Annotated in this window: 62 protein-coding genes (2 of these 62 only partly in view); 37 read left to right on the top strand and 25 right to left on the bottom strand. The window is 37.8% G+C overall.

The annotated features are described in order from the left end of the window. Positions 1–46: the start of a hypothetical protein gene (locus KN1_RS11720; RefSeq protein ID WP_221287840.1), read on the bottom strand. The gene continues 215 nt to the left of window position 1, outside the view; the window shows 46 of its 261 coding nt (coding positions 1–46); it begins with the start codon at positions 44–46; its stop codon lies beyond the left edge, outside the window. Next, positions 43–1,134, bottom strand: coding sequence for an RsmB/NOP family class I SAM-dependent RNA methyltransferase (locus KN1_RS11715; protein WP_221287839.1), 1,092 nt, complete (start codon positions 1,132–1,134; stop codon positions 43–45). The genes KN1_RS11720 and KN1_RS11715 overlap by 4 nt, the downstream gene beginning before the upstream one ends. 294 nt (positions 1,135–1,428) lie before the next feature. On the opposite strand from KN1_RS11715, the gene KN1_RS11710 reads away from it, so the two are divergent. Continuing rightward, entirely contained in the window at positions 1,429–1,650 is a 222-nt protein-coding gene (locus KN1_RS11710; RefSeq protein ID WP_221287837.1) for an LSM domain-containing protein, read from the top strand. Here the strand turns inward: KN1_RS11710 and KN1_RS11705 are convergent. Further along, the gene (locus KN1_RS11705) at positions 1,633–1,959 is read right to left on the bottom strand and encodes a winged helix-turn-helix transcriptional regulator (RefSeq protein ID WP_221290735.1); all 327 of its coding nucleotides are present in this window, start codon (positions 1,957–1,959) and stop codon (positions 1,633–1,635) included. The genes KN1_RS11710 and KN1_RS11705 overlap by 18 nt on opposite strands. 63 nt (positions 1,960–2,022) lie before the next feature. On the opposite strand from KN1_RS11705, the gene KN1_RS11700 reads away from it, so the two are divergent. Then, the gene (locus KN1_RS11700) at positions 2,023–2,235 is read left to right on the top strand and encodes a CDGSH iron-sulfur domain-containing protein (RefSeq protein WP_221287835.1); all 213 of its coding nucleotides are present in this window, start codon (positions 2,023–2,025) and stop codon (positions 2,233–2,235) included. 6 nt (positions 2,236–2,241) lie between these two features. Here KN1_RS11700 and lrs14 read toward each other — a convergent pair whose 3' ends face one another. Beyond that, positions 2,242–2,637: an Lrs14 family HTH-type transcriptional regulator gene (gene lrs14 / locus KN1_RS11695; RefSeq protein ID WP_221287833.1), complete on the bottom strand. Its 396-nt coding sequence runs from the start codon at positions 2,635–2,637 to the stop codon at positions 2,242–2,244. Between the two features lie 142 nt (positions 2,638–2,779). Beyond that, entirely contained in the window at positions 2,780–3,085 is a 306-nt protein-coding gene (locus KN1_RS11690; RefSeq protein ID WP_221287831.1) for an Sso10a family chromatin protein, read from the bottom strand. Positions 3,086–3,209: 124 nt separating this feature from the next. On the opposite strand from KN1_RS11690, the gene KN1_RS11685 reads away from it, so the two are divergent. Further along, positions 3,210–3,548 (top strand): hypothetical protein, encoded by a 339-nt coding sequence (locus KN1_RS11685; protein WP_221287830.1) that lies wholly within the window; start codon positions 3,210–3,212, stop codon positions 3,546–3,548. Here the strand turns inward: KN1_RS11685 and KN1_RS11680 are convergent. The 3 genes from KN1_RS11680 to KN1_RS11670 all read right to left on the bottom strand — a co-directional run bounded on the left by KN1_RS11680 (position 3,514) and on the right by KN1_RS11670 (position 5,439). Next, a complete protein-coding gene (locus tag KN1_RS11680; RefSeq protein ID WP_221287829.1) occupies positions 3,514–4,044 on the bottom strand; it encodes a hypothetical protein in 531 nt (176 codons plus the stop codon). The two genes, KN1_RS11685 and KN1_RS11680, sit on opposite strands and share 35 nt — an antisense overlap. A gap of 371 nt (positions 4,045–4,415) precedes the next feature. After that, complete coding sequence (locus tag KN1_RS11675) at positions 4,416–5,081, bottom strand: hypothetical protein (RefSeq protein ID WP_221287828.1); 666 nt, start codon at positions 5,079–5,081, stop codon at positions 4,416–4,418. Between the two features lie 88 nt (positions 5,082–5,169). Next, positions 5,170–5,439, bottom strand: coding sequence for a DUF4898 domain-containing protein (locus KN1_RS11670; protein ID WP_221287827.1), 270 nt, complete (start codon positions 5,437–5,439; stop codon positions 5,170–5,172). Positions 5,440–5,842: 403 nt separating this feature from the next. Here KN1_RS11670 and KN1_RS11665 point away from each other — a divergent pair, with 403 nt between their 5' ends. The 4 genes from KN1_RS11665 to KN1_RS11650 all read left to right on the top strand — a co-directional run bounded on the left by KN1_RS11665 (position 5,843) and on the right by KN1_RS11650 (position 10,974). After that, a complete protein-coding gene (locus KN1_RS11665) occupies positions 5,843–7,135 on the top strand; it encodes a cryptochrome/photolyase family protein (RefSeq protein WP_221287825.1) in 1,293 nt (430 codons plus the stop codon). Positions 7,136–7,143: 8 nt separating this feature from the next. Then, positions 7,144–9,051: a protein kinase domain-containing protein gene (locus tag KN1_RS11660; RefSeq protein WP_221287824.1), complete on the top strand. Its 1,908-nt coding sequence runs from the start codon at positions 7,144–7,146 to the stop codon at positions 9,049–9,051. A 224-nt stretch (positions 9,052–9,275) separates the two neighbouring features. After that, a complete protein-coding gene (locus tag KN1_RS11655; protein WP_221287822.1) occupies positions 9,276–9,851 on the top strand; it encodes a hypothetical protein in 576 nt (191 codons plus the stop codon). Between the two features lie 76 nt (positions 9,852–9,927). After that, positions 9,928–10,974 (top strand): zinc ribbon domain-containing protein, encoded by a 1,047-nt coding sequence (locus tag KN1_RS11650; protein WP_221287821.1) that lies wholly within the window; start codon positions 9,928–9,930, stop codon positions 10,972–10,974. Between the two features lie 215 nt (positions 10,975–11,189). Here KN1_RS11650 and KN1_RS11645 read toward each other — a convergent pair whose 3' ends face one another. Next, complete coding sequence (locus KN1_RS11645) at positions 11,190–12,359, bottom strand: family 1 glycosylhydrolase (RefSeq protein ID WP_221287819.1); 1,170 nt, start codon at positions 12,357–12,359, stop codon at positions 11,190–11,192. A 169-nt stretch (positions 12,360–12,528) separates the two neighbouring features. Between KN1_RS11645 and KN1_RS11640 the strand changes: the two genes are divergently transcribed. Continuing rightward, positions 12,529–14,490: a serine/threonine-protein kinase gene (locus tag KN1_RS11640; protein WP_221287818.1), complete on the top strand. Its 1,962-nt coding sequence runs from the start codon at positions 12,529–12,531 to the stop codon at positions 14,488–14,490. Between the two features lie 32 nt (positions 14,491–14,522). Beyond that, positions 14,523–15,896, top strand: coding sequence for a dihydrolipoyl dehydrogenase (locus KN1_RS11635; RefSeq protein WP_221287817.1), 1,374 nt, complete (start codon positions 14,523–14,525; stop codon positions 15,894–15,896). On the opposite strand, the gene KN1_RS11630 is transcribed toward KN1_RS11635, so the two are convergent. Beyond that, positions 15,897–16,466, bottom strand: coding sequence for a hypothetical protein (locus KN1_RS11630; RefSeq protein ID WP_221287816.1), 570 nt, complete (start codon positions 16,464–16,466; stop codon positions 15,897–15,899). 119 nt (positions 16,467–16,585) lie between these two features. Between KN1_RS11630 and KN1_RS11625 the strand changes: the two genes are divergently transcribed. Beyond that, a complete protein-coding gene (locus tag KN1_RS11625; RefSeq protein WP_221287815.1) occupies positions 16,586–17,014 on the top strand; it encodes a hypothetical protein in 429 nt (142 codons plus the stop codon). A 39-nt stretch (positions 17,015–17,053) separates the two neighbouring features. On the opposite strand, the gene KN1_RS11620 is transcribed toward KN1_RS11625, so the two are convergent. Then, positions 17,054–17,674 carry a hypothetical protein gene (locus tag KN1_RS11620; RefSeq protein ID WP_221287813.1) on the bottom strand — a complete coding sequence of 207 codons (621 nt, stop codon included), beginning with the start codon at positions 17,672–17,674 and terminating at the stop codon, positions 17,054–17,056. A 121-nt stretch (positions 17,675–17,795) separates the two neighbouring features. Between KN1_RS11620 and KN1_RS11615 the strand changes: the two genes are divergently transcribed. The 5 genes from KN1_RS11615 (at position 17,796) to tenA (ending at position 24,094) form a co-directional block, all read left to right on the top strand. Beyond that, on the top strand, positions 17,796–18,374 hold the full coding sequence (locus KN1_RS11615; RefSeq protein ID WP_221287812.1) for a zinc ribbon domain-containing protein: 579 nt from the start codon (positions 17,796–17,798) through the stop codon (positions 18,372–18,374). Between the two features lie 116 nt (positions 18,375–18,490). Beyond that, a complete protein-coding gene (locus tag KN1_RS11610) occupies positions 18,491–19,918 on the top strand; it encodes an MFS transporter (protein ID WP_221287811.1) in 1,428 nt (475 codons plus the stop codon). A gap of 939 nt (positions 19,919–20,857) precedes the next feature. Further along, positions 20,858–21,193 (top strand): DUF4898 domain-containing protein, encoded by a 336-nt coding sequence (locus KN1_RS11605; RefSeq protein ID WP_221287810.1) that lies wholly within the window; start codon positions 20,858–20,860, stop codon positions 21,191–21,193. A 392-nt stretch (positions 21,194–21,585) separates the two neighbouring features. Further along, the gene (locus KN1_RS11600; RefSeq protein WP_221287808.1) at positions 21,586–22,200 is read left to right on the top strand and encodes a trimeric intracellular cation channel family protein; all 615 of its coding nucleotides are present in this window, start codon (positions 21,586–21,588) and stop codon (positions 22,198–22,200) included. 1,240 nt (positions 22,201–23,440) lie between these two features. Next, positions 23,441–24,094, top strand: a complete 654-nt coding sequence (tenA, locus tag KN1_RS11595) for a thiaminase II (RefSeq protein ID WP_221287806.1) — start codon at positions 23,441–23,443, stop codon at positions 24,092–24,094. A gap of 27 nt (positions 24,095–24,121) precedes the next feature. On the opposite strand, the gene KN1_RS11590 is transcribed toward tenA, so the two are convergent. The 3 genes from KN1_RS11590 to KN1_RS11580 all read right to left on the bottom strand — a co-directional run bounded on the left by KN1_RS11590 (position 24,122) and on the right by KN1_RS11580 (position 26,525). Beyond that, positions 24,122–24,463, bottom strand: coding sequence for a hypothetical protein (locus KN1_RS11590; RefSeq protein WP_221287804.1), 342 nt, complete (start codon positions 24,461–24,463; stop codon positions 24,122–24,124). Positions 24,464–24,856: 393 nt separating this feature from the next. Next, complete coding sequence (locus tag KN1_RS11585; protein ID WP_221287802.1) at positions 24,857–25,174, bottom strand: hypothetical protein; 318 nt, start codon at positions 25,172–25,174, stop codon at positions 24,857–24,859. Between the two features lie 940 nt (positions 25,175–26,114). Continuing rightward, complete coding sequence (locus KN1_RS11580) at positions 26,115–26,525, bottom strand: hypothetical protein (protein ID WP_221287800.1); 411 nt, start codon at positions 26,523–26,525, stop codon at positions 26,115–26,117. Between the two features lie 759 nt (positions 26,526–27,284). Here KN1_RS11580 and KN1_RS11575 point away from each other — a divergent pair. Further along, a complete protein-coding gene (locus KN1_RS11575) occupies positions 27,285–28,010 on the top strand; it encodes a hypothetical protein (protein ID WP_221287799.1) in 726 nt (241 codons plus the stop codon). Between the two features lie 202 nt (positions 28,011–28,212). Here KN1_RS11575 and KN1_RS11570 read toward each other — a convergent pair whose 3' ends face one another. Then, on the bottom strand, positions 28,213–28,746 hold the full coding sequence (locus tag KN1_RS11570; protein WP_221287797.1) for a zinc ribbon domain-containing protein: 534 nt from the start codon (positions 28,744–28,746) through the stop codon (positions 28,213–28,215). Between the two features lie 250 nt (positions 28,747–28,996). Here KN1_RS11570 and KN1_RS11565 point away from each other — a divergent pair, with 250 nt between their 5' ends. The 4 genes from KN1_RS11565 to KN1_RS11550 all read left to right on the top strand — a co-directional run bounded on the left by KN1_RS11565 (position 28,997) and on the right by KN1_RS11550 (position 33,943). Next, entirely contained in the window at positions 28,997–30,556 is a 1,560-nt protein-coding gene (locus tag KN1_RS11565) for an ammonium transporter (protein WP_221287795.1), read from the top strand. 99 nt (positions 30,557–30,655) lie between these two features. Beyond that, on the top strand, positions 30,656–32,038 hold the full coding sequence (locus tag KN1_RS11560) for a TldD/PmbA family protein (RefSeq protein ID WP_221287794.1): 1,383 nt from the start codon (positions 30,656–30,658) through the stop codon (positions 32,036–32,038). Beyond that, a complete protein-coding gene (locus KN1_RS11555) occupies positions 32,035–33,315 on the top strand; it encodes a TldD/PmbA family protein (RefSeq protein WP_221287792.1) in 1,281 nt (426 codons plus the stop codon). Before KN1_RS11560 ends, KN1_RS11555 begins: the two co-directional genes overlap by 4 nt. A 106-nt stretch (positions 33,316–33,421) precedes the next feature. Further along, positions 33,422–33,943: a hypothetical protein gene (locus tag KN1_RS11550; protein WP_221287791.1), complete on the top strand. Its 522-nt coding sequence runs from the start codon at positions 33,422–33,424 to the stop codon at positions 33,941–33,943. Here KN1_RS11550 and KN1_RS11545 read toward each other — a convergent pair. From KN1_RS11545 to KN1_RS11525, 5 genes are all read right to left on the bottom strand, one after another. After that, entirely contained in the window at positions 33,930–34,910 is a 981-nt protein-coding gene (locus tag KN1_RS11545; protein ID WP_221287790.1) for a metallophosphoesterase family protein, read from the bottom strand. The genes KN1_RS11550 and KN1_RS11545 overlap by 14 nt on opposite strands. 48 nt (positions 34,911–34,958) lie before the next feature. Continuing rightward, positions 34,959–35,630, bottom strand: a complete 672-nt coding sequence (locus KN1_RS11540; RefSeq protein ID WP_221287787.1) for a glycerophosphodiester phosphodiesterase — start codon at positions 35,628–35,630, stop codon at positions 34,959–34,961. 805 nt (positions 35,631–36,435) lie between these two features. Continuing rightward, positions 36,436–37,077, bottom strand: a complete 642-nt coding sequence (locus tag KN1_RS11535; RefSeq protein ID WP_221287786.1) for an aspartate racemase/maleate isomerase family protein — start codon at positions 37,075–37,077, stop codon at positions 36,436–36,438. Continuing rightward, positions 37,070–37,648, bottom strand: a complete 579-nt coding sequence (locus KN1_RS11530) for an alpha/beta hydrolase family protein (protein WP_221287784.1) — start codon at positions 37,646–37,648, stop codon at positions 37,070–37,072. The genes KN1_RS11535 and KN1_RS11530 overlap by 8 nt, the downstream gene beginning before the upstream one ends. 30 nt (positions 37,649–37,678) lie before the next feature. Next, positions 37,679–38,056: a thioesterase family protein gene (locus KN1_RS11525; protein WP_225905679.1), complete on the bottom strand. Its 378-nt coding sequence runs from the start codon at positions 38,054–38,056 to the stop codon at positions 37,679–37,681. A gap of 34 nt (positions 38,057–38,090) precedes the next feature. On the opposite strand from KN1_RS11525, the gene KN1_RS11520 reads away from it, so the two are divergent. Further along, the gene (locus KN1_RS11520; protein WP_221287782.1) at positions 38,091–38,804 is read left to right on the top strand and encodes a DUF3834 domain-containing protein; all 714 of its coding nucleotides are present in this window, start codon (positions 38,091–38,093) and stop codon (positions 38,802–38,804) included. Continuing rightward, a complete protein-coding gene (locus KN1_RS11515) occupies positions 38,791–39,588 on the top strand; it encodes an MBL fold metallo-hydrolase (protein WP_221287781.1) in 798 nt (265 codons plus the stop codon). Before KN1_RS11520 ends, KN1_RS11515 begins: the two co-directional genes overlap by 14 nt. On the opposite strand, the gene KN1_RS11510 is transcribed toward KN1_RS11515, so the two are convergent. Beyond that, the gene (locus KN1_RS11510) at positions 39,573–39,836 is read right to left on the bottom strand and encodes a hypothetical protein (RefSeq protein WP_221287779.1); all 264 of its coding nucleotides are present in this window, start codon (positions 39,834–39,836) and stop codon (positions 39,573–39,575) included. The two genes, KN1_RS11515 and KN1_RS11510, sit on opposite strands and share 16 nt — an antisense overlap. Before the next feature lie 126 nt (positions 39,837–39,962). Here KN1_RS11510 and KN1_RS11505 point away from each other — a divergent pair, with 126 nt between their 5' ends. The 3 genes from KN1_RS11505 to KN1_RS11495 are packed head-to-tail and all read left to right on the top strand — an operon-like array spanning position 39,963 to position 41,525. Further along, a complete protein-coding gene (locus KN1_RS11505) occupies positions 39,963–40,661 on the top strand; it encodes a hypothetical protein (RefSeq protein ID WP_225905678.1) in 699 nt (232 codons plus the stop codon). 47 nt (positions 40,662–40,708) lie between these two features. Further along, positions 40,709–41,125, top strand: coding sequence for a hypothetical protein (locus KN1_RS11500; RefSeq protein ID WP_221287777.1), 417 nt, complete (start codon positions 40,709–40,711; stop codon positions 41,123–41,125). 34 nt (positions 41,126–41,159) lie between these two features. Then, positions 41,160–41,525 (top strand): hypothetical protein, encoded by a 366-nt coding sequence (locus KN1_RS11495; RefSeq protein WP_221287776.1) that lies wholly within the window; start codon positions 41,160–41,162, stop codon positions 41,523–41,525. A gap of 33 nt (positions 41,526–41,558) precedes the next feature. Here the strand turns inward: KN1_RS11495 and KN1_RS11490 are convergent, their stop codons facing one another. After that, the gene (locus KN1_RS11490) at positions 41,559–43,391 is read right to left on the bottom strand and encodes an ABC transporter substrate-binding protein (protein ID WP_225905830.1); all 1,833 of its coding nucleotides are present in this window, start codon (positions 43,389–43,391) and stop codon (positions 41,559–41,561) included. A 256-nt stretch (positions 43,392–43,647) separates the two neighbouring features. Here KN1_RS11490 and KN1_RS11485 point away from each other — a divergent pair, with 256 nt between their 5' ends. The 9 genes from KN1_RS11485 to KN1_RS11445 all read left to right on the top strand — a co-directional run bounded on the left by KN1_RS11485 (position 43,648) and on the right by KN1_RS11445 (position 51,742). Continuing rightward, on the top strand, positions 43,648–44,679 hold the full coding sequence (locus KN1_RS11485) for an ABC transporter permease (RefSeq protein ID WP_221287770.1): 1,032 nt from the start codon (positions 43,648–43,650) through the stop codon (positions 44,677–44,679). Beyond that, on the top strand, positions 44,676–45,764 hold the full coding sequence (locus KN1_RS11480; protein ID WP_225905677.1) for an ABC transporter permease: 1,089 nt from the start codon (positions 44,676–44,678) through the stop codon (positions 45,762–45,764). The genes KN1_RS11485 and KN1_RS11480 overlap by 4 nt, the downstream gene beginning before the upstream one ends. Next, positions 45,761–46,717: an ABC transporter ATP-binding protein gene (locus KN1_RS11475; RefSeq protein WP_221287769.1), complete on the top strand. Its 957-nt coding sequence runs from the start codon at positions 45,761–45,763 to the stop codon at positions 46,715–46,717. Before KN1_RS11480 ends, KN1_RS11475 begins: the two co-directional genes overlap by 4 nt. A gap of 17 nt (positions 46,718–46,734) precedes the next feature. Beyond that, entirely contained in the window at positions 46,735–47,712 is a 978-nt protein-coding gene (locus KN1_RS11470) for an ABC transporter ATP-binding protein (protein WP_221287768.1), read from the top strand. Continuing rightward, a complete protein-coding gene (locus KN1_RS11465) occupies positions 47,676–48,074 on the top strand; it encodes a PH domain-containing protein (RefSeq protein WP_221287767.1) in 399 nt (132 codons plus the stop codon). Before KN1_RS11470 ends, KN1_RS11465 begins: the two co-directional genes overlap by 37 nt. Positions 48,075–48,212: 138 nt before the next feature. Further along, the gene (locus tag KN1_RS11460; protein WP_221287766.1) at positions 48,213–50,342 is read left to right on the top strand and encodes a protein kinase domain-containing protein; all 2,130 of its coding nucleotides are present in this window, start codon (positions 48,213–48,215) and stop codon (positions 50,340–50,342) included. Next, positions 50,317–50,787 (top strand): PaREP1 family protein, encoded by a 471-nt coding sequence (locus tag KN1_RS11455; RefSeq protein WP_225905676.1) that lies wholly within the window; start codon positions 50,317–50,319, stop codon positions 50,785–50,787. Before KN1_RS11460 ends, KN1_RS11455 begins: the two co-directional genes overlap by 26 nt. A gap of 56 nt (positions 50,788–50,843) precedes the next feature. Then, complete coding sequence (locus tag KN1_RS11450; protein ID WP_221287764.1) at positions 50,844–51,341, top strand: class I SAM-dependent methyltransferase; 498 nt, start codon at positions 50,844–50,846, stop codon at positions 51,339–51,341. Further along, the gene (locus tag KN1_RS11445) at positions 51,338–51,742 is read left to right on the top strand and encodes an SRPBCC family protein (protein ID WP_221287763.1); all 405 of its coding nucleotides are present in this window, start codon (positions 51,338–51,340) and stop codon (positions 51,740–51,742) included. Before KN1_RS11450 ends, KN1_RS11445 begins: the two co-directional genes overlap by 4 nt. A 306-nt stretch (positions 51,743–52,048) precedes the next feature. Here the strand turns inward: KN1_RS11445 and KN1_RS11440 are convergent, their stop codons facing one another. Genes KN1_RS11440 through KN1_RS11430 form a run of 3 tightly spaced genes read right to left on the bottom strand, consistent with a single transcriptional unit; the run spans position 52,049 to position 54,713 of the window. Then, positions 52,049–52,300: a hypothetical protein gene (locus KN1_RS11440; protein ID WP_221287762.1), complete on the bottom strand. Its 252-nt coding sequence runs from the start codon at positions 52,298–52,300 to the stop codon at positions 52,049–52,051. A gap of 43 nt (positions 52,301–52,343) precedes the next feature. After that, complete coding sequence (locus tag KN1_RS11435) at positions 52,344–54,548, bottom strand: heavy metal translocating P-type ATPase (protein ID WP_221287760.1); 2,205 nt, start codon at positions 54,546–54,548, stop codon at positions 52,344–52,346. Continuing rightward, positions 54,549–54,713, bottom strand: a complete 165-nt coding sequence (locus tag KN1_RS11430) for a YHS domain-containing protein (protein ID WP_221287758.1) — start codon at positions 54,711–54,713, stop codon at positions 54,549–54,551. 149 nt (positions 54,714–54,862) lie between these two features. On the opposite strand from KN1_RS11430, the gene KN1_RS11425 reads away from it, so the two are divergent. The 3 genes from KN1_RS11425 to KN1_RS11415 all read left to right on the top strand — a co-directional run. Then, the gene (locus KN1_RS11425; protein WP_221287756.1) at positions 54,863–55,381 is read left to right on the top strand and encodes a TRASH domain-containing protein; all 519 of its coding nucleotides are present in this window, start codon (positions 54,863–54,865) and stop codon (positions 55,379–55,381) included. 4 nt (positions 55,382–55,385) lie between these two features. Next, positions 55,386–55,733, top strand: coding sequence for a hypothetical protein (locus KN1_RS11420; RefSeq protein ID WP_221287755.1), 348 nt, complete (start codon positions 55,386–55,388; stop codon positions 55,731–55,733). A gap of 548 nt (positions 55,734–56,281) precedes the next feature. Beyond that, on the top strand, positions 56,282–56,769 hold the 5' portion of the coding sequence (locus KN1_RS11415; RefSeq protein WP_221287754.1) for a DUF3800 domain-containing protein. The gene runs 91 nt beyond the window's last position; the window shows 488 of its 579 coding nt (coding positions 1–488); it begins with the start codon at positions 56,282–56,284; the stop codon falls past the right edge of the window.

The following is a 56,769-nucleotide window of genomic DNA, read 5'->3' as shown; positions in this document are numbered from 1 at the left end:
TAGCGATATCCTGATTAAAGTACCCGCATCTAGGGCACTGTTTCATAAGCTAAAGTTAAATTTCGATATAAAAAATCCTTCCGTATGGTGGATGTTGGGATAAAACCTTACTACTCTCATCCACACTCTACTCCTCTTATAGCCAAAGTTGGTTTTATTGAGCCTTATTGGGACTAAGTATTTTTCGTATTTCTCAGCTAGCCTCTCACCTTCTTCCGGGAATAATGAACAAGTAGAGAAGACAGTGGTCTTTTTTAGTCTCATAGCTTCCTTAAGTATTTTGTTCTGGAGTCGAGACAGCCTTAGCATTTCACTTTTATTTAATCTTAAAAAGATTGACGGATCAGACGCTATAGTCCCGCTATTACTGCACGGTGCGTCAATGAGTACCTTATCTGCCTCTCTGATCGGTATATGGGAACCATCTCCGTTTATTAATTCTACGTTTTCTACCGATAATTTTGCCATTAATTGTTGTTGGAGTTTAATTCTCCTCTCCGAGATATCTACTGCGACCACATATGCTCTGTTGTCAGTCAATTGTTGAATTAAGGATGTTTTCATACCTGGTGCGCTTCCTATTTCAAGTATTTTCTCACCTGGTTTAGGGTCTAAGAATATCACTGGGTATATGCTGGCCTTATCTTGTATTACTATCTTACCTTCTTTGAACTCTTCAAGGTCAGATATCCTTATCTTAGTTTCGATGACTCGGTACAAGAAGTCGAAAGAGTCTTTCTCGACCATCACTTTTTTGTCCTTCAGAGTGTTGATAACACTCCCGATATCAGTTTTCAGTGTGTTTACTCTTATCCAGGTTTCCTTGTTTAATAATTCATTCAGAGACGACACCCCGCAAACTTTTTTCAACCTAGTTTCAGCCCAGCTGGGTAGCTTAAAAGGTACGTTTTCCTCTTCATTATTAACTAATCTTACTATTTCTTCTATCCCCCTATCAGGAAATATGTAAGTACCGTAGTAGTATTTTTTTAAGATTTCTAAGAATTTTTGATACAAAGCCTTTCTATCTCCTCTTATCTTAAGCGATTTATAAGCAAGGTCAAATGCTTTTTCAGGTGACGTCTTCTTTTCGATTATGAGCCTGATGGCTTTTGCATATAGTAATTCTTCCATGTCCGTTTTGTCTAGTAACGTTTTAACTCCTTAAACATTTTATCCCTTTATGACTTAACGTCAGATAATCTGTAGATCCTCACGGTCCTTGTAGTTTTAAGTGGAGAAAATATCTCAGCTAAGGGCTTAGAGGATCAGTTAAAGGTATGCAAAAGTGGCTTTTAATTGTACGGGATACTTCTACTACTGTACGCTAATGGCTACTCTACCTCTTATCTCTATGTATATAATAGTGTCAGGCTTATGAAGATAAAGTTAAATACCATATCGATGGTGTTTATCTAGGGTGTTATATTGGCGGAAACAGCTCACAAGGTTTTAGCTGAGTCTTTAGGCTCTACGGTGTTAGTTAAGCTGAAGGGGGAAAAAGTAGTAAGGGGAACTTTGAAGAGCTATGATATGCACATGAATTTAGTACTTGAGAACTCTGAAGAAGTAATGAATGACGGCAGCACTAGGAAAGTAGGGACCATAATAATTAGAGGAGATAACGTTATTCTAGTCTCGCCTATTTAACACATATTTACTTCCCCACTTTCTGAGTTCTTTATATACATTCTTTAATTCAAGTCCTTTTTCAGTAAGTTCGTACTTTACCCTAAAAGGTCTGTCACTGACTACAATCCTCTTTATAAGCCCAGCTTTCTCAAGTTCTTTCAAAGTGATGGAGAGTGACTTGGAATTTAAGCCCGTTAATTTTTCTAACTCGTTGAATCCTTTTCCTCCTTCGAATAAGTAGTATATTACTATCATTTTTCTTTCGTTACCGAAAACCTTTATAGATTCTACTACTGGGCATAATTGCTTTTTTTCAGTTGCTTTCATTTTGAAAGCCAATTGAAGAGATCTCACGGACTGTATAAATATTTTTCTCTAAGATAGGTTATTATGCCAAGACTGGTAAGACATGACAGGAACGTACCTTATCAAGTAAAGGCAAGTAACGGAGAAGTTTTTTACATATGTGCATGTGGGTTGTCTAAGAATAAACCTTTCTGTGACGGTTCACATAAGAGGACTCAAGACGAAAGTCCCACAGAACTTTATGTATATGAAAACGAGAATAGAGTAAAAATCTCTACCTTTTATCCGCAACATTAATAAAATCTAAGTTACTTGTAACATAATTTTTTTGTTTTCTGAGATTGTCTTCTTTAATGTATCTCTAGTGTTAACTATAAGCTTGTAAAAGTCCTGACTTATCTTTTTAGTTACTAGCTCTTTATTAGCCCAGTATATATAGACTGGTCTTCCTTTCTTTCCATCTTCTATTATTTTTTCTCTTTCTATTAGACCTTTGCTTAGTAATGTATTTAGTGCCTTATTTACCGAGGCCTTGCTTACCTTCAATTCTTCAGATAATTGATCTGCGGAATACTTCTGGCCTCTGGTCAAGAGCTTATGTAATACTTCTATTTCTCCCATACCTAGGCCGTACATGAACGAGATTACTTCATGAATGTCTACTTCTCTTCCATCAGGGAATTTTACCTTACTAGTCATTTGTTCCACTAATAACTTATTTACTTTCAGAAACTAAAAAACACCATATATTTAAAAATGCACTTTTGTGTACATTTTAACATAGTTTAAGGTTCGTTTAAATTTCCTTTATACTTTTTGATTCTGATAAAAGCTTAAAAACTTATTCTCTAAATTTGGATAATACGTCCCCTAATTGTGACTCTAGCTCTTCTTTTTCATGTAAAAGGTGGACGTACTTTTCTAATATTTGGAGTAGCCTGTTTCCGCTCTCAGATATGACATAATAGGAGTTTTTTCCTTCATTTTCCTCTTTAAGATAACCGCTCTTAACTAGTATATCAAGGTATTTCTTTAGCTCAGCAAAATTTAATGCAGAGGCGTACATTATCTTTGTCTTGTTAGTCCTTTCTCTGCATGCATTTAAAATACTATAGATTATTTCAGCTGTGCTCCTTTTCTTGGTCATTAGAATTGTGTAAATTTGTTTACTATATAAAGTAAACTAATACCCACCAAAATTATAACACTGTACTAATACTAATTAATTAGTTTTGATTAACTCTAACACTTTATTAAACATCAGATTTTATATGCTATCAGATTTCAGAATAATAGATAATAGATTTGTCGAACTGTTACTAGAAGAATACTTCTTAGATAATAACTCTGTCGTAAATGATTTCTTTATAGTTAAGGTAGCGGAAGATGAAAGGAGAAAAGTGTATAGGTTTAAAGTTTGGCTCTTTCGCCCGGTAGATAATAAGATAGATGGTTTTACTGGATATTTGTTTTTTTACAAGTCTAAGATAGTCATAAAATTACCAGTCGTTAAAGACGTCGTTATAGATGAAAAATTGATAGATAAAGTGGTAAATATGTATAAGAAAATATATTTCATGAGGAAGCCTTATGAACAAGAAAGTCTTTAAGCCACTCAATAGTCTTATCATCATTATTATTCTCAAGGAAATTTAATAAAGAATTTATAAATTCATTCTTTGTACGAGATTTTTCAGAGATTTCCTTTAGAACTCTAATTGCAGATACTTTAGTCAGTTTGTACTTTCTTTCTTCTTCATTTTTATGTATAATTACTGAGTCGTTGTATAATATTATTCGTAGATCTAGTAGCTCATTTTCATCGATTAGGTCGTATTCTACACCGTACACTCCTTCAACAAGTCTACCCCCATCTTCGAAGGTCTTTATAACTTTTCTGTAGTTATCATAACTACCTTTAACTATAATTATCCCTAACGGCCTCAGATATATTTTCAATACTTTAATTATATCATTCTCGCTGCAGATAAATTTCTCATGTTGCATTAGATGTTTTATATCATCCTCAAACACTACCCTACCTCTAATGAGATTACTATTGAAGAGAATGTCTAATATACTCAGAGCTTCTTTTTCACATTCCATATGGCTTATTTTGAATGTATATTTTTAAAGCATTTTATTACCGTACTATAAACTGGGGTCTTTCACGGGTCCATTGTGAATTGTAATTTCCTCTGCTAAATTAGTACAGTTCAGTATACAAATAATATAGTAACGTAGATCATTCTACACAAATTAAATTATAAACATGCCATCTTACGCTTTTACAAGTTATCATGTATTATTATCGGTTGTGTATATTTAAGGTTATTGTCTAAAAAACTATACTTAGACAAATAGAAATCACAAAATAAACGTAAATCCCTAAACTTAGGCTATGGCCTTAATCTGAATAAACAGCTAACGTTTATCTTTAAGCTTAGTGATACAAACCATAAAATTATAAGATTTTCTCAGTCATTAAAGATAAACCAGCCTGAATATAATTTGACAATTTTCCCGTATTCACTCTCTAAAGTTCTAAATATATCTTGTATATCTTTTTTCCGGCTTTCAATTCTTATCCCTGTTAGTTCTGTCCCTTCCTTAATTAGCCTGAATTTTATCCCTCTCTCCTTTAAACCTGATAGTAAAACTGAAATGATCCAAACTTGCAAGTGAATGAAGTCATTTTTATTTAAATTTATAATACTACTCTTTTCTCCGAGCTTTTTGAGAGTACTTATATTTATATCGTACGACCTATATTCATAATCGTAGTATTTTTCGAAAGGGATGAGTCCAATACTTTCTTTAATTTTTTCCCACTCTTCTCCTACTTCTTTCATGTATTTCTCTCTCTTCTCCAGACCTAAGCCAAGAGTTAGAAACGCGATTGAAATTGACAATTTAAGTCCTATTATTCCGTATTTATCTTTTATAGCACTAACTATTTTTTCTAATGTTTCTTTATCTACGGATATATAGTCTGTAATCCTGAGAAGGTCTCCGCTTATTTTTTCTTTGTTTTTAATGATTTCGTTTATTTTCTCTATTCTCCTTCCATCTTCTATGTTTATTATGGAGAAGATTTCTTGGTCTTGAATATCTCTTTTAATGATGCACTTATTTATTTGCATCTAAACAAAGATCTCCTCACAAGAATATTTAATTCTTGCGTTAATATTCTACAGTAAATGAGTTTTGATCTAATTATAGTATTGAACGTTAATATAAAACATATAATTTGTCTTTGATCTCTGGCGACTTAATAACTATTACAGAAAGGTCTCCCCTTACATTTCTTATCTGTTCCCTAATCTCATTGTCGTAATTCTCTGGTAGAATTATAACTATATTTTTGACACCCTTAGGTAAGCTGAAATCAATAAACTTCCCCCAGTCTTTAACTAGAGACGTATTCACTGAAATCTCATGAGTCACGTTAAATTTTGATATAATAGTCCTTACCATTTGGTCCTTGATAATATCTAGCACTTGCATTTATAGTTGACCACTTTCTATATAACTCTTATCATATATAAAGGTTTCCCCTTTTTCCTTAACAATGGAACTGATTTAGCTTCTACTTCTGTTCTAAATTATCTTTATTTCTTCTTTAAATAGGAAAAAATTTTATCTGTTCTTTAAATCTATTAGTTATGACTATAAAACTTTAGAAATTCATTTAGATCAATCTATCATTAGCAGCAAACTTAGAGATTTAGCTAAAAATCTTTTTGAAGTATATTTCTCTATGACGTTAGTGTTAAGCTTTTAGCCTGAATTTTAAACAATATATCAAACGCTGGGATACTGAACGGTGATTAGAGGACCACCGGTCTGATATATGATGTTTTAGGACAAACCAATTTAAATTAAGACAGTGATTCGTGTAAACGTGAAATGTGGATTTATTTTCAGGAGAGATTTAAGACTGTATGATAATACGGGTCTGGTAGAAGCGTCTTATGATTGTGATGAAATAATCCCATTATTTATCGTTGATCCAAGGCAAATGCTTCATAATAACTATAAGTCGGAATTTGCTTCTTCGTTTATGATTAACTCTCTAGTAGAACTAGACGCTGAATTGAGAGATAAATGGGGAGCAAAGTTAAACATATTCTTTGGTAATGCAGAGGAGGTAATAAAGAAACTTGATGTGGATGCTATATATGTTAATGAAGATTACACACCTTTTGCTTTAGAAAGAGATGAAAAGATGAAGGAAAACGCTTTATCTAGGGGGATTAAATTCTTATCTTTCACAGACGTTTTATTAACCACAAAAAATATAAAACCATCCAAAAGTTTTTCCGCGTTTTACAAGAAGGCAATTCAATATAAAGTACGTGAGCCTAGGGATATCAGGGATGGAGTTAACTTTACTGTCATAAAAGACAGTCTAGACGTGGAGTTCTTAAAGTCATTTAAAAAAACTGAGTCCCCTTTGCTTAAAGGAGGGCGATCTGAGGGTTTAAAACTGCTAGAGAGGAAAGTAGACTTTAAAAGGAGGGATTTTCCAGCAGAGAGAAATTATACTATGTTATCCCCTCACCTTAAGTTTGGTACAATTTCCATTAGAGAGGCATATTATAAGAAAAGAGATGACCAAGCGTTTATACGAGAACTGTATTGGAGGGATTTTTACACTCTCTTAGCATTTTATAACCCTTATGTGTTTGGCCATTGTTATAAAAGAGAATACGATGGGATAAATTGGGAGAGTAATGAAGAGTATTTTGAAGCATGGAAGAACGGAAGGACCGGGTATCCTATTGTTGATGCTGCAATGAGGTCCTTAAATAGTACCGGTTTTATAAACGGGAGGCTTAGAATGATCGTAGCCTTCTTTCTGACTAAGGTCTTGTTTATAGACTGGAGGTGGGGCGAGAGGTATTTCGCGTCTAAACTTATAGATTATGATCCTGCTATCAATAACGGTAACTGGCAGTGGGTAGCATCTACCGGCACAGATTATATTTTCAGGGTCTTTGACCCTTGGAAACAGCAAGAAAAATTCGACCCTGACGCGAAGTTCATAAAGGAATGGGTGGAAGAGCTTAGAGATTACCCGCCTTCAATAATACATAAAGTTTATGAATATAATATACCAACGTACCCTAAACCTATAGTAGACTGGAGAGAAAGAGTAGAGTATGTAAAAAGAGTTTTTAGCTTTGAACAGTAGTGTAATTTATGGAAAAACCTGCGAATAATAAGCTTTTTATTTCAGCTTTAGTAGCATTCTTAATTCTTATTTCTTACGCTATTATATTCAGAGATCTTTATGCAGTCCCAGGTTTAGTATCGGCAGTAATAAGTATTAAATCTGCATATAATAGGAAATTCTCTAAATATACTTTATTTCTCTCTGCAATAACTAGTGTAATTAGTTTTCCTAGTCCGTTTTATCTAATTTCCGTGTTGGTGGTAATTTATGTATTTTACGAATATTATGCTGGGACTTTAATAGCCGGCATGATAGAGATCGTCCTTATTATAGTTTCCGTCCTATACAAGGTCATCCCACCCTTCACTGTGCCGGAATATATACTAGGGTTAGTTACATCTCTTCCCCTTACTTATTTGACTGTGATGAACTTGAGGGCATATAAAGGAAAAGATTTCACGATAGTAACGTTCAGGGCTAAAGGGCTGCCTAAAGGTTTACCTTGGTTTATAGACTTAAACGGAAATGTTATTCCGACTTCGGACCCCGAGATTAATATAATTAGTGAAGGGGGGTCATGGGTAACTTGCCCAGTGAAAGACTCTAATTCGTTTTATGTCCCCACGAATTATAAGGGCTCGGTAGTAGCTGGGGATTACGTTGAAATAAATTTTAAACAAACACAAGATTCAGATGTTTTAAAGGGTTACGAAGAATGTACAGTAAGTTTTATCCCTTTAAATATACCTAAAGAACTAGAATTCTCTGTAACCGTGAACGGGAATAAATATACTGGGAAAAGTAGAGTGATTGTACCCGTATTCGATCAGCCTTTTGTAAAATGGGAAGTTGAAAAAGTATCCTTTGGAGATGTAATTTTTGAACCTAAGCAGAAGTCGGGGACTGCTCTAAGGGGTAGTGTAGTAGGGATAGAATTTGAGCCTAAAATAGTGAAGAGGGCTTTGGACATTAAGAATTGGGATCCTAAAGTCTGGGTAGGGACAAAACTCTATGGGTATAACGTTGTCGATACCGTAAGCGAGGGTGGTAGCAGTTATGTGCTAAAGGGGGAAAAAGATAACAGATATTACGCTATAAAGATTTTAAAGCCTAGTTTCTCCAGATCGCAAACCGTAGCGTTAAGAGAGTTTACCGATTTATTTAAAGAGTCTAATAACCTAGTTAAGTTAAGTAACGGTAACCCTTATCTAGTTAAGGTATCAGGGATATTTGCCGATGTAAACCAGATAGCCTCAGTGTTAAGGGGTGATACTGAAACTTATTTAAAATATCCCCCAGCAATAGTCACCGAATTTATGAGTGGGGGGACTGCTAAAGAACTATTCGTTAATTATTTCTCGCCATCAAAAGACTGGTATGAAATAGTCAGGATAGTCATAAAGTACACTGCGATCGCGTTAGAATATATGCACTCTAATGGGTATATCCACTTAGACGTTAAACCCCAGAATATCTTCTTCTCAGATAAGTTAAATGGAGGGTTAGACGAGGTGAAAAAGGTGCTAGAGTCGGGGCAGGTCACAATAAAATTAGGGGATTTAGGCTCGGCTGTGAGAGTAGGCGAAAAGTTTTTCCAAGCTACTCCGGCTTATTGTTCTCCTGAACAACTGGAGCACGCAATATTAGGGTTAGGGGCTAAAGTAAATTTCGATATCTTTAGCTTGGGTATGACAGCCTATTATATGGTTACTGGTAAAGAAAGTCCTGTTAGTAAATACTTGGATGAAGCTATAGACCTTTATAACGGTAATGATGTCGGTAGTGCGTTGAAAAAAGTAGACGAGGCTAAACAAGTAATAAAATTATGGAATATAGATTTCCCCTCAGATTTACCTTATGAACTACGTGAGTTTATTCAAAAATCTCTTAAATCTAACATAGACAATCTATCTTATTTATTAAAAAATCTATAAAAAAATACATTTTTAACCCTATAATCAATTTTAAGTTATATTTTATTAAGCTAAATCTACTTTATATCATTTTGTCTTTTATAAAGTTAGGTATAAAAATATCTAAAGTAGAAAAAGAATTATATGCAACGTTTATATTCAGCGACTGTCCAACCCTTTATTAAGGGATTAGGTTATAACAGCTTTAATAGATATGGTAAGGCAAATGATCGAGGTAATTAGCCGTGGTTGAGAATATATTGATAATATTAGGGCTTGCTCTATTTACTTGGCTAAATGGTATTATAACATATAAGACTAGTGTTAAGTTAGGTAGAAGTGCAAACTATTTGCTCGGTGAAGGAAAAAGGAAAATAATAATAAAATTCCTTGAAAAAGGAGTAGAATTTTTCTCAGAGAGTAGCTTATCAGAACTCCTAGAAGAGATCCTTATTGCAAACAAAATAGAAGGGGAAGTGAAATTTGATAATTTACAAAAGCAAGTGATAGACAAAGCACGAGCTATGAATGATGAAATAGGTAAAATATACAACCTATCAAAACTTATGATAAGGATAGATAATATAGCTAATAAATTCTCAGTCTTTTCTAGGCAATTGAAGATTATCTCACTCATTCTATTCCTATTACCATTAGTTAACTTTGCCGTAAACTCGTATTTTGGTCTTGGTAATTCTATAGTTGATATACTAGAATGTACTGTAGGTACTAATTTACTTGCTATGTCATACTTGATAATAATCAATTCTGTTTATTTGAAAAGACAGCTAAAAAGAAACTGTGATGAATTAGAAATTTAAACCCATTTGGTCAGATTTGTTATTTGAGATGTGTCTGGGACAATTTTTAATAATATAACCGCTTGTATGATAGTTAATGGTAAAGTATTGCAATAGATGTGGATACCCCAATAATGATGAATTCATTTACTGTGTAAGATGCGGTAATCTTCTCATGAGTTTTCCTCAACAGACTTCTAATACAGTTACGTTTCCGACTCCCTCAAGTCAGACAATTAAGTTCAATCAGCCTAGTTTAATTCAATGCCCAAGATGCGGTACCAATAATGTGCCTGAAGCTAATTTCTGCAAGAAGTGTGGTTTCAGGTTAAATTCTCCTTTACAGCAGTACGTTCCTGACCAACAAACATTAAAGGTTCAGCCTCAGTTCTCCCCTCAACCTACCGTTTCATATCCCCCACAGCAGTTACCGACGAGTACTCTACCACAGTTCCCAATGGGACAGCAATTCCCGGTGGGCCAAGGTAGTGTAAATAAAAGTGTTGAAACGGGTAAAAAACCGTCAGGCCCAAGGAATAAGAAGAAAAAGATTCTGAAGGCTGTAGTGGCCGATGTTGCGTTCATTGCAATAGCGTTATTAGCCCTCTCAGTTGTTTTACCATATTTCTTTGATATAATCCTGCTACCCCCGCTTTATATCCCTCCTCCGGCTAAAGGTGTCACCAGCCTGACACCCGTACAGCTGGACAGTGTTTTAGGGGATCTAAACTGGAACCTAGTGTTGAAGACCAGTAACTTATCCCTGATTTACTCTTATGTTATGGGGGAAAAAGTATCACTAATTCAGGGGGCGATGGCTGGCTTACTGGAAGAGTATAGTAGTGGTGGAGTAAATGTATATTCAGTCTACATTAACACCTCTTCAAACACAATAGCTCAAGATATATTAACCTATATAACATCAAATAGCGTATATTACACCTCTTCAAACACTATTAAATGTATGAGTCTAGTAAACGGTTACACTGTTTATATAGCGAGAGGAGGAAATGTATTAGAAGGCGTTACGGCATTTGGAGATTGGGTTGTCGTAGTCCTTATTACTTTTCCTCCTCAGCTACTATATTCTACCCCTCAGTTAAATTCATTGATAAGTGATATGGAAATTACTAATACATTCTAATTTTTTCTCCTTTTTGCAGTATTTTCTCTATTTATGTGATCCCTAAGAGCTTTACGGGTGATTTTTTAGTTAGTGGCTAGCAATGACTTAGCTATATAATAACTATGATTGTTTTTAAGTAACCTTGAGCAAGTCCATTATTAAAAATCTTATATTAAGAAACTAGTTAAATTTTGATAAGAGCTAGGGATTTGTTTAGCATGAAAGGGAAATTCTCACGCATTAGAGTATACCTCAGTAAACTCTTTAAATAAATACGAGCTAGGCCTGGGTTTCAGGTCTAAAGTATACAAACCGAATTTCATTTCATACCCGAAGTTCCACTCAAAATTATCTATTATAGACCAATGTAGATAAGCCTCGACTTTAATTCCAGAGTTCTTAATAGCCTCTAGGTGCTGGGCTAAGAAATTAGGTCTCAGGAAGTCCCTTGAGTCGGCTATACCGTTTTCGGTAACATAAATCGGTTTGTTAAACCTGTTATTCACAGCCTTAAGGACCTCTTCAAGTCCTTTAGGATAGACCTCCCACCCGTAATCAGATGTAGGATTACCCTCCAAAGACACTGAATTAGGCTGACAGAAAATCCCGTAACCTTTCTTCGGGCTTCCGTTTTCGTCGTATACAATCCTAGAATAATAATTTACCCCAATCCAATCAAACTTTACCTTTTCTAAAAACGAATATGCTATATTTTCTTCCATTTCTTTGCTACCCTGAACATAGGGGAAGTTATAGATAATTCCTACTTTCAGCCCTTTAAGTTCTTCATAAACTAAGTTATGGGCTGTAACTATGTTTGTTAAAGCTTTTTGGAATGCGTTCTTACTCGTTATGCCAGGTGGGAAGATCCCGGTTAAATACGAGAAATTAGCCAATATGTTAGGTTCGTTAAACGTACACCATAAGTCTACGTATTCTGAAAAATTATCTACTACAAATTTAGAAAACGATAAGAATTCCTTTACAGTGTCTTCAGTATACCAGCCCAATTTTCCCTTGGACAGTAGGAAATCTCTAGCTATTATTGGTTGGTGTACCCAAAGCGGGAGGTCAAAGTGGTTCAGGCATAGGATTACCGTAAACCCCCTATTTTTTAAGTCTTTTAAAATCTCTCTGTATTTTTTTACTGCATCGTCATCTACTCTTTTACTGTCCTTGAATAACCTTGCCCAACTGGGGTTAAACCTCCAGATTGACGCGTTTAATTTTTCTGCTATTTCATGTATTTTCATGTACCTAGTGAGGTAATAGTTCATATAAGGTAAATAAGGGACTACTTTACCTGATGTGATATTAACTTCGTCTTTTAACCACTCATACCAGTCTGAATTGGTGTTAGTTTCCTCAAATTGAAAGGCTGATGTAGAGAACCCAAACTTCATAATTTATTATATTTAGTTTCACTATTTTATTTTTAATAAAGCCTTACCTAGATCCGGTGATTAACGGTTAATTTTCATATTAATTTTAGATTATTCTATATTATCGCTTAAAATGGATCGGAAGCTTATATTGCTTAATTTTTTATGAGTGCTAAAAATATTATCAACTATGACCTATTATAACAAAAGGTTATTGAAAGCTTCCATTATCGACATATTTGCGTCAATATTACTCCTGGTTTTATTTCACGGAGTATCTATTGTTTACGTAGTCATTTTACTAGCTTCATCGCTGTTTTCACTCCTAGCCTCTTTCAACAGGACTATTACAGCGATCCCATTTATTCTCTCCTTAACTGTACCCCTAGCTTTAGTGTTTTTTTCAGGCAACCTTAACCTTTTATCCATCCCCTATTTAATACCTGTCTTCCTCATATTACTCGGTTTACCCGGTCTTGCAGTCCCGTGTGTTTGGGAAGTAATTATGATAGCTGGGAGCCTTATAACTTACGAGCTTTCTTCCTTTTCTCCCACTATGGGTCAGCTTTCTTTACCTTTCTTACTCTCTTCTTTTACCACGCTAGCTTTTGCAAATATAGTTGCGGCTTCAGGTAAAGGCTACCCTATTGTAATTGTACAGAGAGGAATACCGAGTGGCTCCCAATGGGAGATCGAGGTCAATGGTGTTGTGAAGAAGGTGAACGGGCAAAAACTAGTGTTAGAGGAGAAGAAGGTCGAGTTCAGGGTCTGTCCGTCATACGCACAAGGGAAGTACTTTCTACCTGACAGGACCAGTGGGGTCGTAAAAGAGGGTAGAAAGGCTGTCATATCATTTACGCCTAGTGACACTTTACCGTACGACAGATACCCTCATTGTTTTGCCACGTTCTTCGCAACAGGACTACCATCAAATATCCAGTGGAGTATAAACGTGGGAGGTTATGAATATGTATCCAGTAATCCTTCATCTCCTATCCTAGTCCCTATACTAGGCTCAAAAGACGCTCAATGGAAAGCTAAAGAAATTAAGATCGGTGAGGTTATCTTTAAACCTACTATTGAAAACGGTGTAATAAACAGGGGGGATAGAATTACTATAAACTACACTAGTGTTGTTGAGCCTAAAAAGCCCCTTCAACTCCCTAGTTTGGATAAGTGGGATCCGAAAGTTTGGGTCGGCAATGATATCTACGGCTATAACGTAGTCTCTGTGCTAGGCATAGGAGGGAACGGATATGTACTGAAGTCGGAAAAAGACGGAGTGGCTTACGCAATTAAGGTCTTAAGTATGAGGAATGACCCTTCGCAGACTAGAATAATCAGTGCTTCGTCTTTCGACGATTTGTTTAGAGAATCAGAGAACCTAAAGGAGCTGTCTAAGAACCCGCGGTTCGTTAGAATTTATGGGATATATGTTGATATAAATAACATAACCTCAGCGTTAAAAGGAAATAGCGAAGCATACTTCAAGTACCCCCCTGCAATTATTATGGAGTTCATGGAAGGGGGAACCGCGGCAGATCTTGCAAAAACAAATCTTGTTTATTCCCCGCAATGGCCGCTGATAGTTAAAAATATCATCAGGGAGATATCGTTAGCACTGAACTTTTTACACAAAAACGGGTATGTCCACCTAGACGTTAAACCCCAGAACATTTTCTTTACCAAGAAATTGGGGAGTTCGCCCGATGAGGTATTGAAAGTCCTTAGTGTTGTAGGTAATGTAAAGTTAGGAGATCTAGGTTCTGCAGTAAAAGTAGGGCAGAGGTTTAATCAAGCTACACCTGCATATAGTCCGCCAGAACAAATAGAGGCAATAATTCTAGGAAGAGGAGCTAGCCCTTCTATGGACGTGTTCGCTCTAGGGATAACCGCTTACTACTTACTCACTCTCCGCAACGATAACCCAGCAATAGCATATCTAAATCATGCGTCAGACCTCTATATAAGTGGTAGGATTAACGAAGCTTTAAATTACATTAACCAAGCTAGGTCGGCACTGGCTTCGTGGCGTCTCCAATTACCTCCTAATGTACCACAGGAGTTGGTTACAGTAATTTACGGCTGTGTAAACCCAGATTATACAAAGAGGTACACGAGTGAGCAGATAGCTAGTATTCTCTCGAAATGAATTTTTAACCTTGGTTCTTTAAACATATTTTTATGGAAACTGATGTGATAGTAATAGGTGGAGGCGGAGGAGGTTACCCAGCCGCTTTCAGGTTAGCCAGGTCAGGGTATAAGGTAGTAATAATAGACCCTAAAGGTGAACTAGGAGGGAACTGCCTTTTTTCTGGGTGTATTCCGTCTAAAACAGTAAGAGAAATTGCCCAGATGGTGTGGAGAAATAACCGTATTTTAAAGACTAGTATAAGACCTGACTTTTCTATAGTCCAAGACCATAAGGATAAAGTCCAAGAGACTAGGTTTATACAACATAGAGAGGAACTAAAGGAGTTTAAAGAAAATGTGGAACTAATAAAGGGTACAGCTAAGTTGCTTGACAATAAAACGGTAAGAGTCGATGTAGAGGGAGAAGGTAGAGAGATTGAGATCAGAGGTAGATACGTTATTATAGCAACCGGGAGCGAGCCGGTTAAGCCTAAGTTCCCCGGCTCTGAATTCGCCATTACGAGCGATGACCTATATGGTTACAAGACTAATATACGGAAGCTTCCCGACGATATCACAATAGTAGGCGGAGGGTATATAGCTCTAGAGACCGCTACGATATTAAAAAGCCTAGGGTATAGTGTAAGGGTCTTAGTAAGGAGTGGTCGAGTCCTTAAAGGGTTTGAAAACGAGATAGTAGAAACCCTCTTACCCCTATTGGACATAAATATAATGTACAACAGTCCCTTATTGGAAATAAGGAAGAAAAGTGAGAACGAGTTTGAGGTACTTTATAGTGATGAAAAAGGTAATAAGAAGAGTATTTCTACAGGCTTAGTAATGTTAGCTACTGGTAGGAAGCCAGTTTTACCTGAAGGTGCTTCTGGTATTTTAGCGCTCGACTCTAAGGGACATATAAGTGTAGACGAGGCGATGAGGACGAACTTACCTAATGTTTTTGCTACGGGCGACGTTAACGGGAAAGCACCTTATTTTCACGCGGCGGTTAGGATGTCCGTGGCGGCCTCGTATAATATTATGAGTAACGGTGTTGCTACTGACTATGTAGACTATAAGAGTATCCCAGTTACTATCTTCACTATCCCTCCAGCAGCCTATGTAGGGATCATGCCAAGTGAAGCTAAGAAATTGGGTCTAAGCGTTATTGAGGCGTCATATGATATGAAAAATGACCCTATGGCTCAGATGTATGACGAGATGGGTGGCGTACTTAAACTATACTTTGAACGCGGTAGCTTAAGGCTGATAGGGGCGTGGATAGTAGGAGTCCACGCGGGGTTTGTAATTAACGAATTAGGACAAGCGGTAGCCCATGGGTTGACAGCAAGGCAACTGGCTGAATTTGCAGACCAACACCCTACTACAAATGAGCTAGTAGCTTACACGGCTAGAAAAGTACTGTGATTAAAAAAATTGCCTTGAAGTATAGTAACCTGACTCAGACTTAATTCCTTCTTTATAAGCTACATAAGAAATTATATAACCTATCCCTAATGATATTGCTAAGATCGCTATTACGTCAATGACCGAGAAATCACTTGAGTCGATAGCTCTCCTCACATTTTTCCACGCAGAGAGGAAACCCGTTATATACTCCCACGCGTCCGCAATAGTAGCAAAGGCGTTATATACAGTTATTATTCCGGCTGTCCAGCTCCGTCCTTTTACTGTAGCTACTATACTCAGGGTAGTGGCTATTACTCCCCACATTATTATTGCTAGCCCGAAAAATAGAAAGTCAAAGCTGAGGATAAACACGGTAGTAGAGGACGAAATATAACCTAAATATGCTAAAATAAAAGTTATCACTGTAGCTATGACATAACTTACTGGCAAAAATCCTCCTAAAAAGAACACCAAGGTTCCTAGACCTTTTCTGTATGTAGCTATCTTTCCGGCATTGTAACTGTTCCAGATGGAGATAGCAAAGTCAAAGATCAGGATTAAGATTCCGATTATCAGCCCGATATTCATAACTTATGCTTACTCTTATGTACTTTAAAAGTTATTTGAAGTAAGTTATAAGGTGGTCTGGTAAGACTAGAACTTTTTACGAAAAATTCAAAATCCCTGAGTTAGTATACGGGACTTATATGCCCATCAGGGATGAGATAACTTATGCTAGGATGAGTTTTAATGATTTCTTAGTATCATATGAACGGTTAGAAAATGGTCTCCTAAAACTTTCAGCATTTAGGGCTTACAAAGCTGAGAGGCGGCTCTTACAATCATTGGCTATGCACCACGGTTTTCATAGGAAGGACACTAAATGCGCAGTCCCGAAAAAAGAAATGCTTGAAGTAGCCCTAAAACTAGAAAATGTTTATAAGGGGATTTATCTCATGACTAAGGAAGCCTTAGAACTTTTCGAACAATATAAGACTGGGAATGTAGAGAAGAGTAAGATAGTTTCACTTCTATTGTCTCTAAATTATGACTGGCTATTAGGTAACCTCACCAAGGAACAGATAGAAAAAATAAGAAAATTACAGCTTAAGCTTAGAGGAGAACACGTTAATTAGGTATAGTTCCCGGTTTACCTACTTGGTATCATTTCCTACTTACACGTCATTTGATGTCGTTACCAACTCTAAAATTGACTTATATTGTTCTATACTAATAGTAAAGTTAGTGGTTTTAATAACAGTTAGGACAGAGGTAGAAGAGGTCTGGTTAGAGTAGGCTACCCAATAACTGTAATTTCCGGCCCAGTAGTAAGGACCTTCTACCCCCCTAACACCTCGTACGGATAAGTAGAGCTGGTAGGGTACTTGGTGGTAGCCTTGTGAGAAGTAAGCTTTTATGATTAATATGGAATAAGAACTATTATAATTGTTGACGTAATAATAAATGTATAGTTGGAAAAACCTTAATGAGTCCTCTTCATGCCCCATATTACTTGCTAATAGTTTTCCTATCGTACTGCGTACAAATTCTGGACTTGAAAGAGAGAGCGAAGTCCCGTTACTAAATGAAATGGTATAAGTGGGACCTTCCCTAGTAATTATCGCCTTAAACTCCGCCGTCCAGTTACCTTGTGTAATAACATTTAGCGATCCTGCATTAATTGATGGGGAGATAGGTGTAGAGATGAATACCGGGGCTAGAAATAACGTAGTGACCAGCACTCCAGCTGATACCAAAATAGATATTAATAGCAGTAAGAGTCGCTTACTACCCATGTTATTACGGTTTGACATTTTATCAATATATCTTATTCTAATTATACTTAAATAACTGATTTAATCAAGGCACATATCTCAGAGAAAAAGTTAATAGTTTTCGAAAAGACTTGATCTACCTATGAAAAAAGTATTTCAAGGTGTAAATGTCAATTTACAGATGCTTGCCTCCCAGCTCTTTCAGTGGTTCTCATACAAGGGGTACACCTCACAGTTCTACGGTGCAGGTAATTATTACATAGTCCAAGCTAAGAAAGAAGGTATGTTAAGGCATCTCTTTGCTGCTGATAGAGCGTTTACAGTGAAACTTTTTGGGGGACAAGGTTACTTAGAAGCTGAGACCGGTGTCTCTAATTGGGTAAAAGCTGAAGACGTTACAGAGGCTTTTTTAGGGGACTTAATTTTAGGACCTATAGGGCTTTTGATAGAAGGTGCTGAAGGCCTATGGAACCTTGAGATAGAGCACGAAACATTGAACGAAATAGAAAGGCTAGTAAATAGCGGGGCTGTTAGTGCTAACCCACAATTCGGTTATCAGTACGGTTATCAACAGCCAGCGTACGGGCCATATTATGCCCAACCCTATCAGGGCTATAACCAACCTTACCAAGGGTTTTCAGGGGCGAGGATATGTAGGTCTTGTGGTTTTCAAAACCCCCCTACTGCTAGGTTCTGTTCTAACTGTGGTAGTCCCTTATGAGAAATAAAGGTCTCAATTTCTTTTTACCCTTATTATTAATTTTATCCAAAATTTCTTTTATGAGATAGAAACTTATTAGTAGAAGATAATTTAAATTTTAAGATTAAATATATTGTATGGCGTCAAACAAATCGTTACTCTTGGTAGTAGTCGTTTTAGGGGTCTTGATGGGGGCTGTCGATTCTACAATAGTAATCTTAGCATTACCTACAATAGTCACCGACCTCCATTCAGACCTATTTACAATGATCTGGATAATCCTGATCTATCTGTTAGAGGTAGCCGTACTTACGACCCAGTTAGGTCGGCTAGGGGACTCATACGGTAGGGCTAGAATATATAACTTAGGTTTTATCGTCTTTACGATCGGTTCAGCGTTATGCGGTGCTTCTCCGTCTGCTTATTTCCTAATTGGTTCTAGGGGTGTCCAGGCTCTCGGTGCTTCAATGATGCAGGCTAATAGCGGTGCAATTATATCAGATAATTTTCCTCCAAATACGAGAGGAAAAGCTTTTGGATATACTTCTATAGGGTGGAATGTAGGGGCTATACTGGGTATAGTCTTAGGAGGTATAATAACTACATTAATAGGTTGGAGGTATATATTTTACATCAACGTCCCTATAGGTATAGCTGCATCAATACTAGGTTTTAAAGTCGTAAAAGACGTAAATAAAGTAAAGAGGGATATAGATATATACGGGATTTTGCTCTTTGGTTCTTCACTAGCACTAATTACTTATGGGAGTGCAGATATTGCAGGAGAAGGGTTAGCATTAAAAAATGAGATCCCTCTCACTATAGGGCTACTTCTGTTGATCCCCTTCGTAATTGTCGAACAGAGGGTCAAGTCTCCCCTTATAGATTTTAAGATATTCAAAAACAGAGTCCTGACGTCTTCCCTTTTTGCTTCGTTCCTCCAAAGTACGGGTTACTTATCTACGGCTTTCCTTCTTATAATGTACCTTCAGGGGATAAGGGGGTTATCTCCGCTCAACGCTTCGTTACTCTTAGTCCCGGGTTATGTGATAGCAGGCATGATAGGTCCTTTAGCAGGTAGGCTCTCAGATAAGATCGGGTCGAGGATCCCAGCCACAATCGGGATAGGCTTAATGGCTTTTGTCTCCTTTCTCTACTCTCATTTGTTGAGTTTAACAACTCCCCTTATAGACATAATATTTATTTCAGTAATAGGTGGTATAGGTTCGTCGCTATTCTACCCTGCTAATAACAGTGCCGTTATGGCTAACACTCCTAAGCACGCCTACGGTAGCGTATCAGGTATGTTGAGGACTTTAAGTAATACTGGGATACTCCTGAGCTACGTAATTTCTATAACTGTGGCATCTTTAACTGTACCCCGTTATGTGGCTTTTGAAGTGTTCCTAGGTACTTCTGACCTGATAGGGGGTGTAGCCACCAAGTTTATTACGGGCCTACATTCGGCTTTTCTGGTCTCTGTAGGGATACTGGCAGTCGCATTAGTCCTCTCCGCTATAAGGGGCAAGGAAATTAGAGCTCAAGCATCAGAAGGCACAGTTTAAGTGCCTGCTTTAACCTTTATTTCTTTTCGCCGATTTTTATCCTGAACAGCGTTTGTTGGAAAACCTTAGCGGTTGAGTATTACCCTAAATATTTGTGGGGTACCTATTATATTTCATTTTGCGTTAAATGCATGAGAACCCGATGGTTTTTAAATTTCATCTTAAGTTCATGCTCTAGTTCGGGTATAACACCTAAAGGAGGTTATAGAAACGAAACCATTGCTTTTTATACTTTGTTAAAATATCTAAGGGCAAAAGGTTTTCTCGTCACTATTACTGGACAGATTTAAAGCTATCTTTCTCTCCAGCCTTTGACTTGGGCAGATTTTAATTTTATTGTTAATATCCGTGAAAATATTTTGTCTGTGAGAAACCTTCTATGCGGTGCTATTATTTACCTAAAATATTCTAAGTTTATCCGCCCATGATTAGCTAAACATTTTAGCATTAGAGGAATATATGGTTAAATACCATGTATTTCTATAATTACGACTACACCCGTAGGGCTTTAAGTGATAAGGACTTTCTCCTTGGAATACAGAAAGTTTTGTGTTATTCTGGGGGCTCTTTGATATCCATGCCCGACTTTTGGTCTAAACTGTAACGTAGTCCCCTAGGCGACTTAGCATATTGGGGGTAGGTTGGATTTTAAAGCTATAGGAAATATATAAACCAACTGTAAAAGACATAAAGGGAGCTGAAAATTAATTTTAGTCTATTACATTATCCGAATTTTTCTTTAGTTAAATCATAAAGTTAAGGGTAAAATACTGTAATTGCACCTATTTATAAACTAATTTATATAGTTATTTAAAAATTCTTAAATTAATGAAGAATAAATAAAAAGTTAAAAATCTTTTCAATATCAAAATAATAAGTGTTTAGTTTTAAACGGGATTTAATGAAACTTTATATAGTAGTCACACGCATTTACATTATATGTCAGTTAGGATAGATGAATTTATTGATATATTGAGAATAGTAGGCATAAATAAAAGTAAATTAATAGTGAAGCAGTTTTCAAAAACGTTAATTAGCGATTATAGTAAATTTTTCAGATTAGTGTTAAGTTCAATACCTCTTAAATCAATAATCTTTATTGTACCATCATGTGAAGATGCTGAGAAAATAACTAGGGCTGTAAATGAGATCTTTCCCGATAGAGAGATTTTTACGTTTATCAATCAAGACAATAACACTAACCAAGTATTGCTAATAGTACAGATAGGCGAAGGATCCGAGCCAACAAAAGAATTAGAACGTTGTGAAGAGTAATTAACCTAAAGTCCGTTTTAAAGTAATTCCAGAAATTCTTTTAAAATAACTTTACTGTGCAAAATCCTCGTTATGTTATTCTATGAATACAGCATATCCAGCTTAGTGCGTTAGCATTACTTATAAAATATAAATCTACCATTCACGCCTTGGCTAATCTAATTAAGGAAACAGTTTACATAAAATCCTTACATTTTATATATTTTTATTAAGTATAAAATCTAAAAACTAACAGAATATTTTAAGATTTATTGCACATAAACTTTCAATAAGTTAATTAAAAGACCCTGCTTTTTGAAGCCTGATAAAATATTTTTCTGTGGGGTTTATTTTTAACACAACTTATTCAGTAAATGTTATAACGGCTAAAACCACAAGCCTAATAGACCATAATGAACCTTGTACTCGACATTACTAATTATATCGGGATCGTGGCTTTCTCTGTGTCTGGGGCTATAAAAGGCATAAGGAAGAACATGGACTTATTGGGAGTGCTAGTCCTCGGCTTTTCTACAGCATTAGGGGGCGGAATTATAGCAGACTTGCTCCTTGGTAAGACTCCTCCAACAAACTTAACTTACTTGCCCTATCCTACAGTAGCCCTACTGTCCAGTCTATTTACGTTTATCTTTTACAAAATTTTTTCTCACGTCCAGAAGCCTTTATTATACGCAGATGCAATAGGCTTGGCGGCTTTCGCTGCAGCAGGTTCTTCTTTAGCTTACTCAGTATCTAGCGACGTCCTTTTAGTGGTAGCCGTCGGAGTTTTGACTTCTACAGGCGGAGGCGTAATAAGGGACGTGTTATCTAACGAGATTCCACTAGTCCTTACAAAGGACTTTTATGCGACTGTCGCGATCTTAGGGTCTGTAATTTATTATGCTCTACGTTATTTAGGCTATTCTGACCTATTGGCTACTACAGTAAGTTTTTTGCTGGCTTTAACTATACGTGTACTAGCCATAAAGTATAAATGGGAACTACCGAGAATTAGGATTGAAAGTTAATTGAACGTTATTACGCAGTTGCACGCTGTTTTTATGCCTTATTTTAATTTAGAATTTGCTGAGGGATCCCTTTTAGTATTAGGCTTTACTTTTCTTTTCCAATTATGTTATTTTCTTCCTTCCTTATTTATTTTTAATAATGAAAAAATACATTAGTCTAGAGTCTATACACGTTAATTCTCACGTTATATGTTTTCTTGATATGATAAAAATTCATTAAATCTTCACTTTATCGGATATAATTGACAAAAAATGTTGTATTTAGTAGAATTACAATTATTTCCATAAATATAACCTAAAATTGCTATTCCAGTTGAACTCCACAAATGCTTATTTTTAGGGTAATTTTAATGATCTTATATGGTGACTTGACAATCTACGGTGTTCGACAAGGTTACGCCATTTTGTTCAGTTAATTTGCAGTTAACTTGACAGAGTATTATGTTATCTTTATAAAGAGAAGTAAAAACTCCTCGACTCCAGATGAAATAGAGGTATACTCTACCATATCCAGAGTTGAAAGTAATACTTAACTTGGGTATAACCCACGGATAGTGGGGAAAAGAGATAGCTCTGAAACGATTTACCCATTAAGTAAAAATAACTGTAAGTTAAACAAAATTCTTCCGATCAAATTTTATTAGAAGATTACTCTATATCTAACCCAAGGTCATCAACTGCTCTAACGGTCTCCGACAAACCGTGAAATTTGCGTAAAACCCTTTGGAATATATATTGTAAAGGTGTGAAAGGACGTCCATAAGTTAGGTTGCGTCAAAGAGCAAGTTAAGTAGGATATTGTAGCTTATGTTGACAAGTGATTTATCGCCTTACATAAAGCGTAATAGCTAAGCCTGAGTAATATGGACATGACTGGTGGAGGCCTTAAACTCCTTTGGGAGCAAAGCCCCAGGAGGAGCTTGTCTGCCTCGAAACAGTACCGGAAGTTTGGCCCTAAGCCCGAAATAAAACATAAGGGTGAGTAAACTTAAAGATCCCGGTTGCAGGAGTAGATGTGTTAAAAAGCAGGCTATTGTTTACCCGTGGCGTAACTTATCCTTGCATCTAATTATTTCTAATTCCGCCACGGGTCACCCCCTCCTAATTTTATTTTGTCTTCCTTAATAGTTGCCATGCGGTACTAATTTACGAAATCCCAAGCCTATCTTAGCTAAAATTATCCACGAGATGATTTTATTATAATAGGGATATAAGCATGTTTGACTAAAGTACTCTGAGAATGAGTAGGAGCCAAGTACTCTGGGACGAAATAAAGGACATTTATCAAGGGATATTGTCTCACCCTTTCATACAAGGTCTAACTGACGGGACGCTAGAAGAGGAAAAGTTCAAGTACTATATCGTTCAGGATTACCATTACTTAAAGTCGTTTTCTAGGGCTTTAGCTGTACTTTCCGCTAAAGCTTTAGAGCAGGAACAGACACTCCTCTTCGCGACTCATATCACTCACGCAATGGAGGTCGAAAAAGAGTTACATAAGTACTTTTTTTCAGAGTGGAAAATAGACCCTGAGAAAGTAGAAATATCTCCTACTAACCTACTTTACACTTCTTACATAACTTCTGTTGTCTTCTCACGGCCCTATTACGAGGGGGTAAGTGCGGTACTGCCGTGTTATTGGATATACATGGAAGTGGGGAAAGAGTTGGTAAAAAAGGGGAGTCCCAATAAGCTATACCAGAGGTGGATAGAGACCTACGGAGGGGAGGAATACGAAAAAGGCGTTAAGGCCGTTATTGATATAGTAAACAGTTTTGAACTGACACATGAGCAGGAGCTAGAGGTTAAAAGGCATTTCAGACTTGCATCAATGTTCGAGTTCATGTTCTGGGACTCTGCGTATAAAATGGAAAAGTTCCCGTTCAAACTTTAACTATCTAAAAAATGCGGGGCTGTGTTTTTATTTCTTCTCTTTCTCCTTATTTTCTTCTCTCTTTTCTTCTCTTTCTCCCAGATTTTTCATTTCCCTTATAGGACCTTGCAATGCGTCTTTAGCATTGTCCTTAAACTCGCTGATTAGGTCTCTTGTAACATATACAGCTTCTTTGGTCGTGCCTTTAAATTCCTTTTCTGCTGTTTTACCTAACTCTATGGAGGCTTTAGCAACTTGTTTACTTACTTCTAATCCGTCCTTTATTATCCCTGAGGAGGCAGTCATTGATGCTTTTCCTACCTCTTTACCAGTTTCTACCATCTCCTTTACGGTTTCTTTCATAGTGTCCTTTAATTCCTTCCAAACCATATACTTATTTTAGTATTTACTATCTTAAAAATTTTTTCTGAACGATTGATAAAACATACGCTAACTTGTATAATGTAAACGGTAAGTACTGAGTTAAGCTCGGCAGGTGGACTGCCAAGCCCTCGCGGACGGAGCACTTCCATCTAGCGATAAAGGTTCCCTGTTACCCAGAGAAACCTCGAACCCCTTCGCCCGCTGCCGAGGTCACCTAACGGTACCGTTTTGTAATGTCCCGTGTGTGGTTACGGTGGTTTTCTCTCTACAGGCTAAAGGATCCCCCCAATCTCTAGGTCAGGACCTAGCCCTCACATGCAAGGTCAAAAAAGTATAAAAACGTTTCTATAAGGAGGTATTCATCGCTGAAGGAGGCTTCAGCCCCAAATCCACATTATGTTAAAAATCCTCATTATCGATGTCTTCACTTTCTGATGGGTTCTGGTTTTTTCTTTTGTACTCTTCATACGCTTTTTGGCTAAGCCTGGGATATTCATTTATGTGTCTCTTATAGGCTTCTATTATTCTGTGTGCTATATCTATAGCTTCTTGGTCTGATAATCTAATTACTTTATCTCCCTTATCGTCAGATATCCTAATAAAAAACCCACCGTCTACAACACTGGTATCTTTAATGATAGGCGGTACTTCATCAATTGATATCCAAACAATTCCTCCATCATTTTTCTTATGGATCTTTTTTGTGATAATTGCCATATACTGTTATGTCTTTAGAGAGGTAAAAAGCATTAACTTGTTTATAAAGATAAGGGAAAGCCACTTCATTAAGGAGTTAACCTTGTCAACTATGCTAAAACCAGCAATATACCAATCCCCTATCTAAGACTATTTTCACTTTTGGGGCTAAACAGTAATATAATAAATATACTTATCAAATAGGAAGACATAAAAATAATTGTAATTTTAATGTTGTAATTATTATAAATTTATGTGGTATAAACATAGAATATATTTGATATTAGGCTGTTTTTAAATTATGAATCAGCATTAAATCACATGGAATAAATACGTATAATATATACCATATTACATAGTTAAAATATTTTTAATATTCTATATTTATAATGCTAATCGTGGTAATATTGTAATTGATATTACTCGTTGAATAAATAACCCTTGAGATAGCCCAGAAATGAAATAACTATTTAGTATTAAATACTCAATAAAGAATTTTTATCTATACTAAATTATTACAAAGAGATACTTAAACTGTTAAGATAAAGTCTAGCGAGATAAAGTCGGATAAACATATTTATATATACTGTAATAGTTAAAGTAGTTTTTTATATTTATTCGATGTATTTTTTATAATAGTTATAGTTCTTTTATCTCTTTTATAAAGAACATTCACAAAAAACGTATAATACCAGACCTTGGTATTACCAGTGAAAATGAGTTAATTGAGATATAGCTCCATTGAAAAGACTGAATGGGTAAGCCAGCCCGGGATACGAGGAGCTAGGAATAGAAATTAAAACATAAATATTATAGGAAACGCAGAGGTAATAAGAAAATATAGTTAATCAAATTATTATTTCTTTCTACATTAATATTAACAGATTTAACATTTAAGAGTATATAATATTTAAAAATAAGATAAAAAGTTATTAAATTATAATATATAAATTAAAGATTATTATAAAACTTTTGTACCATTTATATAAATTTGTAGAGAGCCAGTATAAGATTCCATTGGTGCCTTGACCGTAATTGTAAAAGTCATGTTTTGACCATGACTTATCGTAACCGGTAAAGATGGTGCTGTGTTCACAATACTGAAGGGCTTAGATACGTTAATCCCGGTTATCTTAACTGGAAGTAGACCGTTGTCTTTCGTTGTAAGGGTTATTACAAATGTTTCGCCTCCGTGCAGTGATAATGACGTATTGGTATAACTTGTCTGTATGGATTCAATTAGAAAGTTATTTTGATATGTTATGTAAACCCCGTTAATATTCACGGTGTAGAAATAACCGTTGGTATATAGATAGTATAAAGCTCCTACTACAATTAATAACACAACTATTCCGACAATTACTCCTTTCATTTACAAGCTCATATCAAGCACGCAATTTAAGCTTACTCTAAAGGCAAGTTTATTAGTTAGTGTTTAGCCTAAATTAGAATTATCCTTACTTAAAATAATTACTAATTTTTAATAGGATTAAGCCTAAGATAATCTCGGGAAAGGTAAAAAAAGAAGTGTTTAGGATGCCGTTAATAGGAAAGGAGCTTCCAGGGCGTGAACGTCAGGATAACAACGCGCCAGAGTGCAAGGCGGACGAGTTACGGGACGGAGTATGGGCTAACTTGAAGGCGGAAACTACAATTACGCCGTTGACTGGAGTATCTTGCCCAAACCGCTATCTAGCTAAGGAGTGGAGCGACGAGCTTCACGCTATGGTTCGGTGCTAGACTTTGCGTCTAAGCCTATTAAAATTCCATAGGCCAAACGAGCCCAGATATAATTTTCTGCATCATATAGACCACGAATAAGTACTGAATATGGATCTATCTAGAGAAAATAAAAATGTCAATATGTAATTATATGGAAAGGATTTATAAATTATAACATGAAGCAAATACTAGATATCCGTTATGTGCTCAGATAAACCTTGGCAATATGGGATAAGAAGCCCTAACCCCAGCCATGTTACGCAAAAAATCTATAACTTCTTTATTATCGCTAGAACTCCTCTATCGTTACCCGAAGACCTTCAATGCCCAATAGATATATGGACATCCATTTCTTCAAAAGGATATTTTTATCAAACATCGCTAGGCTATCACCAAGGTCTAAAACAGTATGTATCTGCAGGTTCAACTAGCCCTCAATTTGGTGGTCACGATGACTTACAATAAGCTCCTTCTCTCGTTTTTCATCGTTATTATCGCCCTCGCTGCTTTTACTGCTCTATACTTTACTGTTTTTAACGTCTCAAACCATGAAGGACAAGCCGCAAGTACCCATGCAGCTACTACTAATATTAATATTAATAATGATAATGTTAGCACAAATACTACTATAACTGAAGGCGAATTGAAGAAAATTATAGAAGAAGCTAAAGACATCTACCTGGATGCGCTAGAGAAGAACGATACTTCTTATATCTCAATTGATAACTTCTCCAAAATGCTCATAATGAATGCTACGATTATAAATGGGACTACTTTGTCCGTAAACCACACGGTTTATAGGTACGTAGTCGTACACATCTACGACGCTGAGTCCAATCTGAGCTTCGCGCCGGAAAGAACTAGTGTTGATGGCATAGTAGTCCAAAGTTTGCCGATGAACAAGTCGATAACCTACACGGGCGGAACAATTTACAACTATCTAGTGACTTACGAAGGTAAAACGTACAAGGTGTCGTTTTCGTCTGTAGGCTTTTTCGAATCGTCATTCTATCTAACGGCTTTTGTGCAAAAAATAGGTGACAATATGTACCAAGTACAGATCACAGTAAATAGAGAGTTGGGCAATACCGCGCAGGTCAGCAGCGTGTGGTTCATATTGGTAGGGAATTCGTAACAATACTTACTGTCCTTGTGTCCCGACTGCGGTACTTAAAACCTGCCCAACGCCAAGTCCTGCATGAACTGCGGGTACAAGTCGTGAAAACATTTTTTACTTTACTCACGGCTTTCCTAACCGGAATGGAGAAAAACTTTATTCGATACTTGGGATTGATCGGAAAAATATAGCTTAAAAATTCTTTTTTCCTTTCCTACACTTACATTAGTTTGGCTCCGCAGTTAAGGCAGAACTTAGCCCCGGGCGGGTTCATATTACCGCACTGGGGGCACCTTACTTGGCCTGCTTGTGCAGGGGGCATTGGGGCTTGGGGTGCTGGTTGTCCCATCATTTGTGGTGCCATAGGCTGTTGCATACCTGTGGACATCCCCATCTGCCCTCCCATAGGCATTTGCATATCGAATAGCCCATCAGTTATCTGTTTATCGATATTTCCGAACAGTCTCCTATTGATAAGTTCTCTACCTAAAGGTCCAATGTGTTCTTCCTCAACTATTACTGTAAAGTCATTTGGCATACCCTTTACCCTAACAATTACTGTTTCCACATGGTGCATGTGTCCTTTCTTCATAGCCCTTATTTCATAGTCAAAATACTGTGGCATACCCGGTTGCATCATTCCCATACTCAGTTGTTGGATCTGGCTCTCCCACCCTTCACTTAGGAACATGTTATTTATCTCTTGGACAAGTAACGGTACGTTCACATATCGTCCAGTGTATATTTTTTGCATAGTATAAGTGTATTTTCACATGATTATATTGGTTACTATCCCTTCGACTTTAGAGTGAGTATTGTGGTGTTTAAATTTTTCAACCTGAATATTTTTAGATAGTACATTTGAAATAAAAAATATTCATATACGGGGGTTATTTTATAATTGAGAATCCCTTAACTGTTTTCTTATTTAACGATAAAAAATTAAAAACTTTAAGTGCAAATCTGAGAAATGCTTAAAACCAATTTAAGTTTAATAACTTTTGATGCCTAAAAAGATCTCGTTAAATGGAAAAAGCTTAATTAAGCTAACAATAACGTTGAGTATAGTAATTTTTGTAATTGCTTTTTCACATTTAACTGCAGCACAAACAACTAATATAACATCCGATATTCAATCGTTAAACCAGTCCATTTTAGCATTAGAAAACCACACTGCAGATTACCCATCTGCCGCCGTGCCGTCTTGGCTCGATACTGGGAGCAATGCGTGGATGCTCACAGCAGCTACTTTTGTAGGTCTACAAAGCGTACCCGGTGTGGCATTATATTATGCAGGTCTCTCTAAGAAAAAGTACGCTGTTAACTCAGCCTTAATGGTATTCTATGCTTTTGCAGCAGTATTGATTGTCTGGATGATTGCTGGGTATAATGCGGGTTTCGGTTATCCCGCGTTTATTCACATAAATATTAATAATACGAGTTATGGTATATTGGGCTACCCGTTACCCGCATGGCTAGGTAGTTATGAGGCACACCAGACAATCTATGGCCCAGGGCCAAGCGCAGTTGATATACCTACATCTACATATATATTCTTCCAGTTCGTGTTTGCCGCGATCACGCCAGTACTACTTGCCGGGGGAGTCCTAGAGAGGATGAACTTTAAGGCATGGATGATATTCGTACCGCTTTGGTCTCTGTTAGTTTACAGCCCGGTAGCTTACTGGTTATTCGCTGGGGGTTGGTTGAACCAATTAGGAGCTGTAGACTTCAGCGGAGGATACGTAATACATGTAGATGCGGGTGTAGGTGCCTTGGCTGCAGCGCTGGCTGTAGGCCCGAGGTTGGCTAGCGAAAGGAAACTCGAGGCCCACAGTTTACCGCTAGTCCTTGCCGGTGCAGGGCTCATATGGTTGGGTTGGGACGGGTTTAACGGCGGTGACCCGGGCGGAGCTACTATAGACGCTGCAATAGCGGTATTGAACACTAATATAGCTACAGCAGCTAGTGCTATAGCATGGATGTTAATGGATATGGCATTCTTCAAGAAACCTACGCTGGTAGGTGCTACTTCTGGTGCAATAACCGGGTTAGTAGCAATAACTCCAGCAGCAGGTTATGTGAACGGTTGGGAGGCCATACTAATAGGAATAGCGTCCGGTACTATCCCATGGCTATCTTTATACAAGTTTGAGCCTAAATTAAAGGTTGATGATACATTAGGTGTATTCTCCACTCACGGTATTGCTGGTATAGTAGGAGGTCTACTTACCGGTGTGTTCGCTGACCCTAATGTCACTCAGTATATAGACTCCGGCTTAAGAGGAGCACTTTACGGAAACTGGTACCAACTGGAGATACAAGCACTAGCTGCTGCTGTAGTCTTCGTCTATGACTTTGCAATAACTTTAGGTCTACTAAAACTAATAGGGTTATTTATACCGTTGCAGGCTAAGCCTACTGAACTCGCTGTAGGGGATTACGCGTTCCACGGAGAGGTAGCATACTCAGAACTTTTGGCTACTCTTCCCGAATCTGCCACAGGAGGGGAAAAGGCTGAAGTTAAGGAAGAGGAAAAAGAAGGTGGAGAGAAAAAGAAGTGAACGAGACCACTAATTTATACATGTAACTACCCCTTACGTGAAAGTGAGTACCTTTTTGTTATCCACATCATTTTTAGCTTGGGAAGCTCTTTTATACGCATGGAAGAACTTTTACGTAAGTTCTCGGAGTTTAGATATATAGAGTTACGTCATCATTCTAACTCATACCTGAATATAATGGTAGTTAACGGTAAGCCCGCCGGGGTCTATAGTTGGTTTAAGAAAGGGTATAGTGTAAGGGTATTTGATGGCTCTCATTTGTTGTTTTTTTCCTCCCCTGACCCTAACAGTATTGAGCTAAAGAAGGTCTCTTTCAGGAGCTGGGAAAAGGGGGTCATTGAAAGTAAGAGAGAGAAGGGGGACTTTTCGATACAAGAGAAAATAAAGCTGGAAAGCGTCACAACAGAAGAAAAGGTGAGGTTACTAGAAGAATTGTCTAAGTCTGTTTACGGGGCTGACGCTCTTAAGTCGAAAGTTATCTCCGCTAATTTCTATTATACCGAGTCCCGCGAAGAGAAGGAAATACTCTTTGAAGACGGTAGTAAAGTGAGCGGAATAATCCCTAGGATAAACCTCTACTTTTCAATAACCTTGAAGAACGGGGATAGGTCGGCGACCATTTCTAATGGTGACTTTGGCGGGAGCGGAGGGTTTGAACTAGTTAAAAACTGGGAACTAGAGAAGTTTTTGCTGGACACGTTAGTATCGGTCGATAAGGTGTTGGAGAAAGGAAAGTCAGTGACCCCGGGGAGGAAAGACGTTATTTTGAGTAACCAATTAGCTGGGATAATAGTCCATGAGTCTGTGGGGCATCCTTTTGAGGCTGATAGGGTCTTAGGTAGGGAAGGTGCACAAGCTGGACTGAGTTACCTTGTAGGTAGGAACTTTGGAGAAAAGATAGGTAGTGAAAGTATAACGGTAATAGACGACCCCACTATTTACGGGGGCTCTGGTTATTATCTGATAGACGACGAGGGTGTAAAAGCGAAGCCCAAGTACCTCATAAAGGAAGGGGTGATTAATGAACTGTTGCAAGACAGGTTTTCTGCTTATAAGTTCGGTGTTGAGAGTAACGGCTCAGCTAGGGCTTCTGCTTATGATAGAGAACCCTTGGTAAGGATGTCAAATACGTTTTTCAAGCCCGGTGATTATACATTTGACGAGTTAGTAGAAGACGTTAAGGACGGAGTATACCTGAAGTCCTATATGGAATGGAATATAGATGACTTAAGGATAGGAGAAAGGTATGTGGGCCTTGAGGCATACGAGATTAAGGATGGGGAAATTGGTGACCCCCTCCTCTTCCCTGTCTTAGAGACTACCACATTTGAGCTATTATCTTCGGTTGACGCCGTTGACAACACTCTTTCCTTCTATAGTGGTACTTGTGGTAAAGGTGACCCAGACCAAGGGATCCCGGTCTGGTTCGGGGGCCCTAATATGAGGGCCAGGAACCTTATGGTAAAGGTGAGGGGAGAATGAGTCAAGAGTTAGAGAAGATATTAGAAGGTTTAAAGAATTTCGAACATGTAATTGCTAAGAAGGTATCGGTAAAGAAAGCCGTAATAAAGTTTGTGTTAGGGGAAGTGGCTGAAGTACAAAAAATCTATGAGTCTAACTATTTCATTACTGTAATCAAAGGTAAAAAATTCTACTCATTTAGCCTGTCCGGGACAGACGATTTAAGCAAGGTTATTAGGAGTGTTGAAGACGGTTTTAGTTATACAGTTGAAAGTGACATTGTACCCCTCATTACAGAAAACGACTCTGAAATAAAGGTGAGAGAAGACAACATAGAACTGGAGAGGATGATCCAAGACCTAGATATAGCTTCTATTGATTCGTCCTTATCAAAGTCCGAGTTTCCGAGCTCTGGGATCGTAAATGTATATGAGGTTAAAACTAATTTACTTACCAGTAAGGGGTTTAGGGGAGAAGAGGTAAGGGTAAGGGCTGATGGTTATGTCAGGTCTTTTAATAACGAATATAGCGGGCAATGGGCGTTTTACTCAGACTCTTTAAAGGAGTTCGATAACGCGTTGAAGAGGGCTAATGAGCTGGCATCGGTAACTGGGAAAGTCAGAGTGGACGATGGTAAGTATGACGTGGTATTGTCTCCTTTGGTTGTAGCTAATTTTATGTCATATTTTGCTGATTTTGCATCAGCATTTAGTGTACTAACTGGGTCTTCCTTTTTTGCCAAGTTTAAAAAGGGAGAAAAAGTAGGTAGTGATATTTTAACTATATCTGAAATCCCTAGGAAGGCTAGGGTAGCTGAGTTTGACGATGAGGCTACGTTTACTATAGATAAGGACATTATAAGGGAAGGCATTTTTAATTCACTCCTTTATAATAATGAATTAGCTGAACTGTTCAAAGAAAGGAGTACTGGTAATGCTGGGCTGGTCTACCCTATTGCGTATGCTTTCGAAGTGAGGCCGGGTGACTATACTGTTGAGTCGTTACTAGCGAGCAGCGAAAACGTGTTGTTTATAAACAATAACTGGTATACAAGGTTTCAGAACTATTATGAAGGCACGTTCTCTACTGTAGGTAGGGACGCAGTAGTCGTTTACCGTGAAGGTAAACCTGTAGGGGTCGCCGGGAGGGTTAGGATCTCTGATTCCTTCCCCAATATGTTAAAGAGCGTGAAAGCAATAGGTAGGGACGCATATAGCGTAAAGTGGTGGGACGCCCCTATACCTACGCTCTCGCCGTATTTATACCTAGAGAAAATAAATATATCAAAAGCGTGGTAAGAGTGAGCGGTGTTTTATTCATGTCTATGTTAAGCGTTATAACAGTTACTAAAAATCACAGAAATTCTACTTCTATTTTTATAATGACGGAATGAGAAATATAAATATGGATATTGATTCTTTGCAGTTTGAGTCAGTAAGGCTATTTAAGGAGAAGAACAAGGGGAAAAGGATAAAGAATTTAGTCTTCTCAGAGCTCTATATCTTAAATATTCCTTTAGACTCCTTAGGGGAAGAATTGAGAGAAAAAGACTTTATAGCTACTTTGCTCGGGTTACATAAAGTCGATGACGGTATGTATGTTGTTCCTTTCCCTGCGCTGCGCAGGATGTTGGGAGTAACGTTAAAGAAATCATTAGCTTTGAAGATAGAAGGTCCTCGAATATTGCCTGGTGTATTAACGTATGTGCTCTATGACGGCTCTATACTGTATGAAGTATCTTTTAGGTTAATTGACTACCGTGAAGGTAAGAGTGGACTGTCTTTAAGTTTAGTGATATATTATGCTGAAAGTTTCTTAGAGAGGAGGAAGGAAGAAAAGGTGAAAAAGAGGATAGAGACTGTACACATGACATTTACGGAAAATTTGAGAAAAGTTCTCTCCCCTTATCTCATCAACCTTGCCTAAACATGTATGTTTTTACTTTATCCCCCTCTAAGACCAGATACAGTGAGTGAAGGATTCCTTCACTATACTCACTTCCGGGATTAAAGATCATTGTCCTCCCTAGCTTATCAAATCCCTTAGACTCGTGTATATGTCCATGGAGGCCTACTAAAGGCTGATATTCTTCTATTATCCTCCTTACACTTGTCGACCCGACATGGGTAAATACTATTTCTCCCCCCTTAACGACCGGTTTTAAATTCTGGTCGAGTAACGGTGCATTATCTAGGTGTGTATTATATGGGGGCGCATGCAGGTTGTAAATAGCTCTACTTTGATCCCTAACCTTATCAGCCATCTCTTTCAGGTTCCTATAAAGAGTATCCTCGTCCTTTTCTCTCGGTGTGTGCCAAGGTGTAGGGTTTACATAACCGTAAGATATCATTTCATGGTCTCCTATTTCTATTATATCCCCTTCACATTTACGCATTATTTCTGACTCTTCAATAACCGCGAACAAATACTCTGGGTCGTCATTCCCCAGATTTACGTATACGGGTATGTTAGTCCCCTTAAGTTTTTCCTCGGCTATCTTTATCCATCCTCTAACTACGTTTTCCATCGCTTCCCTGAACTTTTGGTTTACTAGTTCCTTGTCATATTGCATTTCCTCGTATTCTTTTTCGCTCACTATAGTATAATACTCTCCCTTTTTCCTTATTTCTTCTGTAACTTGTGATAATCCTTCTTTACCTATCTCCCTCCCTTCAATCTTGTATTTGCCATTACCTAGGTCTACTATTGCATAGAGTGCTTTCCCGGCTAGGTCTCCGCCTATTATGAACGCGTCAACTTTAAATTGGAGCCCTGCATTTAAGAATTTCCTGAATACGATATCAGAACCGTGGATGTCACTGGTAAAGAGTATTTTAACCTGTTCCCCCTTCTTATCAACGCTTTTATTAGAGTTCTTCTTGAACAGTCCCACGATAGGAGTATTCGTGTATTCGCTTTTAAAGTTGTCTCTATAAAAAGTTTAGTGCTTCAATACCCGCTTTAACTCACTCATAATGTCCGGTCTATCAGTTATTATACCGTCGACACCGTATCCGATCACTTTCTCTAGAATACGTATGTCATTTACAGTCCACGTAAGTATTGTAAACCCCTTCATGCTTCCTACCGTAAGTCGGTTAATAACAGAATAGACGGGTAACATATAATTTACACCTGACTTTCTAGCTTCATCTAAGGGCGGTTTAAACGAAGTGAAGATTAAACCGAGGTTCTTACCCTTGCCTTTTAGCCTTAACAAAGAGTTGAACGAAAATGAGACAAATACTACTTGGTCTAGTTTTTTATTCCTTTGGACTTCTTCATATATCTGCTCTTCGTAACCTTCTTCCTTTATTTCAACGAGGTAGTATTCCGCTTCAACTTGAGTCAAGACCTCCTCTAAAGTAGGTATCTTTTCACCATTACCTGCGTCTAATTTACGTAACTCTTCAAAACTATACTCACTTACTTTTCCTTTCCCGTTAGTAGTCCTATCTACTTCTTCGTCGTGGATTATAACCAACTTACCGTCCTTAGTCCTCCTGACGTCCATCTCAATCCCGTTTGCACCTAGTTCTATAGCCTTCTTAAATGAGCGTAGGGTATTTTCAGGCTCGTATGCTGGTGACCCTCTATGTCCTATTACTATCATTACTATTAACAACTGTTGAAAAAGTTATAAACTGTGTTTTCACAATATCTGCGTGGATAAGGCGATTCTTAAATTTCTTAAGAACACTTCGGGCACAATAGAGGCAATAAGCAAAGCTCCGCCTTCTGATGATTCGTTTAGAAAGTTAATGAAGAAGATAATCGTTGAAGAAGGAGAGAAGCTAAAGGACGTATTATTCGGGCAGGACATGATAATCGCAATGAAGGCGGGGTATAAGAACGCAGTATTGGGCTACCTCCATTCAGCAGAGGAGAACAACCGTTTTTTAGTGGAGAGGGCATCTTTATCAGTTTTTGTAAAAAATACCACTGAAGCCTATAGGAAGGCATTAGAGAAGAGGGAGTGGCATAAACTGGTAGATGAAGGGTTTATAATTAGGTCAGGAGGAGAAGCCCTGACCAGAATAAGGAAGTTCAGCGGGAGCAGGGATGTTAATGGTATTACTATATATTTTGCAGGCAGACCGGTATGTGAAAAACACCTAAAATGGGAAGATTATTCCATCTCAGTTCATGAGCTATATAAAGAGCTGGGAATGAAGAAAAAGAAAGCTAAAAATGAAATAAGCTGCAAGTACTGTAAACAAGAGGCTAAATATTTCACGTTAGCCATGCCTAAGGCGAGTGCATTAATAGCACTTGCTTGTGAGACAGTAGGTAAAAAACCCAACTCTCTCCTCAAGATATATGCTAATCTATCGAGAGTCCTCCACCCTTACGGGTTTACTGATCTACCTAAAGAGAAGGTCTTCACTATTTGGGCCAGGGACTTGCTGATGATATTATTAGAAATCAATCAGCTCCTTTTCCCTTGCGATTTCAAACATAGCTCCAGAGGCAGTAATAACGGGAAGTCTGCCTTTCATTTTCTCAAGTATAGGAAGGGTAGAGAGGATGGTACAAGCGACGTAGATGGCGTCAGCTGAGGATTGCTGTGCAACGTTAACTGCTTGTAGCGTAAGTTCATGGGGTGTCGATGCTATAGCAGGCCCCCCGGTTCTGCCCAGTGCAACTGAACCGATTACTTCAAACCCCATGTCTTTAAGCCACTTTATTTCGTAGTCATGTCTCCTCTGGTTATAAGGAGTCACTAAATAGATTTTTTTGGCGTTAAGCTCTCTTAACCTATCTATTATTGCCTCTGTAGCTATAACTAGTGGTTTAGAGAAAAACCTCCTCATCTTTTCCCATTGATTTTTATAGAACACACCATACGACCTAGCATAAAATATAACGTCTCCTTTTTCTACTTCGTGTTTTATCTGTGATAGTTCCTTATACATCCTCTCCACCTCATCTCTCCTTATCCCATGGCCTGGATAGAACTTCATAGTAAATGTCCTAAACTTACCCGGGTACAGCGTCTCCATGTCCCTAGGTAAAGTGGGGTTTTCCTCAGAGATCACAAGGGAAATAAGCTTAGACATAACTGTTCACTTTAACCCAATCTGTTATTATATCCCAGATCACTTTATAATGTTGACCTAAAGGGGAATGTTTCATGCCCTTTATGATGTGTAGTTCGCATTTTCCTCCGTATTTTTTAATTTCTTCGCAGAGTATAATAGAGTGTTCCTTTAGTACGATATCGTCGTTTTCTCCGTGTATAAGCAAAGCATTCTTTATTTTTTGTGCATATTTAAGCGGATAATAATCCAATTCTTCTTCTGGTAAATCCTTTATATCTTCATAGATCTTATTCTGTATAGTACCTGTGGAAAACCTTGAAAGGTACTCCCTCTGTTTTCTTCTATCGGATGGGGCAGAGACTGCTATTACGTTTTTTCCTTTCAGAGCTGCTACTATAAGTGCGACAAGTCCACCTCTTGAATGTCCAGCTACTAAATCAAAGTTATAGGTCAACGCTTTCTCTACACCTTCCTTAGCTTCGATCTCGAACTCTGGGACTAAGACCTCACCAAATTGCCTTAATGGTTTAGCGAGCCATTCGACTTTTTCCGGCGAGGAACCTTTACCGTGCAGTACGAGAGAAATCATAAGTATACCACGTCTTCACAAGCTAAAAGGTTACGTTTGAGTTACTCTCCCCATAAATTCCTTTTCGTCTACGATCACCCTCTCATGAAAACCTTCTCCTATTTTAATGTCCTTATAGTAAGCTTCAACTTTAAACCTAATTTTCCTCCCGTTTACTTCTACTATAGTTGACCTTACTCTTACCTCACTGCCTATAGGTGCTGGTGCTAAATGTTTTACGTCAACGTGATAGCCTACTGTAGTTTGTCCGTCCTTTAGGTATTTTTGGACTAAGGTAAAAGATACGTCTTCCATGAACCCTATCATACAAGGTGTAGACAGCACGTAGACGGCTCCGCTGGATATGGAAGAGGCTGCATGTTCTGGTAGGACTTTGAACGACTTTTCTAAGCTTTCCCCCACTTGCACATACTATTTATAGTGTCCACTCAAAATATTTTTTATGATAGTTAGTGCACCATTTGCGGGTCCAGTATCGTTTCCGTTACTTGTTTACAAGGTTTTAAGTGGTGAGAAGGCGTCTTTTGAACTCAGGAATACTTGTGAGGACCCAAGACCCGGTGAAGTTGTACTAGACTCTATTACGAATGTAACTAAACTGGACGTAAAGGGCTATTCCATAGTTGCAGGAGTCTACGTTAGGATGTATTCGTTATTAGGTGATAAGGGCAAGAAAGTAGATAAGGTCTTTACAATAAGGAAAGGTACGTTAGCGGACTATAATGCTAGGCTATACGCTATAATAAAAGGGATAAATGAGGTAGTTAATACTACACCAGATGAAGTAGTCCTAAGGGCGGAAAGGGGGGAAGGGCTAGGAATAGTGGGGATAGAAGTTAAAGTAGGTGAAATCTTAGAAGATGAGTTCAAAACCCTAGATTACCTCTCGCCACAATGCGTTATATATGCTAAAACTGACCCCTCCGAGGTTCTTAGAGCTTATGAGGAAGGTATTAAGATAATTAATGAAAGACCTGAAGAAGCGTCTATGGTCATAGCCTCAGCTAGCAGGTACTATTCTCCTGAAGTTATGAAGAGGATTATTGGGATTTACTCTCATACTTTAACCACATCAAGAGATGAGCTAGAGAAAGCGGTCAGGGTTTACAGCATGGTAGAACCAAAAGTGAGGGAATTAAAAATTGAAGCTAAATAAAGAAGTTGAAGTAATTCCAGGTAGCCCTAATACCCTTCTGTATCAAGGGAGGGTCGTAATTGACCAGGGCGGTAAAAACGCTAATCTTTCCTTAAGTGCTGAGGTACAATTAGCGACTCACGGCCATGCTGACCATATTGCGGGGCTACTCGATAAAAACGCTAAAGTAAAATACCTCCCTAAGGAGGACTACTGGTCTTTAACCCTTATGGGGAGGAGGTGCATGATCTACGGTTTTAGTTCAAAAGGTGATAAGTACTTTACGTTTGACCTGGTTAAAGAAGATTTGAAGGATGAGTTTAATGAACCGGAAGTGGAGAAAATTAGACTGCAAGGCCATACACCAGGGCATGTCGGGTACTTAGTAGGTGGTGTATTATATGCTGGTGATGCGTTTTTTGGACAGAAAGTACTGGAGTCATTTGGGGTTCCTTTCTACAGCGATTTCTGGAGGGCTATGGAAACGTTAGAAGAACTCAAGGAGATAGTCAAAGGTGTTGAACAAGTGGTCATCTCCCACGGCCCTATATATACTAATAAAAGGAAAATGGAAGAACTATTGGAGTTTAACATAGACTTTAATAAACGTCTCATAGAAAAAGTTAAGGACCTTATAACAAACAGAGAAATGACGGCTGAGGAAGTTACGTATCTACTTTCCGGCTCAAAAGAGGTAGCCAATATCATGTTAAATTCAGTCACTATAAAAAGCATACTTTTAGGTATTGCTAATGAAGTCAGAGTAAAAGAGAAAGGGATAGTTTATCTCTACAAGTCTGCCTGAAGTTTAGACTTTGTTATATCTATTATTTTTTCTATTACCTCCCCTTTAATTACATTACTATACCTTTGTTTAAACTCGTCTAAGCTCTCCTTTTTTTCAGTAAATACTTTAATAAGTAATTCTGTTGCTATTTCTTGTGATAGTTCAGGGTTCTGTATAATTTTATTTATTTCGACTGCTAGTTCATCAACAGTACAGCTGGCTTTTTTAGCTTCTACTTTATTCCCGGCTTTAAATTTCCATGCCATTAAAGATACTTGTAGTGTGCCGTAATTAAGCTTTTAGCCTTATAAGTGTAGGGAGGAAGAGCTTATTAGATAATAGTTTTATACGGTGAATATCTTTAATAATAATAATTCTCTGAAAATTTATATATGATGTCCCAAGAAGTATTCGCAAGGACGCTTTTTAAGGCGTATCAGGAGAGGAGCCAACTTGAACCTTTCGAGGTCGATATGGCGACTGCAAAAAAGGTATTTAACGTTTTTTCTTCTATGCTGGTACAGTCTGAGGGGTTCGGGGGGTATAAGATCTCTTTAACCACCGAAGAGACACTTAAGAGGTTTGGGTCTACCGAGCCACTTTATGGGATCCTTACCAAGCCCATGATAGAACTAAGTGAAGAAATCGAGCTATGGTTTAATAACCACATGGCCGAGGTGGAGATCGTCTTTAACATGGATCACTGCACACCGGACACCTATCCTTCTTGCGTAAAGGAGGTGTTTTTAGGGATAGAGCTACCGGCTACCAGATTTAACACGTGGAAGCTGAAAGCCGCTCAGATTTTAGCCGATGATAGTGCAGCAGGGAGACTATATGTAGGTGAAAAGATAGAGTTACCGTTTGAGGAGGAAGTAGAGCTTTACGTTAACGGTAATAAAGTTGGAAAAGGTAAACCTACATATATTTACGGTAACGTAGATAACATGGTGAAATGGCTGATGAGAAGGGTGGGTTATTTATCCGGGTATGTGTCTTCAGGAGTGTTTGTAGGGCCGGTAAACGTTAAAAAAGGAGATAAGTTAAGGGTGAAGAGTCAGACCAAGGACTACGAAGTGAGTCTAGTTTAGTAAGAGTAAGATATTTTAACAAGAGAGATTTTTCTCTAGTCTCAGATATGTCGAAAAATTTGGGGGGAATCAATGAGAAAATTGTAAGGATAGTAACAAGCACGTCAGCTCTCTTATGGTCTCTTCTTCATTTAATAGTAGGATATGGCGCGGCAGTATTAGCATCTGAGGCAGTCGGACATAGTTCTCTTGTATTTGCGATGTACTCAGAGTATTTCGGTTTTAATTCGGCACTGTATCTATTTGCATTCTACGAGATCATTACTTATACTAGAAAATTACTCACTCCATTCTTCTTTTTATTCTCTTTTAATACATTTTTAATAATTTATACCCACCTCGAACCAGCTCCATTACTAGGTAAACCACTACCTATCATACCAGAAGTATATCCAGCTATCTTACTCGATATTATATTAGTGGTTGGTTCAGCAATATTAGTAGTGAAAAATTATGTGGGTTAATGAACGATTATCCTTTTCACCTCTGCTCTATCGTATGTTAACTAAACCTGAATTTTTTATTCCTTTAACCTGGCATTTTCATGTCTTCGAGAAAAAAAGTGACAACGAATATATTGTTTTCTTATATCCGTATGAGACCACTGAGAACGTGAAAGTAGGAGAGCAGTTACAGAAATATATCCTCACTATATCTAGTTCTAGTGAGGGGTTGAAATATATAGTGGAAGAGCAAAAAGGTAAGGTAAGGTATAATTTTATAATTTCTGCTATATCCACCGGTAGGAATCTTAATATAATGGTTGGAGTAGAAAAGAAAGGAATATTTTCATCAGTCCCTGTAGAGCCTAAACATATCCTAGAACATATATCGAATAACTTAAAGTATTTGAAAGTTGACTAAAAATAAAGAAGAATATATAAAGAAAAGAAAAAATTAGGTGCTTGAACTAGAATAGTACATCATGTTATAAAAGTACCCTACGAACGGATCATACACGAAGCCTTGTACATATGGTTGTACGAAGTAGTATGTGTTAGGTACTGGTAGCCATACGTAAGGTGCTTCATGATATATAATATTGTATGCTTGAGCCACCATTTGTTCTTGTTCTGTCGTATTAGTAACAAACGGTAATGTTTCATACATCGTCTGTAATGTAGAACTATTTACCCATGCTAAGTTACCTGAAATTCCACCGAACTGGACATCTGTTAAAGGCATCAATTGTTGGAATACTGGATCTGGCCAGTCAGGGAACCATCCTAGGTCAACCATAACCGGTGTACTAGTGGGCGTTGTCCAACTGTCTGTAACTGATGGTAATACAAACTTTGTGGATACGCTAATCCCTATTTGCTGCAAATCTTGAGTTATTATTGCTAGTTCTTTTTGCTCAAGTAAGTTTACCGGTGCAAGGGAGTATATATCTATTGTTGGTAATTCTTGCCCGTTTGGATTTCCGATTACTGTTCCGTTGGGTAGCACTACGTAGAAATCTCCTTGGTAACCAGCTTCATTCAAATATTTTATTGCGAGAGCAGGATTATATGTATACTCACTTAAATTATCTGGATTATAATACCCTGGGAATTGAGGTGAAATTGGCCCTACATATTCTATAGCTAAGTCCTTACCTTGGTAGCTGAATACACCTAGCAATTGCTGATAATTGATTGCGTATTCTATTGCTAGTCTAAAGTCTGTTATGTTTGTAGGGAACTTCATCATGTTCATAGATATATATAATACACCAGGCTCTGAACCGAAGTTCCTTAATGTAGCGTTTAATGGTAGTGAATTGTAAGGACTTTGATTCAATATCTGGTATAAATAAGGTATACTTACATAGCTTATCTGTGCTTTATTAGTAAGGAAGTTTTCTACTCTTTCCTCATGTGATAAACCGTAGTTTATTTCGATAACTGGTATATGGGCAGGTTCAGCCACACTTGGCACGTTAGGCATGTTTTGGGCCCAATAATGGGGATTCTTCTCTAAAACTATAGTACTGAAACCGCTAGTAACTTTCACAACCACATACGGGCCAGTTCCATTCATTCCGTTTTCGTCTAAGTACGAGTTTGGAGTATTAGGTTGAACACCTCCGTGCTCGTCAACATAAACTGGGTTTACTATTGCACCCCACCATGCTGCTATATCATACAAGAAGAACTTGTAAGGTGCTAGAACGTTTATTTGAACCTCATAAGGACCTTTAACTACCACAGCTTGATAGGGATATTCCATTATTTTTTGAATCGTTGCATTATTCGCGTTAAAGTTGGACAATATAGATGCAAGTATATGAGCTGTTAGATTATAGTTATTGCTCGTTGGTAATCCAGTAGCACTTTGTATGGCATTGTTAACTCCCCAAGGTATAGCGTAGCCTGTTTGCGCATATACAGTGGAGTTAAATAGGAGTCCGATGTAGTTAGCTACTCCGGGACCTTGTCCCATAAGTATTGTTCTATACAGCGAGAACCATACTGTAGACGCATTAACTTGTACTCCGTCTGGGAAGTATATTCCTTGTCTAATAAAGAATGTATAATTCTCGTAATTGGACGTAGTATAGTTCTGTGCTATTACGGGGACTATTTGGTGATAGTTACTTCCGTTAAATTCTACTAGCTCTTGGAATAAGGCTGTAAATAAGGGTCCATCTTGAACGTAGAAGCCGGTAGCGGGATCTAGTGCGTCTGGCGGAGCTGTTTGTGAGTCATCGATTAAAACGCTTGTATTAGGGGGCGCTAATGTCGTCATAGGTGTGGTCGAAGTTGTTGTCGTAGTCGTTGTAGTAGTCGTCGTAGGATGATGAGTGCTTAAAAGTATACCAGCTGCTATTGCTACGATTAGGATCACAATTACAATTCCTATTGTAGCTATTTTTGATACGCCTAACTTCTTTTTATTTTTCATAGTAATCAGTATAAGCATCTTTTCAACTAGTAATTAACTTTTTCGTCAGTTTTCATATACAAGGCAAAAATTTAATATACAATTTAAGGTATTTATGCTTATGCTTACTGAGTATGTTAAGTTTGCTATTAAGAGAGCGATCAACGGCCTTATAACTCTCTTATTGTTAATCTTCTTCGTATTTGTGTTAATACATGCCGCAGCTCCAAATCCAGCACAGTTAGCGAGGATATATGCAGGTAATCCTCATGCTCCTCCAACCGAAATTCAAGCAATCATTAAGGAATATGGTCTTAATGAACCTCTATATGTTCAATTTTTGCATTATCTTAGAGATATCTTATCTGGTAATTGGGGTATTGATCCCATATATAAAGCTCCTGAACTATCCATATTACTTCCCAAACTGGCTATAAGCTTACAAATAGTGATCCCTGGTGATATTTTAGCTGCTATTCTAGGATTATTGAGCGGTGCGGTTGCCGCATCTTCTAGAGGGACATGGAAAGATAGGAGCATTAAAGGTTTATATATCGCAACTTGGGCTTCTCCTCCCTTTTTCATTGCTATACTCCTTCAGTTGATTATAGCGTATTACCTGAATTTATTACCAGCAGGTGAACCTGTTAACCAGTTGCTCACTTGTCCTCCCCATTACACGGACTTCCCTATACTTAATGCGCTAATTTCAGGTGACTGGAAGTTCTTTATATCGGCAGTAAGGCATGCAATATTACCTTCATTAAGTATTGCTATTATTACCTTTGGTTTGTTTACACGTGTGACTAGAGCTACTATGATAGATTCGATGGAGTCTGATTATACAAAATTAGCTTTAGCTAAAGGGCTTACAAGAAGATATGTAGTATACCGGGTTGCATTGAGAAATAGTTTAATACCGGTAGTCACGTTAATAGCCCTATTTTTTGGCTATTCGGTAGCAGGAGCAGTAGTGATAGAGGATATATTTAGTTATCAAGGTATAGGCTATTTTATAACACAAGCTATCGAAAACCTAGATTATATAGCAGTATTAGATTTTACGATAATTGTAGGTATAGCAGTTATTATAGCTAATTTTGTAGCTGATTTACTTTATGGAATTTTAGATCCTAGGGTGAAAGTACAGTGAATTATAGAAAAAATATCAAAAAATTTACTATTATAATTCTTTTAGTGTACTTATTAGTTAATATAGGTATATACTTCCACTATGCTAATAAAGATACTTTACGTTCTGTTCACTTCGATATATTATCATTAGTACCATATGTTTTATTTTCAACATTTAGCATAACTGTATCGGTAGCGAGTTTAGTAGTAATAACTGTTATTACTAACAACACATTCAAATTAATCTTAAGAAGTAAACCAGCTCTCGTAGCATTCGTAATATTATTTGCGTACTATATCTGGTCTATATTTCAAGGGCTTTTAGAATATGCATCAGGCCAAATTTTATACGTAAAACTGTCCTATATGTTTTTACCATATAACCCGTTCCAGTATAACGCATCAATATCGTTACTACCTCCTTCTTTAACACATCCTTTTGGGACCAATTCAAATGGTGAGGATATCCTATCAAGGGTTTTATACGCAGCTCCATCCGATGCTGAAATATCTACAATAGTAGTTATTTCAGCAATAATAATAGGTGGGATAGTAGGAATAATTTCTGGTTATCTAGGTGGAATAGCTGATGAGGTATTAATGAGAATAACCGACGTATTCCTTGCTGTGCCCGGTCTAATTCTAGTTATAGCCGTTAGTGTTCTACTTGGAGAATCTTTTACCAGTGCTATAGTAGGACTAATGGTTCCTTGGTGGGCTACTTATGCTAGGTTATTTAGAAGTCAAACTCTAGTGGTAAAGAACATGCAATATATAGACGCGGCTAGATTGCTAGGATTAGGTAAATTCAGAATATTAACTAGCCATGTAGTCCATAATGTTATTGATGCTGTTTTAGCATATGCTGCATTAGACTTTGGGAATGTCATCTTAACTTATGCTACACTAACTTTTTTGGGTATTGGGCTACTCAATCCTAATACGCCTGAGTGGGGCTCTATGGTTTCCCATGGTGTTGAGCAGCTACCTCAAGCTTGGTGGTATCCAGTATTCCCCTCTTTAGTGATAGTCCTTATCGTAACTAGTTTTATACTATTGGGTGATAGAATCCAGGATGTCATCTCGGGGAGGGTGGTCTATTGAGTCTGTTAGAAGTTAAGGGTCTTAGTGTGGGATATAAGGCATTAATAGGAAAATTTACAGTACTGCATGACATAAATTTTTCACTAGAACAAGGGGAGATAGTGGGCATTGTTGGTGAATCGGGATCCGGTAAAAGTACCTTGGGACATTCTATAATTAGGCTTCTTCCACCTAATTCATTTATAGAGAAGGGGTCTATATTCTTCCAAGGAAAAGATATAGTAAAGATTCCTGAGAACGAGATGACTAAAATTAGGGGCTCAGGTATCTTTATGATCCTTCAAAATCCTTTAAACAGTCTAAATCCTGTAAAGCGTATTAAAGACCAACTTTTAGAAGCAGTTAAGGTAAAGAAGCCAAACGTAGATGAGAAGGAAGCTAAGGAAATTATACTAGATGCTGTTAAGGCAGTTAGACTTCCAGATCCCGAGGAAATTATAAAGAAATATCCTCATCAATTATCGGGGGGACAAATTCAAAGAGTGGTTATTGCTATGGCTTTAATTCTGAGGCCTAGAGTCTTGATAGCCGATGAACCTACCTCTGCTCTAGATGTAACAATTCAAGCGCAGATAGTAAAACTCTTTAAGCAGTTAAGGGATGAAGAAAAGATCTCAATTCTCTTTATATCTCACGATATCTCGTTGGTTTATGCTATAGCAGATAGGCTAGTAGTAATGTATGCGGGTAGGATAATGGAAGACGGAAACATCGAAGAGGTTATAAAGAATCCTTTACACCCGTATACACAAGGGTTAATCTCCAGTATTCCGACGTCAACTAAAAAAGATGGAGAGTTAAGGGCTATACCAGGGTCTCCTCCATCCTTCTTAGTTTTACCTTCAGGGTGTAAATTCAACCCTAGATGTAGTAAGGTAATTGAACAATGCAAGTCAAGAGAACCGGAATTGTTAGACGTGAAGGGGCGTAAAGTAAGGTGTTGGTGGGCGTAAAGTAAGGTGTTAGCTGTATGAGTAAGGAGATCATATATAGAGTGATAAATTTAAAGAAATATTTTGAGGTAAACAAGATAGGCTTATTGGAAAGGTTATTAAGGGAAAAGCCGATTTATGTTAAAGCTTTGGATGACATTAACCTAGAGATTTATAGCGGGGAAATATTAGGGATAGTAGGTGAATCTGGCTCTGGAAAAACAACCTTAGGAAGAATTCTCGCCACTCTCGATGTGCCAACTTCAGGCGAATTATATTTTGAGGACGATAAAATAACTAAGGCGAATTTATCTAAAATTAGAGGAAAAGTGCAAATGGTTTTTCAAAACCCCGCCTCTAGCCTAGATCCTAGGATGAAAATTATAGATATTCTCTCCGAAGCTATACGCAAATTACCTAAAGAGGAGAGAAGTAAGCTTATCAGGAATACACTAGAGGAAGTAGGACTAGACTATGAGTATGTAGCCAATAAGTATCCGAGAGAGTTATCAGGAGGTCAATTGCAAAGAGTCGCAATAGCAAGGGCAATTATAACTTCTCCTGAGTTTATAGTCTTAGATGAACCTACTTCTGCACTAGACGTCTCGGTACAAGCACAGATCTTAAATCTGCTAGTAAAGTTACAGAAAGAAAAAAATATTACTTATATGTTTATTACTCATAACATAAGTGTAGCGAAGTATGTTTCTGATAGGATAGGCGTGTTATACGCAGGGAAATTAGTTGAAATAGGGGAAGTTGAAGAGATAATTTCTTCGCCTAAGCACCCATACACTCAGAGTTTAATTTCTTCTGTGCCCTCCCTTACTAAAAGGAATCTTACTCCTCCCTCTGGCGAAGTACCATCTCTTATAAACCCTCCAAAGGGGTGTAGGTTTAACCCCAGATGCCCATATGTAATGGAAGTATGTAGAAGAGCAGAACCTCCTCTTTTTGAAATCGGTGGTAGGAAAGTAGCATGTTGGTTGTTAGACCAAAGATATCAAAAACAATAACAAAGGGGTCTATATTAATATTTTTATTTTCAATTTTTCTAAACATTAGTAGAATAGAAGATTTTGTAATTTTTATAGGTATATCATTTCTCCTTTTGTCCATCTACTCCGTAATAAAGTATATGAGTTATTATGAGATATCTGAAGATTATATTATAATACATAATTTAATTTCAACTAAAAAAATAAGGTATACCGAGATTGAAGACGGGTTTTTATCTCAAGGCTGGTTAGCACGCAGATTTAATTGCGGTTCGATATATATTTTCTTAAAGGGAGGAAGGCGTATAGAAATATTGAGAGATATCCCGGATCCTCTTAAAATTGAGGACGAAATAAAGAAGAAAATAGATTATTCATAATAATTCTCGTCCTACTCTATTTTCAATAGTCTAATATCTATGTTTTAATGGATTTTTACAAGCTAAATCGAATTGTAAAATAACAAATAACATATAATGATACAAAAAGTTTATATTTTCTATTTCATTCCCTTATTTATGGATTTTTATAGAGTTAACAAAATATTGGTGTATTTGGGTTTATTCCCTATTATACTCTACATTATTAGAGGAGGTTCTTTAAGCTTAGGGGTAATATTTATACTTCCAATTATAGCTTTAGCAGTTAAACCAAGTTTTAGAACTTTGGGAATTTCTCTCGCAGTTGCTTCAATAGTTTCATGTTTTATAACATCAAACGTTATACAGCTATCGTCCGTAATTATATCGGCCATAAGTATATTATTTTCAGTCTTGTCGCTTAGGCAGAGAGTATTACCCTTGGTTGGGCTCGCCGGCATTATAGCCCTATCGATTTTCTTTCACCCGTCCTTATTCTTGGTGTTATTAGCCTCTTCAGGGCTACTATTTTCACTATTTGATAAGCCTTTAGACCCAAGCGGTATTTTTACACTAGCAATCCCGTATTTTGTTACTCAAGTCTTGTTCCTTGTACTCTATTCCTTTTACGTCTCGCCTTCATTCTGGGCTATAAACTTATTCGGGGAACTAAGCAGGTATGCCTATTTAGCATATGCTGTAGTGATAATTACTTTTGCCCTCTATTTACTCAGGAAAGACTATGCAATACACATGTACGTAAATGCCTTAATATCGGCCATTAGTATAGCCTTAGGTTCAGTCTTAGCTTACCTCTTCGTCTCCCCTTTTTCAATAATGTTCGGGATATCAGGCTCGATGGCTGTCGCTTTTACCTTTTCCCAGAGAGACTTAGGTAATATTATTATAGAAGCGTTCAAGAGGAATGACCTTAGACTTGCTGAGAGGGTATCATCAATTTATGAGGGCGACCTAACTGAAGTTTACAAGAAATTAGTAGATATGAAACTCTGTAACGCAGTAGTAAAGTTACCGGAGTTTAGACCATATAAAATAAACTATTTAGACGTTGACTATACTAAGGTAGCGGAGTGTTTCTTAGAGCTCAAGCAAGTCCCGGTCAGGGACGTGATAAACTACTTGAGGTTTGTAAAAGAGAAGGACATAAACCTAGCTGAAAAGGTAGGCAGATTAGCTCTGGACATATCCCCTTCACCTAAATTAGTAAATATTATGAAGGAGATAGAAGTCCTCAAACTAGATTATTTAAAGTATAACTGGGACCCAGAGATCTGGATAGGTAATGAGCTCTATGGGTATAAGATAATTTCCTATTTAGGCAAAGGCGGCTCTTCCTATGTGTTGGTAGGGGAAAAAGAAGGTAAGAGATATGCAATAAAGATACCTATTTTGATGCCTCCTTCAACCTCGAGCTCTAGTTATTATGATTTTGTAAATGAGTACTCGCAACTTAGAGACCTCTCACAAAGGAGCGATAACATTGTTAAGTTCGTTGATGCCAGGATAGACTCGTTCGGTTTAAAGAAGATCCTTTCTGGGGACGTAGTAGCCTATATGAAGGAACCTCCGATACTAGTGATGGAGTTTATGGAGGGCGGTAGCGCCAAGTCTTTAATGAACGATAACAACGTATTTTACTCAGACCTATGGTGGAAGATTGTAGCTTTAATAGGTTATGAGATGGCTAGTGCATTAAAGGCAATACATGAAATGGGTTTTGTCCACTTAGATATAAAGCCTTCAAATATTTTATTTTCTAAACAGCCCGGTAAGACTGGTAAAGAGGTCTTAGAAAAGCTTGTTAAAGGAGAGGTCAAAGTAAAGCTCAGTGACCTGGGTTCAGCCAGAAAGAGGGGTGAAAGGTTTATCCAGTATACTCCAGAATATTGCCCCATTGACCAAGTAGAAGCTCTGTTTAAGGGAGAGGGTGCTCAGTTCTCCATGGATATATACTCCTTAGGGGCTACACTTTATACTCTCCTCACTAGGCAACCCTTTAACCCGAGAGAGGTGGTAAGCCAAATTAATGACGCAGAACTGCTGTATAAAGATAATAAAGACCCTCTGCCTTCTCTCCAGAAGGCTAAGGAGATATATGTAAAGTTCCATGAGGCCTTCACTGTTGAAGAACCCGTAGATAGACGTCTAGTAGAACTAATTAAGAGCATGACTTCACCTGAACCGGAAAAAAGACCTTCAGCACTAGAAGTATATAAAAGGCTAGAGGAGATAATAAATAATAATGAAGGAAGTAGTAGTACCGGATGAAATATTTAACTATCTACAGAGGTTAGGAGAGGAGGATAGGTTATCAGTAAGCGAAGTAATAATAAAGTTAGTCCTTGATAAAGCTACGACCGATGAAAAATTAAAAATTTTGCAGAATATTAGCAAAGAATACATTGAACAAGGTAAAATACTTGAGAAGAAAGGTGAACTAATAGAGTCTGGGGAGATGTACTGGAAAGGACTAGCATTTATAATGCAGGCTGTGGCTATGAAGCTAGGATTTGAGATAACTAATTATCAGGACTATTTTTCTCTAATTGACTACCTTTCATATAAGTTTAACGACGGGGAATTAGTTAAGCTATTCGTTAACTCCGAAAAACTACATGGGGAATACCACCCAAGACCACAGGGAGAAGCGGAGTTTAAGTTCAGGGTCGACAACCTCACTAAACTTGTAAAGAAGTTAGAAGGTGTTATATAAAATTTGTTTAAAATAGTGATAGTAAAATTTTAAAAATACTGTGAGTTTAAATATTTGTGAGATTTGTAATACATGCTGAAAACCCTGAAGAGTTCCTCCCCCGCTATATTTCGCCTAACGATATTGTTGCGGATTTAGGATGTGGTCCCGGTTATTATTGTAAAATATTGTGTAAGCTAGCCAAGAAAGTGTATTGCATTGATAAAGATTGTATTGCCCTAAGCTTAGCCAAAGAATCAGCTCCGTCAGCTACTTTTTTATGTGAGTCAGCTGAACAAACTTCTCTAGAAAGTGATAATGTGGATATAGTGATTCTAGCTAATTCTTTTCACGATATGGACAAAAAGGAAGACGTAGTTAAGGAGATAGAGAGGGTTTTAAAAGCGGGCGGCAGGGTCATAATCGTGGACTGGAAGAAAGAGCAGACCCCTATGGGACCACCTGTTTGGAAAAGGATGACCGAAGAAGAATATTTACAATTTTTTAAGGGTTTTACCCTTTTAGAAAAGTTCACTCCTAGCCCTTATCAGTATGGTATGGTGCTCAAGAAATGATCAGTTTTGTAGTATGTAAGGACATTAAATATGGTAGAGAGAGAGTTTGGGATATTATAAGTGATGTGAGAAAAATTCCGGAGTTCTGGAAGGGGACTAGGGAGCTTAACGTCGTTGAAGTAAGTAAGGGAGTTTATGAAGGAGAAGTGAAATTTGCCTTTCCCTCTAAGGGTAAGGTGAGGATTGAAGTACACAGTGAGGAGAATAAGGTAATAATCAACTATCTTAAAGGCCCGGTAATAGGACAGCACGAGATATACATAGATGGAGAAAAGGTCTGCTCCAAGTGGAATGTTAGATTGACCTTTCCTTTCAACCTGAGGGAAAGGTGGACTGAGGAGCATTTTAGGAGCGGGGCTGAACACGCATTGGACAGGGTAATTGAAAGTTGTGCTAAATAGCTGTAGCCGTATTGAGAAGGATTAAAAGTAATTAAAAGTTTATCCAAAAAATCATTTGCATTAGGGCATAAAAGTTTAGGTTTAACGGAGTGATGAGATCCAACGAGTAGTATAGTAACTCTATATTTGTACCCCTTGTGGCTTTCAAGGGCAACGTATTTTTAATACAGCGAGTAGCTTACAGAATTTATCGCACTTAAGTTATAGCTGTGTTAGTCCAGATGTGTGTCTGTTATGGTTTATGACCTAAGTAAGGGTAGTCAGCGAGTAACCGCGTCTTCACCTCTCAGGCTCCCCTAAAAATCATCACTTCAGCCTTCTTAGCTTTGACGTAACTTCAGGATATACGCTCTCTGGGACAATTAAAATAGTAACGTTTATTTCCTCAGTATATTTATAGATCTCATTAAGTACTTCATCTACTATTTTTGAATTATTTTTACAGTTAGGAATCCCTATTCCGATCAAAAAGTAAGCACCATCGTCATCTACGAAAAGGCCCGGTTTTTCAACTAACTCCGAGAACTTCTTAAAACCCTCTTCAATTGCTTTTTCCATTAAAAAGTATTATGTTTTCAGAGTATTTATTCGTAACAGTCGTTCACTGGACAAAACTCCACAGTACTATACTTACACTATTCATTGACATAGCGAGTGCTGCGTATTCTGGAGGTAGATAGAACGGGTATAACATTCCGGAAGCTATAGGCACTAGGACGGAATTATATGCTAAAGCCCACGCTATGTTTTCCTTTATCTTTCTTACAGTCCTCTTACTCTGTTTCAATAGCGATGGGATTACTTCTAGAGACGGGATTATTATATCCCCAGCGTATTTGGCGATTTCAGTGCCCGTAGAGAGAGCTATCCCTACATAAGCCTCTTTGAGGGCCATAGCATCGTTAACCCCATCGCCGACAAAAGCCACTCTTTTACTTAGGCTCCTAATGAGCTCTACTTTATCATCTGGTGAGAGCCCCTTATGGACTTTAACTCCTAGGGTTTCACCTACGCGGTCAGCGAAGTTGCTTGAGTCTCCTGTTGCCACTATAACTTCATAGCCCTGCTCCTTAAGAAAACTCACTACCTTTACCGCTTCTTCTTTAATTTCGTCCTCCAGCCAGATATACCCACTTATCCTTCCGTTTACACATACAAGCACGTCAGCGTCTTTTCCATCTCCCTCACAGTTTTTCATAACAAATTCCCTCTTTCCCACAATTACGTCTTTTCCATCTACTTTGCCGTATACTCCTTCGCCTTTAAATTCGGTGAACTCTCTTACGTCATGCCTCTCTTTCCCTAGTGTAGCTATAGCTCGAGCTACTGGGTGGTTACTGAGCTTCTCAAGAGACGAGGCTAGCTCCACCTCTCCTTCGTATCTTGACACCTTGATTACTCCTTTAGTTATAGTCCCGGTCTTATCAAACACAAATGCTTCTACTTCCTTTAGCTTTTCTAATGCTTCACCGTGCCTGACTACAATACCCTTTTTCAGTAGTTTTCTAAGTCCTACGATGATTGCCATAGGAGTCGCGAGCCCGAACCCACAAGGACAAGCTGAAGCAAGGACTGCCACAGCAATTAACACGGAAAAAGATAGGGGAAAATGTAAAATGTAAAACCAGGTGAGGAATGCAGTTATAGATACCGCGATTATTGTCGGCACAAAAACCTCCGAAATCTTATCCACCAGCTGTTGTATAGGCAACCTTATCGCTTCCGCTTCCCTGACCGCCTCGACCACCTGGAATAGATAAGTCCTCTCTCCAGTCCTCGTCACATAAACCCTCAGGAAACCTGAATTGAGGACTGACCCCCCTACTACTGGGTCTCCTTTCTTCTTTCTTGTGGGTACTGCTTCACCAGTGTATATGGACTCATCTACATACCCTTCTCCATCGTCAACGACTCCGTCAGCGGGGATCACCTCACCGCTCTTTACGGTTACTATATCACCGGGTTTTAGGTCCGAAGCGTTAACTTCTATTTCCCCTTTTTCGGTGACTTTTCTGGCTTTAACGTTAAGGAGTGACACTATATGTTCGCTCGCCCTCTCCTTTAGGTAAGCTTCAAGGGTTTTTCCTAAGAGGATAAAGGTGATGAGTAGAGATGACGCTGAAAAGAATGGGTTGTTAAAGGAGAAGAGGCTGTAAAACCATGCTATGTTCGAGGAAAGGGAAACCAAGACGTCCATATTAGTAGTTTTATTCCTAAATGCCCTGATCATACCTTTGTGGAACCTTAGCCCGGAGTAGAACTGAACCGGGAGCGAGAAGATCAGTTGTAAAACAGGTGAGGGGAACAGTAACACTAGTGAGGTGAAAATTGAGGAAATTACTAGTCTGGTTAAGAGGTCTTTAAAGTCGGATTTTCTGCTTTGTTTAAGGTTCGAGACCTTAACTTTATATCCTCTTTTTTTGAGCTCTTCTATAACGGTCTCGGGGGATGTCGTCATCGGGTTTACTTCTACCAAGAGGTTATCTCTCCCTGCCCTTACACTTATGACCCCATCAATTCCTTCCGTAATTTCTTTGACCTTTAGTATCTCTTCTTCGCTAACTTCTACTATGATATTGAACTTTTGGGTTATGACGTCATATCCAGCCTTCCTTACAGCGTTTATAATATCTTTCAACTTTCTCTTGTCTTGAACTACTATTTTTGCTTCTCCCGATGCCAGATTGACGTTTACGTCTTCAACACCCTGGACTCCCTTTATTGCTTTAGATACTGTTGACGCGCACGTTGAGCAATGCATCCCTACTATTTTCAGCTCTTCTTCTTTTTTTATCCTGAGCCCCATTCAGGGCATCCCTTTCGGTCCTTCCCTAAGATATTTCTCTGGGTCTTTCTCGAACGCTTTCTTACACCCGTTACTACAAAAATAATACATAGTCCCTTTATACATGGTCTTGAAAGGAGACGTCTCTTCTACTTCCATCCCACAGACCGGACACGTTTGAGACATAATATTATATTATATTTTCTCACTTTTTTACCCAACGTTCACAATGTAAATTTATTTTCAATAGACCTCTACACTTAGTAAAAAAGTTGCTTTATATTAACGTTTAATGTAAACAAAGTATATTATTAATCGTGACTTAATATACAATTATGGAGGACGTTAGGTTATCTCAACTAGAGTATAAAGTCCTTCAGATGCTAAGAGAAGACGGGAGGAGGAGCGCTAGTAGTATCGCTAAAGAATTAGGAGTTAGTAGGGCTACAGTAGCCAAAGTCATTAAGTCCTTGAAAGGGAAGGGAATAAAGTTCACTATAGACTATCAGGAAGAGGGTAAGCTCGTAGCTTTTATTATTTCTAAGGAGTGTATCCAAGCTAATATAGGCTGTTATAAGTTGATAGACGGTAAGTATTTATCTTTAGTTGAAGGTAATTTACACGACATAGAGAAAGTTTTATCAAGAATCCAAGATAAAGAGGACTATTTTATTGCTACAAGCAAGATGAATACTGTAAGGATTATAAGGGGCGAGCTCTATTGCGATTATTGCGGTGGGGAAATAAGGGGCGAGCCTTTTACCTTCAAAGTGGGTAAAAAAGTGTACTATACTTGTTGTAAGACGTGTGAGAAAGAGTTGAAAAAGAAGTTAAGTAGTAAAAGCCTTAATTAAAAATATGGAGCTAATCCTTACGGGTTTTACATCAGAAGGTAGAGTATTTAGGAAGGTCTATTTTGACAGGTATAACAAGAGGGTCATCGAGGTTTTAATATCGGATAAGGTGGTCATAAGGCTTGGCGAATTAATATATGAGGGGGCAGAGCACCTTAGGACTTTAGGGCTGAAGCTAGAATGCGAGAGGAATGATATTCTAGATTTATTTATGAGAAACAAGAATGAGAGCGTGAAGTTCGCTTACTACTTACATAAAGAGGATATGCTGGTTCCTTTTGTCGGTGAGTCTGAACTGGATAGGATAGCACAACAGATTATCGATAAGTACGTTACGGAGGTCACTAAGTGAGTATATCGATATAAAAAAGAAGAGAAGAAGAAAATTTAGTAACTTTTCATAACATTCACCTACTTTAAGAGTTTAATATTACCAATATTACATCTAAAATTATGCAAAAGCCCTTTTAGGAAAGGGTCTTCTCCTCCTAGACCCCAAGGGTCTGCTTAAAATACTAACTATAGTTCTTTGTAAACCTTAAAGGTTACGTTTATTCACAAACCGTAAAGTAACTTTAAAAAGCGCTGATTCGACAAACGCTAATAGCGTCCGTTTTTATCCTACGTATACCCGAAAGGCTATTAATAGCAAAGCCTCTAGCGTCTTATTGGGAAACCTTAACTACTTCTCTTTGGCGTTGATGCAAAGCGAAAAATTAAGTAGTTAAGGTTAAAAGTCACGCTACATAAGAATTTACACGTGATGGGGGAGTTGTCGGGAGGATTCCCGGCGACAGTGATCCCGGAAAGACAAGTGTAATGTGATGGGGGAGTTGTCGGGAGGATTCCCGGCGACAGTGATCCCGAAGCGTTATTTTGTCCCTCTCAGTTATTTACTATGTGCTGGTATTTATCGATGAAAGCGGTGACACAGGTATAAGTAGTAAGTATTTTGTTGTAGCCGGCGTAGTGGTGAGGCGGGAAAACGATATTTTAGAAAAACATCGAAGGGCAGTCAACGAGGCTAAGGTAGGAGCGTTCCACTTTAAAAATGATAGCGGTGTTATAAGGAACGTATTTATCTCGTGGATAAACAAGATGGATCTAAAGGCAGTAATCTACGTCATTGAAAAGGCCGGTTATGTGGATAGGTGTAGGGTAATTGAGAAGTTAGTGAAAGTTATAGAACCTAAAGAGAAATTGATACTAGTTATAGATAGCTTCATAAACAATAAGAGATTAGAAGCTACCTTGAGGGATAAGTTAGAGGCTAAACTAGCAGAGTATCTATATGTACCGGTATGTGTAAAGTTCTTAAAGAACACACCGGGCCTGCAAGTAAGCGATTACTTTGCATCAGCATCATTCCAATACTACGAGAGAAGAGA

Source organism: Stygiolobus caldivivus (assembly GCF_019704315.1).
In the GTDB taxonomy this organism is placed as follows: Archaea; Thermoproteota; Thermoprotei_A; order Sulfolobales; family Sulfolobaceae; genus Stygiolobus; species Stygiolobus caldivivus.
Note: the sequence above shows the minus strand (reverse complement) of the source record. Positions and strands in the feature narration are given on the sequence as shown.

Bases quoted from the DNA above. Each gene is read 5' to 3' on its own strand.
- KN1_RS11715 (WP_221287839.1), bottom strand. From the start codon at position 1,134: ATGGAAGAATTACTATATGCAAAAGCCATCAGGCTCATAATCGAAAAG.
- KN1_RS11705 (WP_221290735.1), bottom strand. From the start codon at position 1,959: ATGAAAGCAACTGAAAAAAAGCAATTATGCCCAGTAGTAGAATCTATA.
- KN1_RS11700 (WP_221287835.1), top strand. From the start codon at position 2,023: ATGCCAAGACTGGTAAGACATGACAGGAACGTACCTTATCAAGTAAAG.
- lrs14 (WP_221287833.1), bottom strand. From the start codon at position 2,637: ATGACTAGTAAGGTAAAATTCCCTGATGGAAGAGAAGTAGACATTCAT.
- KN1_RS11690 (WP_221287831.1), bottom strand. From the start codon at position 3,085: ATGACCAAGAAAAGGAGCACAGCTGAAATAATCTATAGTATTTTAAAT.
- KN1_RS11685 (WP_221287830.1), top strand. From the start codon at position 3,210: ATGCTATCAGATTTCAGAATAATAGATAATAGATTTGTCGAACTGTTA.
- KN1_RS11680 (WP_221287829.1), bottom strand. From the start codon at position 4,044: ATGGAATGTGAAAAAGAAGCTCTGAGTATATTAGACATTCTCTTCAAT.
- KN1_RS11675 (WP_221287828.1), bottom strand. From the start codon at position 5,081: ATGCAAATAAATAAGTGCATCATTAAAAGAGATATTCAAGACCAAGAA.
- KN1_RS11660 (WP_221287824.1), top strand. From the start codon at position 7,144: ATGGAAAAACCTGCGAATAATAAGCTTTTTATTTCAGCTTTAGTAGCA.
- KN1_RS11650 (WP_221287821.1), top strand. From the start codon at position 9,928: ATGGTAAAGTATTGCAATAGATGTGGATACCCCAATAATGATGAATTC.
- KN1_RS11645 (WP_221287819.1), bottom strand. From the start codon at position 12,359: ATGAAGTTTGGGTTCTCTACATCAGCCTTTCAATTTGAGGAAACTAAC.
- KN1_RS11640 (WP_221287818.1), top strand. From the start codon at position 12,529: ATGACCTATTATAACAAAAGGTTATTGAAAGCTTCCATTATCGACATA.
- KN1_RS11635 (WP_221287817.1), top strand. From the start codon at position 14,523: ATGGAAACTGATGTGATAGTAATAGGTGGAGGCGGAGGAGGTTACCCA.
- KN1_RS11630 (WP_221287816.1), bottom strand. From the start codon at position 16,466: ATGAATATCGGGCTGATAATCGGAATCTTAATCCTGATCTTTGACTTT.
- KN1_RS11625 (WP_221287815.1), top strand. From the start codon at position 16,586: ATGCCCATCAGGGATGAGATAACTTATGCTAGGATGAGTTTTAATGAT.
- KN1_RS11620 (WP_221287813.1), bottom strand. From the start codon at position 17,674: ATGGGTAGTAAGCGACTCTTACTGCTATTAATATCTATTTTGGTATCA.
- KN1_RS11615 (WP_221287812.1), top strand. From the start codon at position 17,796: ATGAAAAAAGTATTTCAAGGTGTAAATGTCAATTTACAGATGCTTGCC.
- KN1_RS11610 (WP_221287811.1), top strand. From the start codon at position 18,491: ATGGCGTCAAACAAATCGTTACTCTTGGTAGTAGTCGTTTTAGGGGTC.
- KN1_RS11605 (WP_221287810.1), top strand. From the start codon at position 20,858: ATGTCAGTTAGGATAGATGAATTTATTGATATATTGAGAATAGTAGGC.
- KN1_RS11600 (WP_221287808.1), top strand. From the start codon at position 21,586: ATGAACCTTGTACTCGACATTACTAATTATATCGGGATCGTGGCTTTC.
- tenA (WP_221287806.1), top strand. From the start codon at position 23,441: ATGAGTAGGAGCCAAGTACTCTGGGACGAAATAAAGGACATTTATCAA.
- KN1_RS11590 (WP_221287804.1), bottom strand. From the start codon at position 24,463: ATGGTTTGGAAGGAATTAAAGGACACTATGAAAGAAACCGTAAAGGAG.
- KN1_RS11585 (WP_221287802.1), bottom strand. From the start codon at position 25,174: ATGGCAATTATCACAAAAAAGATCCATAAGAAAAATGATGGAGGAATT.
- KN1_RS11580 (WP_221287800.1), bottom strand. From the start codon at position 26,525: ATGAAAGGAGTAATTGTCGGAATAGTTGTGTTATTAATTGTAGTAGGA.
- KN1_RS11575 (WP_221287799.1), top strand. From the start codon at position 27,285: ATGTATCTGCAGGTTCAACTAGCCCTCAATTTGGTGGTCACGATGACT.
- KN1_RS11570 (WP_221287797.1), bottom strand. From the start codon at position 28,746: ATGCAAAAAATATACACTGGACGATATGTGAACGTACCGTTACTTGTC.
- KN1_RS11565 (WP_221287795.1), top strand. From the start codon at position 28,997: ATGCCTAAAAAGATCTCGTTAAATGGAAAAAGCTTAATTAAGCTAACA.
- KN1_RS11560 (WP_221287794.1), top strand. From the start codon at position 30,656: ATGGAAGAACTTTTACGTAAGTTCTCGGAGTTTAGATATATAGAGTTA.
- KN1_RS11555 (WP_221287792.1), top strand. From the start codon at position 32,035: ATGAGTCAAGAGTTAGAGAAGATATTAGAAGGTTTAAAGAATTTCGAA.
- KN1_RS11550 (WP_221287791.1), top strand. From the start codon at position 33,422: ATGGATATTGATTCTTTGCAGTTTGAGTCAGTAAGGCTATTTAAGGAG.
- KN1_RS11540 (WP_221287787.1), bottom strand. From the start codon at position 35,630: ATGATAGTAATAGGACATAGAGGGTCACCAGCATACGAGCCTGAAAAT.
- KN1_RS11535 (WP_221287786.1), bottom strand. From the start codon at position 37,077: ATGTCTAAGCTTATTTCCCTTGTGATCTCTGAGGAAAACCCCACTTTA.
- KN1_RS11530 (WP_221287784.1), bottom strand. From the start codon at position 37,648: ATGATTTCTCTCGTACTGCACGGTAAAGGTTCCTCGCCGGAAAAAGTC.
- KN1_RS11520 (WP_221287782.1), top strand. From the start codon at position 38,091: ATGATAGTTAGTGCACCATTTGCGGGTCCAGTATCGTTTCCGTTACTT.
- KN1_RS11510 (WP_221287779.1), bottom strand. From the start codon at position 39,836: ATGGCATGGAAATTTAAAGCCGGGAATAAAGTAGAAGCTAAAAAAGCC.
- KN1_RS11505 (WP_225905678.1), top strand. From the start codon at position 39,963: ATGATGTCCCAAGAAGTATTCGCAAGGACGCTTTTTAAGGCGTATCAG.
- KN1_RS11500 (WP_221287777.1), top strand. From the start codon at position 40,709: ATGTCGAAAAATTTGGGGGGAATCAATGAGAAAATTGTAAGGATAGTA.
- KN1_RS11495 (WP_221287776.1), top strand. From the start codon at position 41,160: ATGTTAACTAAACCTGAATTTTTTATTCCTTTAACCTGGCATTTTCAT.
- KN1_RS11490 (WP_225905830.1), bottom strand. From the start codon at position 43,391: ATGACGACATTAGCGCCCCCTAATACAAGCGTTTTAATCGATGACTCA.
- KN1_RS11485 (WP_221287770.1), top strand. From the start codon at position 43,648: ATGCTTACTGAGTATGTTAAGTTTGCTATTAAGAGAGCGATCAACGGC.
- KN1_RS11470 (WP_221287768.1), top strand. From the start codon at position 46,735: ATGAGTAAGGAGATCATATATAGAGTGATAAATTTAAAGAAATATTTT.
- KN1_RS11465 (WP_221287767.1), top strand. From the start codon at position 47,676: ATGTTGGTTGTTAGACCAAAGATATCAAAAACAATAACAAAGGGGTCT.
- KN1_RS11460 (WP_221287766.1), top strand. From the start codon at position 48,213: ATGGATTTTTATAGAGTTAACAAAATATTGGTGTATTTGGGTTTATTC.
- KN1_RS11455 (WP_225905676.1), top strand. From the start codon at position 50,317: ATGAAGGAAGTAGTAGTACCGGATGAAATATTTAACTATCTACAGAGG.
- KN1_RS11445 (WP_221287763.1), top strand. From the start codon at position 51,338: ATGATCAGTTTTGTAGTATGTAAGGACATTAAATATGGTAGAGAGAGA.
- KN1_RS11440 (WP_221287762.1), bottom strand. From the start codon at position 52,300: ATGGAAAAAGCAATTGAAGAGGGTTTTAAGAAGTTCTCGGAGTTAGTT.
- KN1_RS11435 (WP_221287760.1), bottom strand. From the start codon at position 54,548: ATGGGGCTCAGGATAAAAAAAGAAGAAGAGCTGAAAATAGTAGGGATG.
- KN1_RS11430 (WP_221287758.1), bottom strand. From the start codon at position 54,713: ATGTCTCAAACGTGTCCGGTCTGTGGGATGGAAGTAGAAGAGACGTCT.
- KN1_RS11425 (WP_221287756.1), top strand. From the start codon at position 54,863: ATGGAGGACGTTAGGTTATCTCAACTAGAGTATAAAGTCCTTCAGATG.
- KN1_RS11420 (WP_221287755.1), top strand. From the start codon at position 55,386: ATGGAGCTAATCCTTACGGGTTTTACATCAGAAGGTAGAGTATTTAGG.